57 protein-coding genes and 2 tRNA genes (2 of these 59 running past the window's edge) are annotated in these 55,595 nt (G+C 68.7%); 35 read left to right on the top strand and 24 right to left on the bottom strand.

Going from position 1 to position 55,595, the window contains the following annotated elements; genetic code table 11:
- Together glmU and QE397_RS13470 are read right to left on the bottom strand one after the other, a co-directional pair.
- Positions 1–730 carry the beginning of a bifunctional UDP-N-acetylglucosamine diphosphorylase/glucosamine-1-phosphate N-acetyltransferase GlmU gene (gene glmU, locus QE397_RS13475; RefSeq protein ID WP_307095293.1) on the bottom strand. Its footprint begins 758 nt before the window's first position, so 730 of the gene's 1,488 nt are visible here — the first part of the coding sequence; the start codon lies at positions 728–730; the stop codon falls past the left edge of the window.
- A gap of 107 nt (positions 731–837) precedes the next feature.
- Positions 838–908: transfer RNA gene (locus QE397_RS13470), tRNA-Gln, on the bottom strand.
- Positions 909–1,114: 206 nt separating this feature from the next.
- Here QE397_RS13470 and QE397_RS13465 point away from each other — a divergent pair.
- From QE397_RS13465 to QE397_RS13450, 4 genes are all read left to right on the top strand, one after another.
- Positions 1,115–1,705 (top strand): TetR/AcrR family transcriptional regulator, encoded by a 591-nt coding sequence (locus QE397_RS13465; protein WP_027504068.1) that lies wholly within the window; start codon positions 1,115–1,117, stop codon positions 1,703–1,705.
- A gap of 162 nt (positions 1,706–1,867) precedes the next feature.
- Entirely contained in the window at positions 1,868–2,512 is a 645-nt protein-coding gene (locus QE397_RS13460) for a ScbR family autoregulator-binding transcription factor (RefSeq protein WP_027504067.1), read from the top strand.
- 165 nt (positions 2,513–2,677) lie between these two features.
- Positions 2,678–6,367: a transcription-repair coupling factor gene (gene mfd / locus QE397_RS13455; protein WP_373425234.1), complete on the top strand. Its 3,690-nt coding sequence runs from the start codon at positions 2,678–2,680 to the stop codon at positions 6,365–6,367.
- Between the two features lie 7 nt (positions 6,368–6,374).
- On the top strand, positions 6,375–7,382 hold the full coding sequence (locus QE397_RS13450) for a MazG family protein (RefSeq protein ID WP_307095291.1): 1,008 nt from the start codon (positions 6,375–6,377) through the stop codon (positions 7,380–7,382).
- 4 nt (positions 7,383–7,386) lie between these two features.
- On the opposite strand, the gene efeB is transcribed toward QE397_RS13450, so the two are convergent.
- From efeB to efeU, 3 genes are all read right to left on the bottom strand, one after another.
- The gene (gene efeB / locus QE397_RS13445; RefSeq protein ID WP_307095289.1) at positions 7,387–8,667 is read right to left on the bottom strand and encodes an iron uptake transporter deferrochelatase/peroxidase subunit; all 1,281 of its coding nucleotides are present in this window, start codon (positions 8,665–8,667) and stop codon (positions 7,387–7,389) included.
- A complete protein-coding gene (gene efeO, locus QE397_RS13440; RefSeq protein ID WP_307095286.1) occupies positions 8,648–9,787 on the bottom strand; it encodes an iron uptake system protein EfeO in 1,140 nt (379 codons plus the stop codon). The genes efeB and efeO overlap by 20 nt, the downstream gene beginning before the upstream one ends.
- Before the next feature lie 88 nt (positions 9,788–9,875).
- On the bottom strand, positions 9,876–10,718 hold the full coding sequence (efeU, locus tag QE397_RS13435) for an iron uptake transporter permease EfeU (RefSeq protein ID WP_373425294.1): 843 nt from the start codon (positions 10,716–10,718) through the stop codon (positions 9,876–9,878).
- Positions 10,719–10,925: 207 nt separating this feature from the next.
- On the opposite strand from efeU, the gene QE397_RS13430 reads away from it, so the two are divergent.
- The 5 genes from QE397_RS13430 to QE397_RS13410 all read left to right on the top strand — a co-directional run bounded on the left by QE397_RS13430 (position 10,926) and on the right by QE397_RS13410 (position 15,315).
- The gene (locus tag QE397_RS13430; RefSeq protein ID WP_027504062.1) at positions 10,926–11,681 is read left to right on the top strand and encodes a lytic transglycosylase domain-containing protein; all 756 of its coding nucleotides are present in this window, start codon (positions 10,926–10,928) and stop codon (positions 11,679–11,681) included.
- Positions 11,682–11,921: 240 nt separating this feature from the next.
- Positions 11,922–13,217 carry a phosphopyruvate hydratase gene (eno, locus tag QE397_RS13425; RefSeq protein WP_307095282.1) on the top strand — a complete coding sequence of 432 codons (1,296 nt, stop codon included), beginning with the start codon at positions 11,922–11,924 and terminating at the stop codon, positions 13,215–13,217.
- An 8-nt stretch (positions 13,218–13,225) separates the two neighbouring features.
- A complete protein-coding gene (locus QE397_RS13420; protein ID WP_204866522.1) occupies positions 13,226–13,807 on the top strand; it encodes a septum formation initiator family protein in 582 nt (193 codons plus the stop codon).
- A 48-nt stretch (positions 13,808–13,855) separates the two neighbouring features.
- Complete coding sequence (locus tag QE397_RS13415; RefSeq protein ID WP_027504060.1) at positions 13,856–14,371, top strand: DUF501 domain-containing protein; 516 nt, start codon at positions 13,856–13,858, stop codon at positions 14,369–14,371.
- Complete coding sequence (locus QE397_RS13410; RefSeq protein ID WP_307095278.1) at positions 14,368–15,315, top strand: Ppx/GppA phosphatase family protein; 948 nt, start codon at positions 14,368–14,370, stop codon at positions 15,313–15,315. The genes QE397_RS13415 and QE397_RS13410 overlap by 4 nt, the downstream gene beginning before the upstream one ends.
- On the opposite strand, the gene QE397_RS13405 is transcribed toward QE397_RS13410, so the two are convergent.
- Positions 15,316–15,660: an MmcQ/YjbR family DNA-binding protein gene (locus tag QE397_RS13405; protein ID WP_307095276.1), complete on the bottom strand. Its 345-nt coding sequence runs from the start codon at positions 15,658–15,660 to the stop codon at positions 15,316–15,318.
- Positions 15,661–15,806: 146 nt separating this feature from the next.
- Between QE397_RS13405 and QE397_RS13400 the strand changes: the two genes are divergently transcribed.
- From QE397_RS13400 to QE397_RS13370, 7 genes are all read left to right on the top strand, one after another.
- On the top strand, positions 15,807–17,240 hold the full coding sequence (locus tag QE397_RS13400; RefSeq protein WP_056447560.1) for a short-chain fatty acid transporter: 1,434 nt from the start codon (positions 15,807–15,809) through the stop codon (positions 17,238–17,240).
- Positions 17,241–17,282: 42 nt separating this feature from the next.
- Positions 17,283–18,122, top strand: a complete 840-nt coding sequence (locus tag QE397_RS13395; protein ID WP_307095273.1) for a sulfurtransferase — start codon at positions 17,283–17,285, stop codon at positions 18,120–18,122.
- Positions 18,123–18,151: 29 nt separating this feature from the next.
- Positions 18,152–18,225: transfer RNA gene (locus QE397_RS13390), tRNA-Leu, on the top strand.
- A 199-nt stretch (positions 18,226–18,424) separates the two neighbouring features.
- Positions 18,425–18,619: a hypothetical protein gene (locus QE397_RS13385; RefSeq protein ID WP_307095271.1), complete on the top strand. Its 195-nt coding sequence runs from the start codon at positions 18,425–18,427 to the stop codon at positions 18,617–18,619.
- Entirely contained in the window at positions 18,619–18,870 is a 252-nt protein-coding gene (locus tag QE397_RS13380; protein ID WP_222627592.1) for a hypothetical protein, read from the top strand. Before QE397_RS13385 ends, QE397_RS13380 begins: the two co-directional genes overlap by 1 nt.
- Positions 18,871–18,887: 17 nt before the next feature.
- A complete protein-coding gene (locus QE397_RS13375; protein ID WP_307095268.1) occupies positions 18,888–19,718 on the top strand; it encodes a GAF and ANTAR domain-containing protein in 831 nt (276 codons plus the stop codon).
- Positions 19,719–19,780: 62 nt separating this feature from the next.
- A complete protein-coding gene (locus QE397_RS13370; RefSeq protein WP_307095266.1) occupies positions 19,781–20,461 on the top strand; it encodes a haloacid dehalogenase type II in 681 nt (226 codons plus the stop codon).
- A gap of 139 nt (positions 20,462–20,600) precedes the next feature.
- Here the strand turns inward: QE397_RS13370 and QE397_RS13365 are convergent, their stop codons facing one another.
- The 3 genes from QE397_RS13365 to QE397_RS13355 form a co-directional block, all read right to left on the bottom strand.
- Positions 20,601–21,269 carry a VOC family protein gene (locus QE397_RS13365; protein ID WP_307095264.1) on the bottom strand — a complete coding sequence of 223 codons (669 nt, stop codon included), beginning with the start codon at positions 21,267–21,269 and terminating at the stop codon, positions 20,601–20,603.
- Between the two features lie 100 nt (positions 21,270–21,369).
- Positions 21,370–22,053: an aldo/keto reductase family oxidoreductase gene (locus QE397_RS13360; RefSeq protein WP_307095262.1), complete on the bottom strand. Its 684-nt coding sequence runs from the start codon at positions 22,051–22,053 to the stop codon at positions 21,370–21,372.
- Positions 22,054–22,349: 296 nt separating this feature from the next.
- The gene (locus QE397_RS13355) at positions 22,350–23,579 is read right to left on the bottom strand and encodes a DUF3500 domain-containing protein (protein ID WP_373425233.1); all 1,230 of its coding nucleotides are present in this window, start codon (positions 23,577–23,579) and stop codon (positions 22,350–22,352) included.
- A gap of 176 nt (positions 23,580–23,755) precedes the next feature.
- Here QE397_RS13355 and QE397_RS13350 point away from each other — a divergent pair, with 176 nt between their 5' ends.
- Both QE397_RS13350 and QE397_RS13345 read left to right on the top strand, forming a co-directional pair.
- A complete protein-coding gene (locus QE397_RS13350) occupies positions 23,756–24,685 on the top strand; it encodes a glycoside hydrolase family 43 protein (RefSeq protein WP_056447128.1) in 930 nt (309 codons plus the stop codon).
- A 24-nt stretch (positions 24,686–24,709) separates the two neighbouring features.
- Positions 24,710–25,126 (top strand): hypothetical protein, encoded by a 417-nt coding sequence (locus tag QE397_RS13345; protein ID WP_027504051.1) that lies wholly within the window; start codon positions 24,710–24,712, stop codon positions 25,124–25,126.
- A 22-nt stretch (positions 25,127–25,148) separates the two neighbouring features.
- On the opposite strand, the gene QE397_RS13340 is transcribed toward QE397_RS13345, so the two are convergent.
- Both QE397_RS13340 and QE397_RS13335 read right to left on the bottom strand, forming a co-directional pair.
- Positions 25,149–25,487, bottom strand: coding sequence for a hypothetical protein (locus QE397_RS13340; RefSeq protein ID WP_027504050.1), 339 nt, complete (start codon positions 25,485–25,487; stop codon positions 25,149–25,151).
- Between the two features lie 46 nt (positions 25,488–25,533).
- A complete protein-coding gene (locus QE397_RS13335; RefSeq protein WP_307095260.1) occupies positions 25,534–26,808 on the bottom strand; it encodes a serine/threonine-protein kinase in 1,275 nt (424 codons plus the stop codon).
- Between the two features lie 158 nt (positions 26,809–26,966).
- Here QE397_RS13335 and QE397_RS13330 point away from each other — a divergent pair, with 158 nt between their 5' ends.
- Positions 26,967–28,181 carry an EAL domain-containing protein gene (locus QE397_RS13330; protein WP_307095258.1) on the top strand — a complete coding sequence of 405 codons (1,215 nt, stop codon included), beginning with the start codon at positions 26,967–26,969 and terminating at the stop codon, positions 28,179–28,181.
- Between the two features lie 12 nt (positions 28,182–28,193).
- Here the strand turns inward: QE397_RS13330 and QE397_RS13325 are convergent, their stop codons facing one another.
- Genes QE397_RS13325 through QE397_RS13315 form a run of 3 tightly spaced genes read right to left on the bottom strand, consistent with a single transcriptional unit; the run spans position 28,194 to position 31,563 of the window.
- A complete protein-coding gene (locus tag QE397_RS13325) occupies positions 28,194–29,786 on the bottom strand; it encodes an ABC-F family ATP-binding cassette domain-containing protein (RefSeq protein ID WP_027504048.1) in 1,593 nt (530 codons plus the stop codon).
- Positions 29,787–29,816: 30 nt separating this feature from the next.
- Entirely contained in the window at positions 29,817–30,815 is a 999-nt protein-coding gene (locus tag QE397_RS13320) for an NADP-dependent oxidoreductase (RefSeq protein ID WP_027504047.1), read from the bottom strand.
- Between the two features lie 34 nt (positions 30,816–30,849).
- Positions 30,850–31,563 carry an SDR family oxidoreductase gene (locus tag QE397_RS13315; protein ID WP_307095256.1) on the bottom strand — a complete coding sequence of 238 codons (714 nt, stop codon included), beginning with the start codon at positions 31,561–31,563 and terminating at the stop codon, positions 30,850–30,852.
- 152 nt (positions 31,564–31,715) lie between these two features.
- On the opposite strand from QE397_RS13315, the gene QE397_RS13310 reads away from it, so the two are divergent.
- Entirely contained in the window at positions 31,716–31,949 is a 234-nt protein-coding gene (locus tag QE397_RS13310) for a hypothetical protein (protein ID WP_155956902.1), read from the top strand.
- A 10-nt stretch (positions 31,950–31,959) separates the two neighbouring features.
- On the opposite strand, the gene QE397_RS13305 is transcribed toward QE397_RS13310, so the two are convergent.
- Positions 31,960–32,856 (bottom strand): alpha/beta hydrolase fold domain-containing protein, encoded by an 897-nt coding sequence (locus QE397_RS13305; RefSeq protein WP_307095252.1) that lies wholly within the window; start codon positions 32,854–32,856, stop codon positions 31,960–31,962.
- 58 nt (positions 32,857–32,914) lie between these two features.
- Between QE397_RS13305 and QE397_RS13300 the strand changes: the two genes are divergently transcribed.
- From QE397_RS13300 to QE397_RS13285, 4 genes are all read left to right on the top strand, one after another.
- Positions 32,915–33,763, top strand: a complete 849-nt coding sequence (locus QE397_RS13300; RefSeq protein WP_307095250.1) for an SDR family oxidoreductase — start codon at positions 32,915–32,917, stop codon at positions 33,761–33,763.
- 48 nt (positions 33,764–33,811) lie between these two features.
- Positions 33,812–34,396 carry a TetR/AcrR family transcriptional regulator gene (locus tag QE397_RS13295; protein WP_307095248.1) on the top strand — a complete coding sequence of 195 codons (585 nt, stop codon included), beginning with the start codon at positions 33,812–33,814 and terminating at the stop codon, positions 34,394–34,396.
- Positions 34,397–34,436: 40 nt separating this feature from the next.
- Positions 34,437–35,978: an AMP-binding protein gene (locus QE397_RS13290; protein ID WP_307095246.1), complete on the top strand. Its 1,542-nt coding sequence runs from the start codon at positions 34,437–34,439 to the stop codon at positions 35,976–35,978.
- 81 nt (positions 35,979–36,059) lie between these two features.
- Positions 36,060–36,671: a vitamin K epoxide reductase family protein gene (locus QE397_RS13285; RefSeq protein ID WP_082544607.1), complete on the top strand. Its 612-nt coding sequence runs from the start codon at positions 36,060–36,062 to the stop codon at positions 36,669–36,671.
- A gap of 37 nt (positions 36,672–36,708) precedes the next feature.
- Here QE397_RS13285 and QE397_RS13280 read toward each other — a convergent pair whose 3' ends face one another.
- Positions 36,709–37,461, bottom strand: a complete 753-nt coding sequence (locus tag QE397_RS13280; RefSeq protein ID WP_222638273.1) for a GAF and ANTAR domain-containing protein — start codon at positions 37,459–37,461, stop codon at positions 36,709–36,711.
- Positions 37,462–37,509: 48 nt separating this feature from the next.
- Positions 37,510–38,964 (bottom strand): MDR family MFS transporter, encoded by a 1,455-nt coding sequence (locus QE397_RS13275; RefSeq protein WP_307095244.1) that lies wholly within the window; start codon positions 38,962–38,964, stop codon positions 37,510–37,512.
- Between the two features lie 112 nt (positions 38,965–39,076).
- Between QE397_RS13275 and QE397_RS13270 the strand changes: the two genes are divergently transcribed.
- Positions 39,077–39,733 carry a TetR/AcrR family transcriptional regulator gene (locus QE397_RS13270; RefSeq protein ID WP_235578814.1) on the top strand — a complete coding sequence of 219 codons (657 nt, stop codon included), beginning with the start codon at positions 39,077–39,079 and terminating at the stop codon, positions 39,731–39,733.
- Here the strand turns inward: QE397_RS13270 and QE397_RS13265 are convergent.
- Complete coding sequence (locus QE397_RS13265) at positions 39,723–40,700, bottom strand: LacI family DNA-binding transcriptional regulator (RefSeq protein WP_307095242.1); 978 nt, start codon at positions 40,698–40,700, stop codon at positions 39,723–39,725. The genes QE397_RS13270 and QE397_RS13265 overlap by 11 nt on opposite strands.
- Positions 40,701–40,826: 126 nt before the next feature.
- Between QE397_RS13265 and QE397_RS13260 the strand changes: the two genes are divergently transcribed.
- Positions 40,827–41,873 (top strand): Gfo/Idh/MocA family oxidoreductase, encoded by a 1,047-nt coding sequence (locus QE397_RS13260; RefSeq protein WP_222638271.1) that lies wholly within the window; start codon positions 40,827–40,829, stop codon positions 41,871–41,873.
- Positions 41,870–42,649 carry a TIM barrel protein gene (locus QE397_RS13255; protein ID WP_027504036.1) on the top strand — a complete coding sequence of 260 codons (780 nt, stop codon included), beginning with the start codon at positions 41,870–41,872 and terminating at the stop codon, positions 42,647–42,649. The genes QE397_RS13260 and QE397_RS13255 overlap by 4 nt, the downstream gene beginning before the upstream one ends.
- Before the next feature lie 7 nt (positions 42,650–42,656).
- Here the strand turns inward: QE397_RS13255 and QE397_RS13250 are convergent, their stop codons facing one another.
- Together QE397_RS13250 and QE397_RS13245 are read right to left on the bottom strand one after the other, a co-directional pair.
- Positions 42,657–43,424, bottom strand: a complete 768-nt coding sequence (locus tag QE397_RS13250; RefSeq protein WP_307095239.1) for an ANTAR domain-containing protein — start codon at positions 43,422–43,424, stop codon at positions 42,657–42,659.
- 59 nt (positions 43,425–43,483) lie between these two features.
- A complete protein-coding gene (locus tag QE397_RS13245; protein ID WP_307095238.1) occupies positions 43,484–44,947 on the bottom strand; it encodes a helix-turn-helix domain-containing protein in 1,464 nt (487 codons plus the stop codon).
- A 168-nt stretch (positions 44,948–45,115) separates the two neighbouring features.
- Here QE397_RS13245 and QE397_RS13240 point away from each other — a divergent pair, with 168 nt between their 5' ends.
- The 3 genes from QE397_RS13240 to QE397_RS13230 are packed head-to-tail and all read left to right on the top strand — an operon-like array spanning position 45,116 to position 47,937.
- A complete protein-coding gene (locus QE397_RS13240; RefSeq protein WP_056447174.1) occupies positions 45,116–46,168 on the top strand; it encodes an amidohydrolase family protein in 1,053 nt (350 codons plus the stop codon).
- 1 nt (position 46,169) lies between these two features.
- Complete coding sequence (locus QE397_RS13235; protein WP_307095236.1) at positions 46,170–46,874, top strand: iron-sulfur cluster assembly protein; 705 nt, start codon at positions 46,170–46,172, stop codon at positions 46,872–46,874.
- A gap of 37 nt (positions 46,875–46,911) precedes the next feature.
- Positions 46,912–47,937 carry an NAD(P)-dependent alcohol dehydrogenase gene (locus tag QE397_RS13230; protein ID WP_204870263.1) on the top strand — a complete coding sequence of 342 codons (1,026 nt, stop codon included), beginning with the start codon at positions 46,912–46,914 and terminating at the stop codon, positions 47,935–47,937.
- A 17-nt stretch (positions 47,938–47,954) separates the two neighbouring features.
- Here the strand turns inward: QE397_RS13230 and QE397_RS13225 are convergent, their stop codons facing one another.
- Complete coding sequence (locus QE397_RS13225; RefSeq protein WP_307095234.1) at positions 47,955–48,620, bottom strand: 3-oxoacid CoA-transferase subunit B; 666 nt, start codon at positions 48,618–48,620, stop codon at positions 47,955–47,957.
- Positions 48,617–49,381 carry a CoA transferase subunit A gene (locus tag QE397_RS13220; RefSeq protein ID WP_056447180.1) on the bottom strand — a complete coding sequence of 255 codons (765 nt, stop codon included), beginning with the start codon at positions 49,379–49,381 and terminating at the stop codon, positions 48,617–48,619. Before QE397_RS13220 ends, QE397_RS13225 begins: the two co-directional genes overlap by 4 nt.
- A gap of 193 nt (positions 49,382–49,574) precedes the next feature.
- Here QE397_RS13220 and QE397_RS13215 point away from each other — a divergent pair, with 193 nt between their 5' ends.
- From QE397_RS13215 to QE397_RS13205, 3 genes are all read left to right on the top strand, one after another.
- Complete coding sequence (locus tag QE397_RS13215) at positions 49,575–50,327, top strand: IclR family transcriptional regulator (protein WP_222650193.1); 753 nt, start codon at positions 49,575–49,577, stop codon at positions 50,325–50,327.
- A 445-nt stretch (positions 50,328–50,772) separates the two neighbouring features.
- Positions 50,773–52,020, top strand: coding sequence for an ice-binding family protein (locus tag QE397_RS13210; protein WP_307095229.1), 1,248 nt, complete (start codon positions 50,773–50,775; stop codon positions 52,018–52,020).
- 1 nt (position 52,021) lies between these two features.
- Entirely contained in the window at positions 52,022–52,651 is a 630-nt protein-coding gene (locus tag QE397_RS13205; RefSeq protein WP_307095228.1) for a class F sortase, read from the top strand.
- Here the strand turns inward: QE397_RS13205 and QE397_RS13200 are convergent.
- The gene (locus QE397_RS13200) at positions 52,644–53,654 is read right to left on the bottom strand and encodes a Gfo/Idh/MocA family protein (RefSeq protein ID WP_307095226.1); all 1,011 of its coding nucleotides are present in this window, start codon (positions 53,652–53,654) and stop codon (positions 52,644–52,646) included. The two genes, QE397_RS13205 and QE397_RS13200, sit on opposite strands and share 8 nt — an antisense overlap.
- Before the next feature lie 62 nt (positions 53,655–53,716).
- Between QE397_RS13200 and QE397_RS13195 the strand changes: the two genes are divergently transcribed.
- Together QE397_RS13195 and QE397_RS13190 are read left to right on the top strand one after the other, a co-directional pair.
- On the top strand, positions 53,717–54,694 hold the full coding sequence (locus QE397_RS13195) for a Gfo/Idh/MocA family oxidoreductase (RefSeq protein ID WP_056447194.1): 978 nt from the start codon (positions 53,717–53,719) through the stop codon (positions 54,692–54,694).
- Between the two features lie 45 nt (positions 54,695–54,739).
- Positions 54,740–55,381, top strand: coding sequence for an ANTAR domain-containing protein (locus QE397_RS13190; protein WP_307095223.1), 642 nt, complete (start codon positions 54,740–54,742; stop codon positions 55,379–55,381).
- Between the two features lie 18 nt (positions 55,382–55,399).
- Here QE397_RS13190 and QE397_RS13185 read toward each other — a convergent pair whose 3' ends face one another.
- Positions 55,400–55,595, bottom strand: partial view of a GMC oxidoreductase gene (locus QE397_RS13185; protein ID WP_307095221.1) — the final stretch only. It continues 1,403 nt past the right edge of the window; only the last 196 of its 1,599 coding nucleotides appear in the window; its start codon lies beyond the right edge, outside the window — the gene reads right to left on this strand; its stop codon occupies positions 55,400–55,402.

Raw genomic sequence — 55,595 nt, 5'->3', positions numbered from 1 at the left:
GCTGCACTCGGTCGTTCACACCGCGCACCAGCGACGGGTCGGTGAGCTGGGTGCTGAACACCGGCAGGCCGCGTCGGCGCGAGATCTTCAGGACGTCGGTCAGGTACAGCTCGTGCTGCGCGTTGTCGGTGCCGAGCGAGTCGAGAGCCACCCGCAGCGACTGCGCGTCGAAGGCGTAGACACCCGAGTTCACCTCGGTGATGGTCAGCTGATCGGGAGTCGCGTCGGCGTGCTCGACGATCTCCTGGACCTGGCCGGACCCGTCGCGGACGATGCGGCCGTAGCCGTTCGCGTCGTCGGGGACGAAGGTGAGCACCGACACCGCGACGGGCTCCGCGGAGGAGTGGTGATCGTGCAGCAGTGCCTGCAGAGTGTGGGCGTCGAGCAGTGGCACGTCCCCCGCGGTGACCACCACGGTGCCGTCGAAGTCGGCGGGCAGCGACGCGAGGCCGCACTGCACCGCGTGACCGGTGCCGTGCTGTTCGGCCTGCACCGCGATGTCGATGGTGCGACCCAACGTCTCGGCCAGATCGGCGACGGCGGCCGAGACCTTCTCGCGGTCGTGCCCGACGACGGTGACGAGGTGATCGGGGTCCACTCCGTCGGCCGCGTGCAGAGCGTGCGCGAGCATGGACCGACCGGCCAGTTCGTGCAGAACCTTCGGAGTCTTCGATCGCATTCGGGTTCCCGCCCCCGCGGCGAGCACGACTACAGCGACCTTCGACGTCATGAATCTCCTCGACCGACTTCGGATGTGCCCCGGGCGGGGGACCCGCCACACTCGTCGCCACGGCTCCGCCGCCCTACGGCAGCAGCTCCGCCGCTGTGGCGTCACGGCTCCGCCGCCAGGATTCGAACCTGAACTATCTGAACCAAAATCAGAGGTGCTGCCATTACACCACGGCGGATCACAGCCTCGGCTGGCGTGCGCCGAGCGCGTCGATCCTCGCACGAGTGCACCCGCTCCGTAAAACGCTCCGCAGGCCTCACTCGCCGCGCAGTGCTCGCGTGTCACAGTGATTCCATGACCTCGACGCCCGACGCGCCCCGCGAGCCCGATCAGCCGCGTGCACCCGGTGACGCCGCCCTACCGGAACGTGCGCCCCGCGTCCGGATGACGGGGACCGCGCGCCGGGCCCAGTTGATCGAGATCGGCCGCACGCTGTTCGCCGAGCGTGGCTACGAGGCCACGTCCATCGAGGAGATCGCGCAACGCGCGCAGGTGAGCAAGCCGGTCGTGTACGAGCACTTCGGCGGCAAGGAGGGTCTCTACGCCGTGGTGGTGGACCGCGAGATGTCCACGCTGCTGTCCATGATCACGTCGTCGCTGACCGAGAACCGGTCCCGGATCCGGGTCGAACGGGTGGCGCTGGCCCTGCTGACGTACGTCGAGGAGCGCAGCGACGGGTTCCGCATCCTCGTGCGCGACTCCCCGGTCGCCGCGGCCGAGGGAACGTACTCGAGCCTGCTGAACGACGCCGTCGGCCAGGTGGGGCACATCCTGGCGGGCGACTTCTCCCGCCGCGACATCGACCCGGCCAATGCCCAGCTGTACGCCCAGGCATTGGTCGGAATGGTGTCGATGACGGCGCAATGGTGGCTGGACGAACGGTCGCCCTCGAAAGAGGTGGTGGCCGCGCACATCGTGAACCTGTGCTGGAACGGGCTCACGAATCTGGAGCCCGATCCCCGGTTGGGGAGCTGAAAGCGCGAGTGTCACCGGAGGTGGTCACGGTGGACCACCTCGTCGGTCGTGACGACACGACGCTCGGACTCCGGGACGAGTGCTCGTGCTGTGTAGTGGTCCAGTGGTACCGTTCTCGCGTTGTTCACGGATTGAATGCCCCAAACCTTCGAGGCGGATCGCATGGTCAGACAGGCACGCGCCGAGATCACCAGAGACACGGTGCTCGCGGGGGCCGCCCATGTCTTTCTACGGCTCGGGTACGCCAATGCCAGCCTCAGCGAGATCATTTCGCAGTCGCAGGTCACCAAGGGAGCTCTCTACTTCCACTTCGGGTCGAAGGAGGAGCTGGCTCGCGCCGTCATCGACGAGGGCGTGCGGCGGCTCACCACGGCGTGCCGCGCCCTGGACGACGGCCGGATCCCCGCTCTCGAGGCCGAGATCGGTGTCTCGTACATCACGGTCGATCTGGCGATCACGGATCCGATGGTCGCCGCGATGTTCCGGCTCAAGCATCAGATCGGCGACTACCGCGGTACCGGTGAGAACGTCATGGAGGGCTGGGCCGAGTACCACACCGGCCTGGCGCGTCGGGCGATCGACGAGGGCGACCTCGAGGCCGACCTCGACCCTGTGACCACCGGAATGCTGTTCCTGGAGGTCATCGTCGGCGCCCACATGGTCGCGGTGGCCACCGACAGCACCAAGGAGTTGTCGGCGCGCATGGAGCGGCTGTGGCACTACCTGCTCCCGTCGCTGGTCCCCGGTCGCAAGCTCGACTACTTCCGTGAGTTCGCCGCCCGCCGGGTCCTGCGCTACGGCGCCTGACGACGAGCGGCCACGTCGCGGTCGCCTCGGTCGGCCCACGGTCGTTTCTGTCGGCGACTGCTCCTAGAATCGATACCGAGTCGTCACCGATCGATCGATCTCCGTGAGGGGTGTCGAGCGTTGCGGGTGCACGATCGTGTCGTCTTTCCGTCAGGAGTTCTGCTGGTGTCCTCGCCGTCCGTCCATGTTTCTCCCGCGCAGACCCCGGACGACGGTGCGGGCCGGATGTCGGGCCTGCTGAAATTCGCACTACGTGACGCGTCGTTGGCGCAGATCGTCGATCTGTCCGGCCGCCGTGAGGCCACCCTGGTGGCACCCACTCCGGCACGGGCGTTCATCGCTGCGGCCATGTCCCGCACCACACCGGTCCTGCTCGTCACCGCGACGGGCCGCGAGGCCGACGATCTGACGGCCGAGCTCACGGAGATGGTGGGCGGCGCCGTGGCGCAGTTCCCGTCCTGGGAGACGCTGCCGCACGAGCGTCTGTCTCCCGGAGCGGACACCGTCGGTCGTCGTATCGAGGTGCTGCGGCGCCTCGCCCGGCCGGAGGACGCCGACTACGGCGTCCCGCTGAAGATCATCGTCACCACGGTGCGCTCGGTGCTCCAGCCGATGGCGCGTGGACTGGGCGAGATCGAGCCCGTCGGCCTGCGCGTGGGGGCGGAGTTCGACTTCGAGGAGTTGCAGAAGCGACTGGTCGAGCTGGCCTACACGCGTGTCGACATGGTCGGCAAACGCGGTGAGTTCGCGGTCCGCGGCGGCATCCTCGACCTGTTCTCGCCGACGGCGGATCACCCCGTCCGTGTCGAGTTCTGGGGTGACGAGGTCACCGACCTGCGCGCCTTCTCGGTCGCGGACCAGCGCTCCATCCCCGACGTGGAGGTCGACACGGTCATCGCGCCGCCGTGCCGGGAGATGATTCTCGACGAGGCCGTACGGGAGCGTGCGGCGCGTCTCGCCGCCGACAACACCGGCGACCCGATCCTGGTGGAGATGCTCGAGAAGATCTCCGCCGGCGTTCCGGTCGAGGGCATGGAGGCGTTGCTGCCGGTGCTCAAGGCCGGCGGCCTCGAACTGCTGACCGACGCGCTGCCCGACGGCGCGCACGTGCTGGTCTGCGATCCGGAGAAGGTGCGTACGCGCGCGACGGATCTGGTGCGGACCGGCAAGGAGTTCCTCGAGGCGTCGTGGACTGCCGCGAGCATCGGTGCGGCCGCACCGCTCGACACCGCAGCGCTGGACACCAGCAGCGTGACGGACGAGAGCGCCGTCCTCGACCTCGATCTCAGCGCGTCCGCGTACCGGTCGCTGCGGCAGGTCCGAGAGTCTGCGGAGGCGGCCGGTCGGCCGTGGTGGACCGTGGGCCCGCTCGCCTCGGGCAGTGACGAGGAGATCGTGCTCGACGTCGACGCGGCGCCGGACGTGCGCGGCTCCGAGGAGGCACTTGCGACGCTCTTCCAGATGTTCACGGCGCACCTCGCGTCCGGCGGCCGCGTGGCCGTCGTCGTCGCAGGCGCGGGAACGGCGCAGCGCACGGTCGAACGCCTGCGGGAGGCCGGTGTGCCGGCGCTCCCTCTCGATGCCGGTGCCGAGCCCGGCCCCGACGTCGTCGGCGTGATGTGCGGGTCGTTGCACTCGGGTCTCGTCCTGCGTGACGCCGGCCTGGTGGTGGTGACGGAGGCCGATCTCACCGGCAACCGGGTCGCGGCGGCCGGCGACGGCAAACGCTTGCCCGCCAAGCGTCGCAATCAGGTCGATCCGCTCGCGTTGACGGCCGGCGACATGGTGGTCCACGACCAGCACGGCATCGGCCGCTTCGTCGAGATGGTCGAGCGGACCATCGGCGGGGCACGCCGTGAGTACCTCGTCGTCGAGTACGCGCCCAGCAAGCGCGGCCACCCGGGCGACCGCCTCTTCGTTCCCATGGAGTCGCTCGACCAGTTGTCCCGCTACGTCGGCGGGGAGATGCCGAGCCTGAGCAAGCTTGGCGGATCCGACTGGACCAACACCAAGCGCAAGGCCCGCAAGGCCGTCCGCGAGATCGCAGGGGAGCTCGTCCAGCTCTACGCGGCGCGGCAGGCGGCGCCCGGTCACGCGTACGGGCCGGACACCCCGTGGCAGAAGGAGATGGAGGACGCCTTCGCGTTCACCGAGACCGTCGACCAGATGACCGTCATCGACGAGGTCAAGGCGGACATGGAGAAGCCCGTCCCGATGGACCGAGTGGTCATCGGCGACGTCGGTTACGGCAAGACCGAGGTCGGCGTCCGGGCGGCGTTCAAGGCCGTCCAGGACGGCAAGCAGGTGGCGGTGCTCGTTCCCACCACCCTGCTGGCCCAGCAGCATCTGCAGACCTTCACCGAGCGGATGGCCAACTTCCCGGTGACGGTCAAGGGGCTGTCCCGGTTCTCCGACGCCGCCGAGTCGCGGGAGACGTTCGCCGGCCTCGCGGACGGCACGGTGGACATCGTCGTGGGCACGCACCGATTGCTGCAGACCGGTGTGCAGTGGAAGGACCTCGGGCTGGTCATCGTCGACGAGGAGCAGCGCTTCGGCGTCGAGCACAAGGAGCACATCAAGGCGCTGCGCACGCACGTCGACGTCCTGACGATGTCGGCGACGCCGATTCCGCGCACGCTGGAGATGAGCATGGCGGGCATCCGCGAGATGTCCACCATCCTGACGCCGCCCGAGCAGCGTCACCCCGTTCTGACCTACGTCGGTGCATACCAGGAGAAGCAGGTGGCGGCGGCGATCCGCCGTGAGCTGCTCCGTGACGGCCAGGTGTTCTACGTCCACAACCGCGTGAGCAGCATCGACAAGGCCGCCGCCAACATCCGACGGCTGGTACCGGAAGCGCGCGTCGTGGTCGCGCACGGTCAGATGAACGAGGACGCACTCGAGAAGACGGTGCAGGGGTTCTGGGAGCGGGAATTCGACATCCTGGTCTGCACCACCATCATCGAGACGGGCCTCGACATCTCCAATGCGAACACGCTGATCGTCGAGCGCGCCGATTCGCTGGGTCTTTCCCAGCTTCACCAGTTGCGTGGGCGTGTGGGTCGCAGCCGGGACCGTGGCTATGCCTACTTCCTCTACCCGCCGGAGAAGCCGCTCACCGAGACGGCGTACGACCGGTTGGCCACCATCTCGCAGAACTCCGACCTGGGCGCGGGTATGGCCGTGGCGATGAAGGACCTCGAGATCCGCGGCGCGGGCAACGTGCTGGGCGCGGAGCAGTCCGGCCACGTCGCCGGTGTGGGATTCGACCTGTACGTCCGACTGGTCGGCGAGGCGGTGGAGGCCTACCGCGCCGTGGCCGACGGCCGCCCCGTCACCACCGACGAGGCGCCCAAGGAGGTGCGCATCGACCTCCCCGTCGATGCCCACATCCCGCCGGACTACGTCACCAGCGACAGGCTCCGACTCGAGGCGTACCGCAAGCTGGCCGCGGCGCAGAACGACGCCGAGATCGGTGCGGTCATCGACGAGCTGACCGACCGCTACGGGCCGGTGCCGGCCGAGGTCGCCCGGCTCGTGGCCGTCGCCGTCCTGCGCATCCTGTGCCGTTCCTACGGCATCGTGGACGTGCAGATGGCGGGGACCATGGTGAAGTTGGCGCCGATGGACCTACCCGACTCCAAGCAGATACGGTTGAAGCGGCTCTACCCCAGCGCACAGTATCGGGCGACCACCGGCACGGTGCAGATCCCGATTCCGCGTGTGGCAGGTGGTGGAGTCGGTTCGGCCCGTGTCCGCGACGAGGAACTTCTGCAGTTCGTCGCCGACGTGCTGCTCGCGATGGACGGGCAGCCCGCGGGCTCCGTACGAGTCGAGCAACCGATCGGGGTGTGAGCGCGCGATGACGATTCTGCTGCTGGATCCCCTGCGGCCCACCATGGTGCCGGTGCAGGCCGTGACGTTGCTGGACAAGCCCGTGGGATTCACCGAAGAGGTGCCGGTCTCCATCCGCTGGCGCCTCACGGGGTTCACCTCCGCGGGCGACGACGAGCCCGAGGTGCTCATCAGCACCAGCCGCGACAACCCCGACGTCCAGGAACGCATCACGCGCGGCGAGGACGTCATCGAGGTGCCGGTACCCCGCGGCGGCAACCTCGCCGAGGCCGTCTTCGTCATCGACAAACTGCGCTCACTCGGCGGATGGGAGGCGCAGCAGACGCACGAGTCGCTGCGCGGGTACCTCCTCGAGGAGACCTACGAACTGCTCGATGCCATCGAGACCGGCGATGCGGACTCCATCAGGGAGGAGCTCGGCGATCTGCTGCTGCAGGTCATCTTCCACGCGCGCATCGCCAAGGACGCGGGCGCCGAGGCGTTCGACATCGACGACGTGGCGTCCACCCTGGTGGCCAAGTTGACCCACCGCAGCCCGCACCTGGCCGACACGTCCGGCGCACCGATCGACATCGGTGCGCAGGAGAAGGCCTGGGAGGAGCGCAAGGCCGCGGAGAAGGTACGCGCGTCGTGTCTCGACGGCATCGCCATGGCGCAGCCGTCGCTCGCGCTCGCCCAGCAGGTCATCACCCGAGCGGTCAAGGCCGGGCTCCCTCAGGACTTCGTCCCGGAGTTCATGCTCTCGGTGCGCATCGACATCTCGGGTGATCACGGCGCCACCAGCGCCGAGGACTCGCTGCGCCGCACCGTCAACGAGTTCGTGGCCGACGTACGGGCCGCGGAGCGCGGCGCCGCCATGGACGGAGTCCGATCGGCCGAGATGGACGCACGAGCGTGGTCCAAGTACTGGCCGGGAACCGACATGTTCGGCCGACCGCTCGCGGCGACGGGCACGGACGACGCACGCGTCGCCGCGTCCCACCATCGGCCGCAGGCGGACGAGAAGAACCGCTGACCGTCTAGCCGAAGAGCGTCGAGCCCCAGTAGTCCTCGGTGCCTTCCGGAACTCCCGGTGGGCAGGCGAAGACCGCCGAGCCGACGTGGGAGATGTACTCGTTCAGGGCATCTCGTCGCGCGAGCGCTTGCTGCATCGGCACGAACTGGGTCTGCGGATCGCTGCAGAAAGCGACGAAGAAGAGCCCCGCGTCGAGGTGGCCGAAGCCGTCGGAGCCGTCGGTGAAGTTGTACCCGCGGCGAAGAATCTTGATGCCGCCCAACGACTCCGACGACGCCAGTCGTACGTGCGCGTCCTTCGCGATGGTCGAGGAGCCGAGGTCGACGGTGTCGAACTCGGCCGTGCCGCCCAGTGGCGCGCCGGTGGCCTTGGACCGACCGATGACGCGTTCCTGTTCGCCGAGCACCGCGCGGTCCCACGGTTCGATCTTCATCCGGATGCGCCGCGCCACGAGGTAGGTGCCGCCCGTCATCCAGTCGGACTCGCCGCCGTTCACCCACACGTGCTCGTCGACGGTCGCCGCTTCCTCGGCCTTGATGTTGTTCGTGCCGTCCTTGAAGCCGAAGAGGTTGCGCGGTGTCGCCTGGGCGGTCGACGTCGACGCGGTGCGACCGAAGCCGAGCTGCGACCACCGCACCGACGCGGTGCCGAACGCGATGCGCACGAGATTGCGGATGGCGTGCACCGCCACCTGCGGATCGTCGGCGCAGGCCTGCACCGCGATGTCGCCACCGCTCCGCGCCGGATCGAGGTCGTCACCGGGGAATCGCGGAAGATCCTGCAGTGCAGCCGGTCTGCGGTCACCCAAGTCGAGCCTGTCGAAGAACGACGGGCCGAAGCCGATGGTCAGCGTGAGGTTGGACGGCATCAGACCGTAGGCCTCGCCGGTGTCACCGGGCGGCTCGTACTGTCCGCCGCCGACCACGCCACCGGGCACCGACTCGGCGCCGACGGTGAGACGTTCGGCCATCGCCGTCCACTTCGTGAGCATCGCGACGATCTCGTCGCGCGAGGTGGTCGTCACGTCGAAGGTGACGAAGTGCATGCGGTCCTGTGCGGGCGTGACGATGCCCGCCTGGTGGACGCCGCGGAACGGCACCACGGCCTCGGCCGCGTCGGCGACCACGGGTTCGGGTGCGGTCGACCGGCCCAGCGCGGCACCGGCGCCGACCGCGAGTGCGCCGGCTCCCACGCCACCGAAGAGCGCACGGCGAGAGAGGCGTCGACTCGGCGGGGTGGCGGCGGCGTCCGTGTCGGACGTCCGCTCAGGCGCCTGCGACGACACCCTGGACCTGGCTCACCGACGCGGACAGGGCGTCGATCTTCTTCGACAGGTCCTGGCGCTGCGGCTCGGTGACCGTGTCGTAGGAGACGAAGCCGTCACCCTGGCGGTACTTCGCGAGCTCGGTGTCGAGTTCCGCGAAGCGCTGCTCGATGGTGGCCGCGAGTTCCGGGTTCCGCTCGGACAGCACCGGAGCGAGCGCCGCCACTGCTGCCTGCGATCCGTCGACGTTCGCCTGGAAGTCGTACAGGTCGGTGTGGGAGAAGAAGTCCTCCTCACCGGTGATCTTCGTCTGGGCGACCTCGTCGAGGAGGCCCTGTGCGCCGCCCGCCACCGTGATCGGGTCGATCACGAAGTCGGGGGACTGCACGCCCGCGACCAGTTCGTCGACGTCCGCCTTCAACTGCTCGGCGATCGCGTTCGTGTCCGGCTGGAGCCCCTGTGCCCACAGGTCCTTCTCCAAGCGGTGGAACCCGGTCCACTCGGCACCCGGCTCGACGTCCGGCTCGCGCAGGTCGATGCGGGGGTCGAGATCGTCGGGGAAGCTCTCCGCGACGGGTTCGATGCGCTCGTAGTAGGTGCGGACGAGCGGGAACTGGGCCTTGGCGCCCTCGACGTCGCCGGACGTGACCGCGGTGACGAACGACGCCGTCGTCTCCTGCAACGCCGTGACCTGGCTGACGACGTAGCGCTTGTAACCGTCGGCCGCCTCGGCGAGCGTCCCGTCGGCGTCGGACTCCTTGGCGTCACCCGTGACGACGAAGTCGCCGCGGAGGCCGTCGCCGACCATGCCCGGCTTGCACGCGGTCTGGTACGTGGCGGGCTCGGGCAGCGCGACGATGAGCTGGCGGGAGACGCCGGGCCCGATGTTCTCGATCTCACCCATGACGCGGTCGCCCTCGCCGTAGACGTAGAACTCGGTGACCTTGGAGCCGTTGTTGGTCACATGGAAGGTGGAGCTGCCCGTCTGTGCACTCGTCGTACCGACGTCGCACGAGCTGTCGGTCGCGTCGACCACGATGTCGCCGCCCTCGGCCGAGGTCGCGGCCTCCTTCTCGGTGCAGGCCGTCAGTGCCAGCGGCAGCGCGGCGGCGCAGAAGAGGAGGCGGGTGGTGGTGCGCATTTCAGTGGTGCCCTTTCGGGAGCGGGAAGGCCGGAGGCCGGTCGGTAGTGGAGCGGGAAGGCCGGAGGTTCTGGAGCAGATGTGTGGGTCAGGACGCGGCGGGTTGTGGCTGCGGTGCGGTGACTCGTGGCACGGTCTTCGGCCGCCGGAGGAACAGGGGCAGGACGACGACGAGGTAGAGCACCCAGGCCGCGACCTGCAGAACGGTCGGCTCGGGGCGGAAGTTGAAGATGCCGGCGACGACGGTGCCGTACCAACTGCCCGCGTCCCAGGTGTCGCTGATGTCGAACGCGGTCGCGCTGCCGCCGGGGAGGATTCCGCCGATCTGCAGAGCCCGCAGTCCGTACGCCAGGATTCCGGCGGCGACGAACACGAGGAAGACGCCCGTCCAGCGGAAGAACCGGGCGAAGTCGATGCGCACTGCTCCGAAGTACAGGAGGACGGTGAGGAATGCAGCGACGGCGATTCCGGCCAGCAGACCCAGCAGCGGCCAGGAACTGCCGTTGGTGTTCTCCGCGTAGCCGACCATGAGGAGCGCCGTCTCGATTCCTTCGCGCCCGACCGCCAGGAAGGCGAGCGATGTGACGGCCACCGGCCCGACGTCGAGCGCGCGGGCCATGCCGGCCTTCAACGTGCCGGAGATGGAGGCGGCGGCCGACCGCATCCACAACACCATGCCGGTGACGATCGCGACGGCGATCAGCGAGGCGATGCCGGCGATGATCTCGGCGGTGAGGCCCGTGACCGTCGAGGTGCCGAGGTGGATGACGGCGAACACGACGGCGACCATCCCCACGGCGGCCGAGACACCCGTCCACACCCACTTCAGCGCGTCGCGGCGGTCGGACTTCACGAGGAACGCGACCAGGATCATCACGACGATGCCGGTCTCGAGTCCCTCCCGCACCCCGATCAGTCCGCTGCCGACCATCTGCGTCACGACGGACGGCGCGGACGCGACGACGGCGACTGTGGACACGGCGGGATCTCCCGGGCTCGAGTGGAGTGGGGCGTCTTAGGCAAGGCGACCCTCATACGAAAGGTGAACATACACCGGCTTCGGGGTGCGAAACAGCCGCCGACCAGGACTTTTGAAGACCTTTACCCTTCTATTACTTTGACTCGGAATGATGGAGGCATGCTCCCACCGCGCTCTCGGCGCCTCCGCGTCGTCGCGGCTGCGCTCGCCACGGCCGCCGTCGTCTCCGGCTGCGGCGCCCTCGATCTGGATCCGGGCAGACCCGCGGTGGAGATCCCGGAGGGAATCCCGCCGGGGCCCGGAGCGCCCCTGCCGCCGATCGACGTGGACGCGCCCGGTCGCTCGGCCGACCTGCTCGCCGGCTGGGCGGAACCGCTGGTCGACCCCACCGGAATCGGCCGCACCGCGCTCGAGGCCTACGGCCACGCGGCCGCGGTCATGGCCCGCTCGTCACCAGGGTGCGGTCTGGCTTGGACCACTCTCGCCGGGATCGGCCGTATCGAGAGTCGTCACGGCACCTTCGGTGGATCGTCCGTCGGTCCCGACGGCACCGCGACCCCGCCCATCCGCGGAGTGCCCCTCGACGGCACCGCCGGCAACGCGGAGATCGCCGACACCGACGGCGGAGAACTGGACGGCGACACCGTCTTCGACCGCGCCATGGGACCGATGCAGTTCATCCCCGAGACCTGGCGCAAGTGGGGCGTGGACGCGAACGGGGACGGCCGCGCCGACCCCGACAACCTCGACGACGCCGCGCTCACCGCGGGCCGCTACCTCTGCGCCCGTGGGGGAGACCTCACCACAGCGGAGGGATGGCAGGCCGCCCTCATGGCCTACAACCTGTCGGGGGTCTACCTGAGGGACGTCCGCGACGCGGCCTCCGCCTACTCCGTCGGTGCCCGGCCGTCCTGACGTCGACCTCCTCCGGCCTGCCCGCCTGACTACCGACCGGCCTCCGGCCTGCCCGCCTGATCACCGACCGGCCTCCGGCCTGCCCGCCTGATCACCGACCGGCCTCCGGCCTGCCCGCCTGCGCGTCGAATATCGAGCGTGGCGGCTGCGGCGGCTAGTCTGTCTTCGAGCCGCGCCCGACCACGGGTGACCGGTTCGCGCCCGAAGCTGTGTGTTCAACGCCTGACTAGGAGTTCATTCGTGGCCATCATCGAACAGGTCGGAGCTCGCGAGATCCTCGACTCACGTGGCAACCCCACGGTCGAGGTCGAGGTCGCGCTCGACGACGGCACGCTGACCCGTGCAGCGGTGCCCTCGGGCGCCTCCACCGGTGAGCACGAGGCCGTCGAGCTCCGCGACGGCGGCGATCGCTACGGCGGCAAGGGTGTCGAGAAGGCCGTCAACGCCGTGCTCGACGAGATCGCGCCGGCCGTCATCGGCCTCGACGCCATCGAGCAGCGCACGGTCGACCAGGCACTGCTCGACCTCGACGGCACCGCCGACAAGTCGCGCCTCGGCGCGAACGCCCTGCTCGGTGTCTCGCTCGCCGTGGCCAAGGGTGCCGCGGAGTCCGCCGGACTGGAGCTCTTCCGATACCTGGGTGGACCCAACGCCCACATCCTGCCGGTGCCGATGATGAACATCATCAACGGTGGCGCCCACGCCGACAGCGGCGTCGACGTGCAGGAATTCATGATCGCCCCCATCGGTGCGCCGACCTTCAAGGAGGCCCTGCGCTGGGGCGCCGAGGTCTACCACGCACTGAAGTCGGTCCTCAAGGCCAAGGGCCTGTCGACCGGGCTCGGCGACGAGGGCGGTTTCGCCCCCGACCTCGCGGGCACCAAGGCCGCACTCGACCTCATCTCGGAGGCCGTCGGCAAGACCGGCCTCACGCTGGGCTCCGACATCGCTCTCGCGCTCGATGTCGCCGCCACCGAGTTCTTCACCGCCGGAAAGGGATACGCCTTCGAGGGCAACACCCGCACCGCGGAGGAGATGTCGGCGTTCTACGCGGACCTGCTGAACCAGTACCCGCTCGTCTCCATCGAGGATCCGCTCGACGAGAACGACTGGGACGGCTGGGTCGCCCTCACCGACAGCATCGGTGACCGGGTCCAGATCGTCGGCGACGATCTGTTCGTCACCAACCCGGAGCGCCTCGAGGAGGGCATCGTCAAGGGAGCCGCCAACGCTCTCCTGGTGAAGGTCAACCAGATCGGCACGCTGACCGAAACCCTCGACGCCGTCGATCTCGCGCACCGCAGTGGCTACCGCACGATGATGAGCCACCGCAGCGGCGAGACCGAGGACACCACCATCGCCGATCTCGCCGTCGCCGTGGGCAGCGGACAGATCAAGACCGGTGCCCCGGCTCGCAGCGAGCGCGTCGCCAAGTACAACCAGCTGCTGCGCATCGAGGAGGCACTCGGCGACGCCGCGCGCTACTCGGGCGAGTTGGCGTTCCCGCGGCTCGACTTCACCTCGAAGGACAGCTGAGCTCACCGATGGCGGACCGGGACTCTCGACGCAGTGCGGCACGGCCGGGTGGCCGTTCGCCGCGCCGTGACGCGCGTCCCGGTCGATCCACGCGCCGCGACGGGTCCGGGGCCTCCCAGCCCCGGACCGTCGCCGGCGCGGTCAACGACGTCGTCACCGAGGGTGCCGCACTGGTCGGTCGGCGCGGACGCCGCCGCGGCGGCGAGAAGAAGGAGCGCACGTTCCTCGGCCTGTCGACGGGCAAGGCCGTCGTTCTCGCCGTGGTGATCTGCGCTCTCGCCCTGACTCTCGCAGTTCCGTTGCGGACGTACATCTCCCAGCGCGGGGACGCCGCCCAGGTGGCCGCCGAGCGAGTGGCGCTCGAACAGCGCGTTGCCGAGCTCCAGATCCGCAAGGACCAGACCGACGATCCGGCCTACATCACCGCACAGGCACGCGAGCGCCTCGGTTACGTCATGCCCGGCGAGACCCCCTATCAAGTCCAGTTGCCCGGCGCGCGTGCACGATCGGACATCGAGAACGATCCGCCGCCGCCGCCGCCCGGACCCTGGTACAGCGACCTGTGGTCCACGGCGACCACCCCACGGTGACGCCTCGGCGCACGCCGATCCACCCGATCCGGAAATGAGTCAGACCCAGTGAGCGACGTGTCGCGCGAAGACCTCGACGCCGTGTCCGCCCAGCTCGGACGAGAGCCGCGCGGCGTGCTCGAGATCGCCTACCGCACCCCGGACGGCCGTCCCGCCGTCGTCAGGACGGCGCCGAAGCTGCCCGACGGAACGCCGTTCCCCACCCTCTTCTACCTCACGGATCCGCGTCTGACGGCAGAGGCGAGCCGCCAGGAATCCGCCGGTGTCATGCGCGAGATGACCGAGCGGCTGCAGCAGGACGAGGAGCTCGCGGCGGCCTACCTGCGTGCCCACGAGGCGTATCTGGCCGAGCGCAACGAGATCGAGTCGCTCGGAACCGATTTCACCGGCGGCGGGATGCCGGACCGGGTCAAGTGTCTGCATGTGTTGATGGCGCACTCGCTGGCCAAGGGGCCGGGTGCCAATCCGCTGGGCGACGAGTCGGTGGCGCTGGCCGCCGAGGGGCCCCTGCGCGGCACGGCCCTGCCCGCGGACTGGCCCACCATCGAGGAGCTCCGAGCATGAGGGTCGCTGCGATCGACTGCGGAACCAACTCCATCCGTCTGCTCGTGGCCGACGTGGACGACGACGGTCTCCGCGACCTCGCGCGTGAGATGCGTGTGGTCCGGCTGGGGCAGGGTGTCGACGCGACCGGGTCGTTCGCACCCGAGGCGATCGACCGCACCGAGGCAGCGCTGCTCGAGTACGTCGACATCATCACCGAGCTGGGCGGTGTCGACGCGGTGCGCATGGTCGCGACGTCGGCCACGCGCGACGCCGACAATCGTGATCTGTTCTTCGACATGACGCGCCGGACCCTCGCCTCCGTCGCGGACGGTGCAGTGGCCGAGGTCATCTCGGGCGACGAGGAGGCTCGTCTGTCCTTCGCCGGGGCGGTCGGCGATCTGGATCCGGACGAGGGGCCGTTCCTCGTGGTCGATCTCGGCGGCGGCTCCACCGAGCTGGTGCTCGGAGATGCCGACGGCGTGCGCGCCGCCTTCTCCGCCGACATCGGATGTGTTCGGCTCACCGAGCGGTGCCTGCGCACCGATCCACCCACCGAGGCCGAGCGCAGGGCAGGGCAGACCTTCACCTCCGAGCGCCTCCAGCCGGCGTTCGACGCGGTACCCGTGAAGGATGCCCGCACCTGGGTCGGGGTTGCCGGGACCATGACCACCCTCTCGGCCGTGGCACAGAATCTTCCCGCCTACGATCCGGACGCGATCCACTTGTCGCGCATCCCGTTCACCGATCTGCGCGATGTCTGTGATCGTCTGCTCGGCATGACGAGGGCGGACCGTGCCGTGCTCGGCCCGATGCATCCCGGTCGCGTCGACGTCATCGGCGGAGGATCCCTCGTCGCGGCCACACTCGCCGAGCACATCGGTGCCGAAACCGGAATCGACAGCCTGGTCGTGAGCGAGCACGACATCCTCGACGGGATCGCTCTCAGCGTCGCCGGGCGATGATCACTCCGGTCTCGGCCCGAGCTTCCTGACGGTCACCGGAGCGCGGCACTCCCACGCTTCCTCGATCAGTTCACGAAGCTCGTCGACGTCCACCTCGGGCAGTCGCACGAGCACCGACGCGTGACCCTCGTAGTGATCGGTGGTGAAGAACGCGGCCGGGTTCGAGCTGATGAGGGCCTCGCGGTCCTCGACGCTCGGTCTGCGGAGCAGCAGAACGTCGGGCATCTCGTGGACCCGTGCGAACAGTCGGTCCTTCACGCGGAAGCCGGGAGTGCCGTACGACGGCTTCTCCGTCACCTCGCGCAGCGCGAGTGCGATACGTCGGACGTCGCCCTCTGTCGCCATGGACGCAGTGTGCCACCTGCAGTCCTGCATCGCCGCAGATCGAGGGTGCAGTGATGCCTCTTGCCTTCGGGCGGACGCACGGGAAGGGTCGATCGAGGCCGTTGTGGTCCCCGACACACCGATCGCTCGACGACCAGGAGGTCACCATGGCAGTCCGCGACACCGACGCACCCGCGGAGAAAGGTCTGGCGCGAACAGCCCAGGCACTGGCCCGCGGCACCGAGAAGTGGTTCCCCGACGCCTACATCTTCGCGCTGGTCGGCGTGCTCGTGGTGGCGATCGCCGCGTTCGCGAACGGATCGTCGCCGCAGAACGTGGTCGACGCGTTCGGCAACGGATTCTGGGACCTGACGGCGTTCACTCTGCAGATGGCCATGGTCGTGCTCACCGGGTACGTCGTGGCCACGTCGCCACCCGTGGCGCGGCTGATCACGAGACTGGCCGCGCTGCCGAACAATCCACGCACGGCGGTCAGCTTCGTCGCGCTCATGTCGTGCTCGGTGTCGTTTCTGAACTGGGGTCTCAGCCTCGTCTTCGGTGGACTGCTCGCTCGTGCCATCGCCCGGCGACGCGATCTGAGCGTGGACTACCGCGCGCTCGGCGCCGCGGCGTTCATGGGCCTGGGCGCGGTGTGGGCACTGGGCATGTCGTCGTCCGCGGCGCAGCTCCAGGCCACCGCGAGCTCGCTCCCGCCGGCCCTGCTCCGCATCACCGGAGTCCTGGACTTCGGCACCACCATCTTCACGTGGCAGTCACTGGTCATGTGCGTGATCATCATCGTGCTGACGGTGATCATCGCGCACCTCTCCGCTCCCACCGGTGCGGCGATCAAGACCGCCGAGGCCATGGACGTGAATCTCGACGACACCATCGCCGAGCCGCCGACGCGCACCCGTCCGGGCGAGTGGCTCGAGTACAGCCGAATCCTCCCGATCCTCGCCGGGGCGATGACGCTGGGATGGCTGGTGTCGCAACTGCTCTCGAAGCCCGTGCTGTCGGTGGTGAGCAGCCTCAACGGCTACCTGCTGGTGTTCCTGATGCTGGGACTCGTGCTGCACGGCACACCGCGACGGTTCCTCGATGCCGTCGCCAAGGCCGTACCCGCCACAGCGGGGATCCTGGTGCAGTTCCCGCTGTACGCCGCGATGGCCGCGATTCTGACCACATCCGAAGGGCGGGGCGGAGTCACGGTGTCCGAGCACCTGGCCACGTTCTTCACCGAGGTCGGCGGTGGCGGAGCCTTCGCTGTGGTCATCGCTGTCTACACCGTGATCCTGGGACTCTTCGTCCCGTCGGGCGGAGGCAAGTGGTTGGTCGAGGCGCCGTACGTCATGCAGTCCGCCACCGACGTGCAGATGAACCTCGGCTGGACCGTGCAGATCTACAACGTGGCCGAGGCGCTACCCAACCTGATCAACCCGTTCTTCATGCTGCCGTTGCTCGCCGTCCTGGGTCTGCGGGCGCGCGATCTCATCGGATTCACGTTCCTGCAGTTCCTCTTCCACTTCCCGGTGGTGCTGCTGCTCGTCTGGCTGCTCGGGACGACGTTCACCTTCGAGCCGCCCGTGATCCCTGCCTGACCGAGCGGTGCGCGCGGCACACCGAGTCGTACTCTGATCGCCATGTCGGAGATCCTGGTGACCGTGTCGGAGTTGTCCGCAGCGCTGACGTCGCCGCGTCCGCCCGTGCTGCTCGACGTCAGGTGGGCACTGGGTGATCCCGACAACCACCAGCACTACCTCGACGCGCACATCCCCGGCGCCGTCTTCGTCGACCTGGGCTCGGAACTCGCCGGCCACGGGGAGCCCACCGAAGGGCGGCACCCCTTGCCCCAACTCGACGATCTGCAGATGTATGCGCGGCGATGGGGCATACACACCGATTCGTCCGTCGTCGTCTATGACGCCACCGGCAACATGGCTGCGGCTCGGGCGTGGTGGCTGCTGCGCTGGGCGGGCGTCGAGACTGTGCGCATGCTCGACGGTGGACTCGGCGCGTGGCAGGCGGCCGAACTACCCACGCGGTCGGGCGAGGAGACCGCGCCGCGGGCTGGGGACGTGACGCTGTCCGAGGGCCATCTGCCGACGGTGACGGCAGACGAGGCCGCGACATTCCCCGGCCGTCTTCTGGACGCACGTGCGGGGGAGCGGTACCTCGGCGAGGTCGAGCCCGTCGATCCCCGTGCCGGCCACATTCCGGGCGCTCTCAGTGCGCCGACGTCGGACAACGTGACCGTCGACGGGACCTTCGTAGCACCCGATGGACTGCGCGATCGGTTCGCGGGCATGGGTATTCGACCCGGTGACGAGGTGGCCGTCTACTGCGGTTCCGGTGTGACCGCGGCGCACGAGATCGCAGCGCTCGCACTCGCCGGTATCGATGCGGCCTTGTTCCCGGGATCCTGGTCCGCGTGGTCGTCGGATCCCGCGCGACCGGTCGAGACGGGACCAGGCGTCTCCTGAACGGCCCACGATAGGCTGGCCTCGAGCAGGCCCCTATAGCCCAATTGGCAGAGGCAGAGGACTTAAAATCCTTGTGTTCCGGGTTCGAGTCCCGGTGGGGGCACCGACACCGTCCTTCCGTCCTCTCGCCACGTCACGTCGATACGTTCGTGGTGTTTACAGGAACTCCCTACGGGTATCGACCTGACCCAGCGCGGTCGACGCTCTGAGCCGCGCGCTCGTTCCCGGCCGGGCGACGGCCGCAGACCAGGCATCGGCCCGACTGTTCCACGACTCGTCCGGTGTCGGAAAGGGAGAACGCCATGGTGTCGAGAGCAGACGACATGGACCGGACGGCCGACGTCGACGACGTGGTGGCGATTATGCAGAGACGACGCGCTGCCGTACGAGAGAACGCCCCCGCAGAAGAGGTGTTCAGATTGATGGCACTCGAGCGACTGCTCGCCGAGCGTCGTCGAACGGGGGGCGGGCTGCCCGCGACGCTGAGCGATGCGTGATGACCGGGGACATCGGCGTCGAGGTGGACCAGGTGTTCGAGGCCCGGCCGTCACGGGGATCGATGTACATCCCGGTCGACCTCATCCCGTTGCTCAGCGCCCACTTCGCATCGCACCGCGACAGATTGCTCGAATGCGGTGACACCTGGCGCGCCGCGCGAGCGGAGCGAGTGCTCGACGAGTTGGCGAATGCCTTCACCGTGGGCGTGGCCCGATCGGACACCGGAGACGCGGCAACCGACGAGCCCTGAAAGGACTCGGTGATCTCATGCTCGAGAAGCACTGTGAGGACGACGCACGGCACATGGCTCGGAGCCCCTCGGATGCGGCTCTGACCTCCGTCGCCGAGGTGGTCGGGAAGATGACCTCGTTCCTCGAATCCATCGGAGACGTGGACGCGACGTTGGAGCAGATGTGCGACAACCTCGTCGACGCCGTACCCGGAGCCGACGCGGCAGGCGTGACAGTCATTCGACGGGGAAGACCGGTGACGATCGTGGTCACCGACGGGTGCGTCCGAGCTGTCGACCGTGCTCAGTACGACGCCGACGAGGGCCCGTGCCTGGAGGCCGCGGCGACCCGGACGCCGGTCCGTGTGACGAGCGGGGTTGCCGCGCAGAGGTATCCCGAGTTCTGGACACGGAACGCGGACACGGGAATGCGGAGCTTCCTGTCCACACCGGTGTCGGTGGGCGATGAGCGCTACGGGGCTCTCAACCTCTACAGCCGGAGCGATCACGGGTTCGAGTACGCGGACGCGGACACGTCGACGATCTGTGTCACCGTGGTGGAGTCGTTGCTCGCGATCGCCCGGCGAGTCGACGACGCCCAACGTCAGGTGGACGGTCTTCGAGCGGCGCTCGAGTCACGCGCGGTCATCGATCAGTGCAAGGGCATCGTCATGGTCGTCCTCGACATCACGGACGATCAGGCTTTCGCACTGATCAGGTGGCGGTCGCAGGAGACGAATACTCCAGTTCGGCTGTTGTGCAGACAGATCCTCGCCGATCTCAGTGCTGAACCACTGGGAGAGGGACTCGAGTCCACTGTGGGAACCGTCCTCATGACCGCGCACACCCGGGTGGCGGCGGGCGGGTGACAGTTCGGCGACACGGATGGGGCCCGGGGTTGGCGTCTCCCCGCGTCGGGTACGCCGGTGGCATGGCAGAACCCGTTGGTCCTGATGTCGTCGTGTTCGATGTGGTCGGCACACTCGCCGATCTCGGCATCGTCCGCGACAGGTTCATCTCGGTGGCGCCGCCGTCGTCGTCGTTCGACGGATGGTTCGCGCACCTGTCGCGTGACGGCATGGCGCTGACCCTGTCCGGTGCGTACGAGCCGTTCGCCGTCGTGGCATCGTCCGCTCTGCGGGCGTACACCCGTGGGTTCGTCTCCGACGCCGACATCGAGCACGTCGTCGGAGGGTTCGCCGAGACGACACCGCACCCGGACGTCGTCGCGGCACTCGACGCCGCTGTCGCCAGTGGTGCGCGAGTGTTCACCCTGTCCAACGGAAGCGCGGACTCGACAGCAGGGTTCCTCGACCGGGCGGGTGTGTCCGATCGGGTCGAACGAGTGCTCAGCATCGACGACGTCCGCGCGTGGAAGCCGGCAGCGGCGCCGTACGAGCTGGCGGTGTCGAGCGCCGGAGTCACCGCGGACCGGTGCGCGATGGTGGCGGTGCACTCCTGGGATCTCCAGGGCGCAGGACGCGCGGGAATGCGCACCGGATGGTGCCGCCGCGAGGAGAAGGTGCCCAGTGCCGCCTTCGGCGAGGCCGACGTCTCGTCGCAGACGCTCGACGGTGTGGTGCGTGCACTGTTCGACTCGACCGACGAGTGAGCAGCCACTGCCAATCGACGACGAAACGCGGCACGCCGGCCGCGCAGAGCGAATCCGGTGCACTGAACCGCGTACAGCGCGGACTGCTGCACCGGATCCCACCGCCCGATCGAGCGCTGGGGCCACCGCGCCGGACTCGTCATCGGTCGGACCACACCATCGTCGTGATGCAGAACGGATGTCCGGCCGGATCGAGGAGAACAGCCCACCGAGAATCGACCTGTGACTTGGACTGTCGCGCGCCACAGGATTCTGCGTACCGGACTGCACCGGCCAGGTCGTTGCCCGCGTCGATGTCCAGATGCACCACGGCGGTTCCGGGCCACTCGGGAGGTGTGTACTCCTCGACCTTCTGCGCCACCAGGACGAGCCCCTCATCGGTGCGCATCCCGGACGCCTGGTCGTCACCCCAGAGTCGACGACCACCGAGGAGGGCCAGATAGAACCGAACGAGTTCCTCCGGATCGGCACAATCCAGAGAGATGCCTGCGGTGCGTAACGGCCCCCTCGTCGTCGGGGCGACGTCGCGCTCGCGCTCCACGACGTACCGCCGTTCAATGCCCGCCGTCCGTCTGCCCCACTCACTCGACGAGACTCGCTCCTGATGTCGTGCGAAGGCGGCGTCGTCGGTGAAGTACTCGTCCACCTGCCACACGAGGGGGTCGTCGCTCTGCTGGACGTCGAAGGACACGCACCCGGGTTCGGCCCGGGTCAGCTCGACATGGCGGGGCAGACACTCCGACACGACGGCCGACTCGGCATCGTCCCGACAGATCAGCTGACCGCTGAGGTGGACGTGCGGGCGCATGCGCTGCTCCTCGTCGATGTGCTGCTGAGGGGTGTTCGACGACGATTCTCTCCTGCGGGTGCGGGAATCCCGGTGTTCGGGAGTGCATGGTTCACCGGCATCACGGCAACGTGTGCCCTGCAGCGCGGAAGAGGCGGTACCACTGCTCCCGGCTCAGAACCACGTCCGAACCGGCGGCAGCTTCCCGCACGCGGCCGGGGTTGGTGGTTCCGAGCACCACTTGAATGTTCGCCGGGTGCCGGGTGATCCACGCGGTGGCGATCGCGGTGGGCGTGGTTCCGAACTGGGAGGCGAGCTCGCGGAGCGCGTCGTCCAGTTCGGGGTAGTTCTCGCGATCACCGAGGAACACGCCGTCCGACGTCCCCTTCTGGAACGGTGACCACGCCTGCAGAGTGACGCCGTTCAGTCGCGCGTGATCGAGCAGACCGTTGTCGCGGTCGACCGACTGCTCGAGCCCGGCGATGTTCGCCGCGAGACCGGCCGCCACGAGCGGTGCATGCGTGATGCTCAGCTGGACCTGGTTCACGATCAGAGGCTGTCGCACCTCGGTCTTCAGCACCTCGATCTGTCCGGGAGTGTGGTTCGAGACTCCGAAATGCCGCACCTTGCCCGCCGTGTGCAGCGTGTCGAAGGCCGCCGCGACTTCGGCCGGCTCCACGAGGGTGTCCGGCCGGTGCAGCAACAGGACGTCGAGGTGATCGGTACGCAAGGCGGCGAGAGACTCGTCGACGGTGGTCAGGATGTGGTCGGACGAGAAGTCGTAGAACCCTTCTCGGATGCCCACCTTGCTCTGGACGATGACGTTGTCTCGATCCGATCCGATGCGAACGACACGGCGTCGCCGAACCTGCGCTCGCAGGCGTGACGATCGCTGCCGTAGATGTCCGCGTGGTCGAAGACCGACACTCCCGCATCACGCGCGGAGCCGACGAGTGTTCGAATCTCCTCGTCGCTCAGCGTCTCGATGCGCATGAGGCCGAGCACGACGCTGGACGCGCGGAGATCGGTGCCGGGTAGCTCGTAGGTCTTCATCTGCACCTGACTACCCGCCGCGAACCGCCCGGCGCAACCGTGGAATCGTCAGAAGCCCCCACCCGGCATCGCGCCGCCGCCCATTCCGGTCGACTCCTGTTGCGTGACACTGTTCGCGTAGTCGTTGCTCGGGTCGCGGTAGATGGTGTGGACGTGGCCCCACCCCGAGGTGGTGACGCCCGCGACGTCCGCCCCGGCCGAGCCCTGCTGTGCTGCGAACTCGACGTAGACGTCCGGTCCGCTGATCTGGAAGTGGATTCCGTCGCCCTGGCTCATGTCGTAGGTGGTCGCGCCGGACCAGTTCACGTAGGTCGTGTCGAGCGTCGCCTCGATGGTCGCGAGCGCGTCGGCGGTGGTCTCCTCGTCGGCCATGCCGGCCCAGTTCGCGATGACCTGCAGGAGCAGTTGCTTCTGCTCGTCGGTGAGGTCGGCGCCGGAAAGTCCGCTGCCGGTGGGGAAGTCGCAGGTGCTGCCGGGCGCGCACACCATGGCCGCGACGTCCGATCCCTGGTAGAGGGTGGTCTTCTGCTCGTCGGTGAGGCTGTCGTAGAAGGCGAAGGCGTCGGTGTAGATGCCGTCGAACGGCTGCACGTCGGTGCCGTCGGCAGTGGTGTACTCGGCGGGTTGGACGCCGAGGTGGGTGGGGGCGAACGTGACGGCGTCGGCGGCGCCGTCGAGGGTGGCGTTGATGCCGAGGTGGTGTCCGCCGAACTGGATCTCCCAGGCGCTGGTGGCGGACGGGTCGCCGAAGAAGGCGATGTAGTACTGGCCGAGTGAGTCCTCGGTGGAGGTGCTGTTCTCGTGCAGGTACTCGTCGCCGCCCATGATGCCGGTGACGGTCGAGTAGGCGTCGTCGCCGAGCAGCGACTCGAGCACGGTCATGGCGGCGGCGCGCTGCTCGTCGGTGAGGTCGGCGAGGTTCAGGCCGGCGCGGTCGATGAAGGTGACGGGGAAGTTGGACCAGGACGTCGTCTTGGTCTCGTCGTCGTAGGCATAGGTGACCTGCTCGCGCTGCGCGTCGGTGAGCGTCGCCAGGAAAGCCTCGGCGGCCGTGGCGCTGTCGCTGATCGTGGCCGCGGTGGTGGTCGCGCCGTCGGTGACGGAGGCGGTGGACACGGCGGCCTCCTGGCTCGTGGTGGCGGAGGCCGGTGTCGCCGCGTTCTCGGTGGCGGCGCTGCAGCCGCCGAGCAGCAGACTGCCGGCCACGAGAACAGAGGCGAGGGCCGTGCGGCCGCCTCGCGGGAAACCGGCGGGTGTGGGAGTTCTGTAGACCATCATGGGTCGGACGTTACGAATGCTTCCTGCACCCGCGGTGCGAGGACGCTGGACGTTTCCTGTGAACGACCTGCGTAACGATCCAGCACCGATGTGAATCCTGGTGCGGATGAGACAGATGGGACTGGGAGACTGCATCGGTGACGACCCTCCGACGCAGGCGACTGTCCGGCCTACCGATGGTGCTTCTCGCCGTGGCGAGCCTGCTCGTCGCCGCCCCGGCGAGCAGTGCTGCCGCTCCAGCGGAATGGACCTACACGATGGTCGCGTTCAGCAATGCCAGCGACCGTGACCTCGACGTGTATCGGTCGTCGGACGGGACCACGTTCACGCCGGAGCGTACGTCCGCGTTCCGACCGCCGTCGGGACTGATGCGGGACCCCAGCATCTTTCGCCACATCGACGGGTCGTACCGCCTCACCTACACGACGGCCGACGGTGCGAACATCGGCTTCGCTCGCAGCCCGGACCGGGTGAACTGGACGTTCACCGGTACCCAGCCGGTGCCGTTCTGTTGCGCGTTCATGCCCGGCACCGGAGACGGCAAGGGCCCACGCATCCCGTTCTTCTCCGAGTCGGCAGGCTTCGCCGACGGCCCGTCGCTGTCGCCGTTCGTCACCAAGGCCTGGGCTCCGGAATGGTTCGTCGACGGCGACAGGGTGCACGTCGTCCTGTCGTTGTCGACCGGTGGCGGCTTCGTGCCGTACCTGATGACGGCACTCGACGACTCTCTGAGTTCGTGGAGCATTCCGGTGCCACTCGACGGGATCGGAGCCGACCACATCGACACGACGATCGTGAAGGTCGGATCCACGTACCACGCGTTCACCAAGAACGAGACGAAGAAGTTCGTCGAGCATGCCGTCGCGCCGACCGTGCTCGGGCCCTACCGCTTCGTCGCCCCCGGCGCGTGGGGTTCCATGGTCGAGGGTCCGGCTCTGGTCCAGCTGCCGAACGACGTGTGGCGCATCTACCTCGATGCCTACATCGACGGGAAGTACCTGTACTCCGACAGCACGGACGGTCTCGCCACATGGTCCCCGGTGCAGGAGCTGCCCGGGGTGTCCGGAACCGCGCGGCACTTCGGTGTGATGCGAGAACCCGCGTGATCCGCACCGGACGTCGCTGACGACGTGGGACGAGTGGTCGCCGCGGGACTCACCGGTGTCCTGCTCGGTCTGCTGCCCGGGCTGCTGTGGATCGTGTCCGCCTTCGTCGGTCTGCCGCCCGACGCGTCCGTGGCGTTCCCCGTGGACGGGTTGCTCATCCTCTACGTGGGGAGCGTCGCGGCGGCATACGTTCTCGCGCTGCTCGCCGTGTTCCTGACGCTGAGGCTGACCTCCGATCCTCTGGTCCGGCGCACGACGACGGCGGTGGCAGTGGCGCTTCCCCTCGGCGCGGTGGTCGCGACGGCGGCCGCACTGGGAGCAGGCCTGCTGTTCTCCTTCGACGCGTCCGTGACCATGTGGTCCGCCCTGACGATCGTCGTCGTGCTCGTCCTCGCGAGCACCTTCGCCGGCGCACGACGCTGGGCGCACACCGACCGGTGAACGCCGCGCGGACCCAGCGTCGTCAGGGCTTGCCGCGTGCCGGGGTCTGGTACGCGACGCCGTGCCGGAGCGGCGTGTGGTCGGTGGGGGAGTGCTCCGGACCGACGTTCGACTGCCGCGGGGTGTCCGACACCTCGGGAGCGGCGGACGGGTCCCCTCCGGAGGGTTCGGCTCCGGCGCGCAGTTCGCCGAGACGAGCAGTGAGAATCTGAAGCACCTGAGGGCGGTTCGCCGCATCGCGCTCGTGAGCGATCAGCCGCTCCATCTGATCCTGATCGAGCGATCGGCAACGGTGCTGAATGGTCCCCACCGTGAGCTGGTCGTAGTCGGGTAGTGGTGTGGTCGCGTCGTCTGCAGTCATGGGTGCGGCCTACCCGAGCTGTCACGCCACAAACGAGGGTGATCAGTCAGCGATTGCCATTACCGTTCCCGGAGTTACCGTTGCCGTTCCCGGGATTGCCGTTGCCCGAGTTGCCGTTCCCGGAATTGCCGTTGCCAGAGTTGCCGTTCCCGGAGTTGCCGTTGCCGGGTGCTGCGGGTTGCGGAACGACGGGTGCGGGAGCGACCGTCGTCGTCTCGACGACTGGTGGCGCGACCTCCGGGACCGTCTCGGGAACCGGGACAGGGGTGGCCGTCGGCTCCGACGTCGTCTCGACCACCACGGACGTGCTCGGCAGCGGCGGCTCCGTCGTCGGTTCACCGTCCGACCCCGCTCCGCGGATCGCGAGCACCGTGACGAGCGCCGCGCAGATTCCCAGCGCGGCGAGTAGCCACGGCACGGCGGATCGACGGCCCGACACGACGGCGGCCGGCGTCGCCATCGGGGTCGCGAGGACCGCGGTGTCGGTGTCCTCGGTGAGGGTGTGCAGCCGGTGAGCCACGTCGGCGGCGGTCGGGCGCGCCGTCGGCGTCCGGGAGGTCATGTCGGTCAGCAGCGACACCCACGTAGGCCCGAGTTCGACGGGGATCACCGGGTCGCGATGCAGACGGGCTATCGCGGCGGCGATCGCGCTGCCCTCGAACACCATTCGTCCCGTGAGGCACTCGGTCAGGACAAGGCCCAGCGAGTAGACGTCGGAGGCCGGCCCCGTCGCCTCGCCGGTCGCCTGCTCCGGGCTGAGGTAGTGCGCCGTCCCGACGGCGGTGCCGTGCTCGGTCATCGGGTCGGAGTCGACGATGCGCGCGATACCGAAGTCGGTGAGCTTCGCTCGCAGTCCCGCGTCGTCGTCGCGGGTGATCAGGATGTTGGCAGGCTTGACGTCGCGGTGGACGATGCCCGACGCGTGGATGTGTGCCAGTGCCTGCGCCACCTGGTGGCCTATCTGCCGGATCACCTCGGGCGGCAGGGTGCCGCCCGCGCGGAACGTGGACAGCGTGGTGCCGTCCACGAACTCCATCACCAGGTAGGGCCCGTCGTAGCCGACGACGTCGGACTCGGAGCCGGCGTCGTGGAGCGTGACCAGGCCGGGGTGGGTCAGCGACGCGAGGGTGCGCATCTCGCTGTCGATGCGTCGACGGTCGTGCGGCGTGTGGTCGTCGCTGCGGAACAACTTCACCGCCACGGCCCGGCCCAGCGTCCGATCGGTCGCCCGGAACACGTCCGAGACGCCACCGCGGCCCAGGACAGGTCCGAGGAGGTAGCGACCGGCGACGATGCGGGGTGCGGCCACCTGCTCAGCCATTCATCGCACCTGTCGACCGGTTCACCATGGGCATTGATCCTAGGGCGGGTCGGCCATTGGTCACGCAGAGCCGCGATGTCCGACTCGAACGGAACTCGAGGCACACTGTGTGGCCGGGTGGGGACGTCGGAGCAGTTGTGGATCGGAAAGGGCATGTGGTGGACGCACCCCCTCTTCTTCCCGGACCGATCGACACCGTCTATCAGCCCATCGTCGATCTGAGGAATCGCTCGATCGTCGGCTACGAGGCTTTGACCAGGCCGGCGTCCGGCGGCTCACCCGAGGACTTGTTCGCCGAGGCCGAGCGCCGGGGTGTGACCGCCGAGTTCGATTGGCTCTGCCGCGTGTCCGCAGTGCGTGGCGCAGCGGAAGCGGGACTCCCGAGTGAACTGGCGTTGTTCGTGAACTCCGAACCCGCCGCCCTGGACGCCCCACCGCCGGATTTTGCACGCGGTGCGCTCGTGGACGCCGCCGACCAGTCCATCGTCGTGGAGATCACCGAGCGTGACCTGATGGCGGATCCGGCCGGAATACTGCGTGCGGTCGCGCACGCCCGAGACCTGGGGTGGCGTATCGCCGTCGACGACGTGGGGGCGGACTCGTCGAGCCTCGCGCTGCTGGCGTTGCTGCGACCGGACGTCGTCAAGCTGGAGATGCGCCTGGTCCAGCAACCTTCCACGCCGGAGACGATCGCGCTCCTCGCCGCGGTGGCCGCGGAGACCGCGCGAACGGGCTCCGTCGTCGTCGCCGAGGGAATCGAGAATGCTGCGCACGAGGCCCGCGCCCTCGAGCTCGGTGCCTCGTGGGGGCAGGGCTGGTACTTCGGCGCACCCGGCCCGCTACCGCGTTTCGACGCCGTGCCGCGTCGACCGCATCCAGGGCTGGCCGGCCCCGCTGTGACGGTGCGTGCCCCGGTGGCCGTGACACCCTTCGGGCTCACTCACGGCCGCGGGTCCGCGGTGCGGACCACCCCGGCCGCGCTGGCCGACCTGGAGGCGGATCTGCTCCGTCGTGCCCTGGAGTGTGGGCCGACATCGTTGGTGCTCGTCACGGTCCCGGAGCCGGAGACGATGATCGGGACTCGGCGGCAGCTGCTCGATCAGCTGTCCGAGCGAAGTGCTCTGACCGTGCTGTTCACCGCGGGAGACGCGCGATCGCTGGCCGGCCACCATCGAATCGTCGTGATCGGACAGAGCGAGCCGCTGGCGAGAGAACACTCGATCGTGGTGGTGGACCCGGAATTCGCCGCGGCGCTGACCGCGGTGCCGTGCACCGCGGACGGGGAGCCGTGTGTGGAGTATCGACTCACCCGCGACCGTGATCAGGTGCTCGACGCGGCCACGCTGCTTCTGCACCGGGTGCCGCCGCGCTGAGCGAACCCCTGGCTACATCTGCACGCCGGCGATCTTCTGCACTCCGCCCCGGCCGTCGAAGGCGAGTTGGCGGAAGGCCACCTTCTCGATGAAGAAGCGGTCGTGGCTCACCACCACGACGGCCCCGGGGAACGCCGTCAGCGCTCGCTCGAGGACGTGCGCGCTCGGGAGGTCGAGATGGTTCGTCGGCTCGTCCAGCACGATGACGCCGGCTCCGAACAGGAGACACTGGGCCAACGCGACGCGTGCCTGTTGACCTCCGGACAGCGTTCCGATGCGCTGCTTCTGTTCGGCCTCGGAGAACTGCAGCAGAGCGAGGAAGCGTGCCACGTCCTTCCGGGTCGCGGTCAGTGCCAGACTGTCCGGCATCGCGTTGACCGCGTGCGTGACGGTGTCGTCCGGATCGAGGTTCGCGAGCACCGTGTTGTAGTGAATGAACGCGGGCGCCTTGACCTTCCACTTCACCGTTCCGGAGTCGGCGGGTGCGAGCCCGGTCAGCACGTCGAGGAGCGTGGACTTCCCGCAGCCGTTGGGGCCGGTGATCGCGATGCGGTCGCCCCGATGGATCTCGAAGGAGAGATCCGCGAACAGTGGATCGCCGCCGTGCCCCTTCGTGACGCCGTCGACGACGCAGAGGTCGTCGTGCACGTGCAGTCCGCTGTAGATCGACGTGATGATCTGATCGACCGGTCGAGGGGTCTTGCTCTTCTTGATCGACGCCAGTCGCCGCTTCAGCACGCCGCTCGGATTCTTCGCGGCTTCCTTCCGGTCGGTGATCGCGTCCTGCTCGTAGGCCAGGAGTTGCTGCTCGGTGCTGAACTCCTTCTCGAGGTTCTTCAGTCGGAACTGCTTCTGCTGCACGTACTCCGAGTAGCTCCCGTCGTATGTGTGCAACCGGTTGTTCTCGATCTCGACGATGGTGGTCACCACCTGCTCGAGAAAATGGCGATCGTGGGAGACGAGGAGCAGTGCGCCGCGGAAGTCACGGAGCCACCGCTCGAGCCACGTGATCCCGGCGACGTCGAGGAAGTTGGTCGGCTCGTCCAGAAGGAGGACGTCGGGCGATTCCAGGACGATGCGGGCCAGCGCGGCTCGGTTGCGCCATCCACCGGACAGCTTGTCCACCGGCAGTTCTCGACGCTCGGCGTCGAAACCCAGCATCGACAGGGCGGTGTCGATCTGCTGGTGGTACGTCCATCCACCGCCGACCTCCATCTGCTCGAGCAGCTCGGCCTGGCGGTCGACGAGGCGGTACATCTCCTTCTCGTCGATGTCGCCTCCGAGCGCCGTCTCGACCTCGGCCAGTTCGGTCTCCACCGCCCTGATGTCCCCGAAGAGCGACTCGAGTTCGGCGGTGATGCTGCGATCGCCGTCGAGCTCGGAGAACTGGGAGAAGTAGCCGATCCGAGCACCCTCGGTGACGTCCACCGTGCCGGAGTCCGGCGCGACGCGACCCAGGAGCAGCTGCAGGAGCGTGGTCTTGCCCGACCCGTTACGGCCGGTGAGGCCCACCCTGTCTCCGTCGGAGAGACGGAAGAACACCTCGCGGAGAACGACTTTCTGCTCGTACCCGGCGGTGACGTCGTTCATGCGAATCCAGCTCATCGCGACGACGCTACCGGGAGCCGCCGCCGGTCAGGTGACGGGAAGGGTGGCCACGATCTTTCCGCGGTTGCCGCCGGCGGACATCGTCGACAGCGCCTCGGGGATCTCGTCGAAGGTGATGGTGCGGCCGACGACGGGACGGAGCGCCCCGTTCTCGATCAGGGCGGCGATCTCCCGTAGCTGACCGCCGTCCGCGTGCATGAACAGGAATTCGTACGACACATCGGCTTTCGCCGCCTGTCGACGAATCTTCCGGCTGATCACCGCGATGGCCGTGCGGACGACGATGTTCAGGCCTGCGTCGGAGGCGAAGGCGGGGTCCGGCGGGCCGGTGATCCCGATGGCCTTGCCACCTCGCTTCAGCACGCGGAGCGAGGTCTCGAGTGTCTCACCGCCGACGCTGTCGAGCACGAGGTCGACGCCGGACAGGGTGTCGAGATCGTCGGTGTGGTAGTCGATCACGACGTCGGCGCCCAGTGCCCGCAGGAAGTCGGCGTTGCGGGCACTGGCCGTGGTCACCACGGTCGCTCCCAGATGTTTCGCGAGCTGGACGGCGATGGTGCCCACACCACCGGCCCCCGCATGGATCAGCACCGTCTGACCTGCCTGCAGGCCGCCTCGCTCGACCAACGCCTGCCACGCGGTGAGCGCGACGAGGGGCAGCGACCCGGCCTCGGCCATGCTGATGCCGGCCGGTTTCGGTGCCACGTCGGACTCGGGAACGGCGATGCGCTCGGCGAAGGTGCCGATGTGATCGGTCGGTGGCCGCGACCAGACCTCGTCCCCCGGTGCGAAGGACCGCACCGCCGAGCCGACTGCGAGAACGGTGCCGGCGACGTCGTGACCGAGTGTGCGGGGAAGGGTGTACGGAAGTATCTGCGTGAACTCGCCGAGACGGATCTTCTCGTCGAGCACGTTGAGACCGGCCGCCTCCACTCTGATCAGGACGTCGTGATCACCGACGATCGGCTCCGGAACATCCCGTTCGACGAGAGGGTGCTTGTAGCGGGTGAGAACGAGTGCGCGCATCGTGAGCCTCCTGAGTTCTCTTCGGCCGGTCGAATCAGACTGTGGTGGGGCGGGATCCGGGGTACAGGGCGTCGAGTGGTCCGGCCAGTGCGGCCTTGGTGCCGACGGTCAGCTCGTCGGCGAGCACCTCCGTCTCACCTGCCTCGACTCCGTCCAGAACGGCCGCGACGAGCTGCTCGGTCGTCAACTTCGGCCCGTCGGCGCCCGCCGCCATCGCGGTGTCGACGTACCCCATGTGCACACCGGTGACGAGCACGCCTCGGGGCGCCAGTTCGAGACGCAGGGAATTGGTGGCCGCCCAGAGGGCCGCCTTGGACGCGCTGTACGCGCCACCGAAGTGGTACCAGCTGGCGACCGAGTGCACGTCGATCAGCACGCCCGCGCCGTGAGCTGTCAGTGCCGGCGCGAAAGCTCGCGCCACGAGCAGGGGACCGAAGAAGTTCACCTCCATGGTGGCGCGGATGTCGGCGACCTCGACGTCGAGCAGGCTGGCGCCGGGCGGAAGTGCGCCCGCGTTGTTGATCAGCACCGTGACGTCCGCGGCCTGTGCGGCGGCGGCCTCGACGGACGCGGGGTCGGTCACGTCCAGGGTGACGGGAACGATGCGGTCGTCGTCCCAGTCGCGCGGCGTCCGGGCGCTGGCGTACACCTTGGCGGCGCCGCGGGCGAGGGCATCGTGGACGAACTGCGTACCGATGCCACCGTTGGCTCCGGTGACGAGGACGACGGATCCGGCGAGAGTGGTCATGACGAGCTCGATTCTGTGAGGTTATATGACTGTACTCAGAACCGAGCATGGTCATGTTTTGTTCCGCGCTGCGGCACCGTCGTCGTTCCCGCGTGACGAGACTCGCACCCCCTCGGGGGTAGTCCGCGCCCGGTGCGGGGTACACCACGCTGGTGACGAGACGAGTGACGTTCAAGCGATCCGTCGCGCAGGCGATGGCCTTGTTCGCGGTGCTGGGCCTGTTCTGGGCGCTCGTCGGTGCACGCCTCGACCAGGATCATCCGTTGCGCACCATGGTCGTGGTCGGCTGCAGTGTGATCGGCGCCGGGTGGTTGTTGCTCGCCGTGGTCGTCGTCGTTCGTCTCCGGCGTCTCCGCGCGCGTCGTGATGCGGTGAGCGACACCTGACGCAGCGACGTCAGGGCGCGGTCGTGAGATCGCGTATCAGGGCGTCGACGATGCTGCGTAGCGCGCTCGCCCCCTCGGGTGTGGGAAGCAGGGGGTAGACGTGGATCGCCCCGGGACACTCGGTGCTGCGGATGTCGACGCCCGCTGCGCGCGCCTCGTCCACGAACGCCCGGACGTCGGGCAGGAACAGATCTCGATCCCCGATCAGGACGTGAACGGGCGGTAGTCCGCGCGTGGGCCCGCGCAGTGGACTGACCACGGGATCGTCGAGGTCTCGACCGTTCGACCACGTCCGCGCCACATGTCGCAGGCCGACGCTCGACAACCACGGGTCGCGCGCCTCGACATCGGGGATCGCCGGGTTCGTCAGCGCGAGATCGAGCCACGGGGAGATCAGGCAGAGATGAGACCCCGGTCTGCCGGCTGCCGCGAGCCGTTGTGCGAGCCCGAGGGCGAGGGTGCCGCCGGCGGAATCGCCCATGATCGCGGTGTGGTCGATCCCGTGCTCGGCGACCATCCGTTCGTGGACCGACGTCAGGAGGGGGTAGGCGTCGTCCACGGTGTGATCCGGAGCCAGACCGTAGTGCGGTACCGCGACAGCGAGCCCCGCCTCGGTGAGCTGATCGACGAGCGACCAGTGCTGAGCGGCGATCTCGCTGACGAACGCTCCGCCGTGGAGATGCAGGACGCCGCCGACGCAGGGTCGGTCGCGCGGACGCACCACGTCGACGGGCCGTCCCGCGACCTCGAACCGCTCGATGTCGTGCCGTCCCGCCATGCGCGCCGGCGGAGTCGGAGAGTCCTTCGGCCGCCGCATCCGGCGGTCGGCACGAGCCTCGGACGCCATCGTCCGCTTCGCCGTCGCCCGCATGTACAGCGCCACCGCGCGCATCTGCCACGTCGCCATGAAAAAGTCTCCTGGTCGGTGATCGTCCGGCGGCCATCGTGTCACGAGAGGAAAGCCCGTGAACGTCATCCGAACTCCCGTCGCGGTCACCGGATCGACCGGCGCACTCGGCGGCGCCGTCGCCGCGTCGCTCGCCGCCGCGGGCGCGTCGCAGCGTCTGCTGGTGCGGAACGCCGGTCGCGCGCCGTCACACCCGGGTGCCGACGTCGCGCAGTGTTCCTACTCGGACGCGACCGCCGCGGTGCAGGCACTCGCCGGGATCGAGGTCCTGTTCATGGTCTCGGCCTCCGAGAGCGCCGATCGTGTCGACCAGCAGAGGACGTTCGTCGACTCGGCCGTCGCCGCCGGCGTGCGCCACATCGTCTACACGTCGTTCGTCGGCACCGCGCCGGACGCCGTCTTCACCCTGGCCCGAGATCACCACGCCACGGAGAGTCACATCCGGTCCACGGGTATCGGGTTCACGTTCCTCCGGGACAACTTCTACCTCGACGTCATGGAGCACTTCGTGGGGGAGGACGGTGTTCTGCGCGGACCGGCGGGGGAGGGGCGTGCCGCGCTCGTCGCCCGCGTCGACGTAGCGCGCACCGCTGCGGCGGTGCTGAGCGACCCGGCCCGTCACCTCGGCCGGACCTACGATCTGACCGGGCCCGAGGCGCTGTCGATGACGGAGGTGGCCGCCACACTGTCCGATGTCCGGGGAGTCGACGTGCGGTTCCACGACGAGACGGTGGCGGAGGCCTACGAGTCGAGGGCACGGTGGGCGGCACCCGCCTGGCAGAACGACGCGTGGGTGTCGACCTACACGGCCATCGCCTCGGGAGTTCTCGCCGACGTCTCGGGTGACGTGGAGGAGATCACCGGACGCCGACCGCTCTCGTTCCGGGAGTTTCTCACCGTCGGCTGAGCACGAGCACGGTCGGTATAGTGCACTGCATAGAACGAGAGGAATCCCATGCCCAGGCAGAGCACCGCCCGTACCGACATGTTGCGCAGCGCGGCGCTGCTGTTCCGGGAGAAGGGTGTCGAGGCCACCTCGGTGGCCGACGTCATCGAGCATGCCCATGCGCCGCGCGGGTCGATCTACCACCACTTTCCCGGAGGGCGCCCGCAGCTCGTCGAGGAAGCGACACGGGGCGCGGGTGACTTCATGGGATCGATGATCTCGGCGGGTCTCGCGTCGCGGGGACCCGAGCACACCATGGCCTCCATCGTCGGGTCGTTCCGTGACCAACTCGTCGCGACGGATCACGTCGCGGGGTGTCCCGTCGGTGCGGCGGCCGTCGAGGGGCCCAACACCCCGGGTGCCCGTGACGCGGCAGGTGCGGCCTTCACGTCGTGGGAGAAGATCATCGCGGACTCTCTGTGCGAGCGCGGTGTCGCTCGTGACGACGCGGAACGCGGTGCGACCCTTGCCCTGTCGGCCATCGAGGGCGCCCTCCTCATGTGCAAGGCGCAACGGAGCACGCGGCCGCTCGACGTCGTCGAGGAGTGGCTCGTCGGCATGATGGCCGACCTGCTGAGCACCGCCTCTCGGTGAACTGCGCCGCACGGCGCGGAGCCTTGTTAGTGTCGGTCGAATGTTCGTCCCGTTCAGTGTCACCGACTTCCTCGACCGCGCCGCCGCCGTGTACGGAGACCGGGTCGGGTTCGTCGACGAGCCCGATCAGCCCGCTCCGAGCCTCGGATCGCCGACCTATGCCGAGATGGCGGACCTCGCCCGGCGGCAGGCCGCGAAACTCGACGATCTGAGTATCGAGCATGGCGATCGAGTGGCGATCGTCAGCCACAACGCGGGCCGTCTGCTCACGTCGTTCTACGGAATCAGTGGCTGGGGCCGCGTCATCGTTCCCGTCAATTTTCGACTCCGGCCGGACGAGGTGCGGTACATCGTCGAGGACTCCGGTGCGCGCGTGCTCTACATCGATCCGGAGCTGAAGGACTCGCTCGGCGACGTCGAGTGCGAACACGTCGTCGTTCTCGGTGACGACGAGAATCTGTACGCTCCGCCGGGATCCACTCCGGCACCGTGGGATCCGGACGAGAACGCGACCGCTGCCATCAACTACACGTCGGGGACCACGGCTCGCCCCAAGGGTGTCCAGATCACGCACCGCAACATCTGGGTCAACGCGGTCACCTTCGGCATGCACGTCGGCGTCAGCGATCGCGACGTCTACCTCCACACCCTGCCCATGTTCCACGCGAACGGCTGGGGACAGCCGTTCGCGATGACGGGAGTCGGTGCGCAGCACATCGTCCTGCGCAAGGTCGACGGCGCCGAGATCCTACGCCGCGTGCGCGATCACGGCGTGACGGTGATGTGTGCGGCCCCCGCCGTCGCGGCAGCCGTGCTCGATGCCGCGCAGTCGTGGGAGGGCGAGATCCCCGGCCGGGATCGGGTGCGCATCATCATGGCCGGTGCGCCGCCACCGACGAAGACCGTTGCGCGCGTGGAGCGTGAACTGGGGTGGGAGTTCATCCAGATCTACGGGCTCACCGAGACGTCCCCTCTGCTGACCGTCAACCGCACTCGCCAGGAGTGGGACGATCTGGAACCCGAGGAGCGTGCCGCGAAGCTCACTCGGGCCGGCGCCCCCGCACTGGGTGTCCGACTCGACGTCGACCCGACCGGCGAGGTGTTGGCGAGATCCAACGTCGTCATGGAGGGCTACTGGGGGCGGCCCGAGGAGAGCGCCAGAACGCTGGACGGCGGCTGGTTCCACACCGGTGACGGCGGCCTCATCGGCGACGACGGCTATCTCACCATCGCCGACCGCAAGAAGGACGTGATCATCACCGGCGGCGAGAACGTCTCGTCCATCGAGGTCGAGGACTGCCTCTTCTCCCATCCCTCGGTGAGCGAGGTCGCCGTCATCGGGGTGCCGAGCGAGAAGTGGGGCGAGACGATCAAGGCCTTGGTGGTGCTCGCGCCGGACGTGGACGCCGGCCCGGAGACGGAGGTCGACCTCATCGCGTGGTGCAAGCAGCGACTGGCCGGGTACAAGGCGCCGACCACCGTGGAGTTCCGGGACGAGCTGGCGCGCACGGCCACCGGCAAGCTGCAGAAGTTCAAGTTACGCACGCCCTACTGGGACGGGATGGACCGCGAGGTCAACTGACTCGCCGGAGCCGATCTCTCAGGGAGGCTGTTTACACTCGGGGACTCGACCACTCTCCGACTCTCCGACGGGATCCCACCGATGACGATGTCCTCGCTGTCCGACGACGACGTCGACGTGGACCGTCCGTCTCGCGGAACCCCGGCGCGCGTGCTGCCGTGGGTCCTGCTGATCGGCGGGGTCGTCGGATTCGCGGCCGCCTGTGTGCTGACCTACGAGAAGATACGACTGACGGCGGACCCGTCGTACGCGCCGACGTGCAACCTCAACGCCGTGGTCAACTGCGGCTCGGTCATGGCATCACGCCAGGCGGCCGTCCTCGGATTCCCCAACTCCTTCATGGGGGTGGGCGGCTTCGCCATCGTCGCCATGGTGGGCGTCGCCCTGCTGATGCGCACGCGTCTCGATCGGTGGTTCTGGGCAGGGCTGCAGGTGGGGGTCACCGCGGCCGTCGCCTTCGTGCACTGGCTCATCGTGCAGAGCCTGTACGAGATCGGTGCGCTCTGCCCGTACTGCATGGTGGTGTGGGCCGTCACGGTGCCCGTCTTCTGGTACGTGACGGTGGTGAACGTGTCGGCTCTGGCGGGACCGGGCCGGACGAGAGACCTGCTGACGCGGTACCACGCCGTCCCCCTCGTCCTCTGGTATCTCGTGCTGGCAGGACTTGTCGTGCAGAGGTTCGTGCTCGGCTGACCACGCCCTCCGGCTCCGGCTGACCGCACCCCGTGCGTCAGGTGGGGCGTGCGCCGGTCATCTCGGCCGGCGCGACGTCCGTCACCGACGACACGAATTCGCGGGCGATGTCCCGCAGTCGGCGGTTGGTGCGCTGCGACTCGGTCGAGAGCACCTCGAACGCCGCGGCGTCGTCGATGCCGCGCAGGGCCATGAGGATGCCCTTGGCCTGCTCGATGGGTGCGCGGTGGGCCATGGCATCGCGGAGGCCGTCGACGGTGGTCGAGAGGTCGCGGTGCTGGTCATCGCGCTCCAGCGCGTCCGAGACGGCGCCGACCAGCGTGCTGAGAACCTGACGGTCCAGGTCGTCGAACGAGTGCGGGGTGTGGGCGAAGAGGGTGAGCGAACCGATGGTGCGGTCACCCACCCGCACCGGGGTGCACATCATCGCGGCGATCCCCGCGGCGCGCGCAGTGGTGCCGAATTCCGGCCACCGGGCGTCTCCCGCCTCGCAGTCGACCAGCACCGTCTCGCCCTCGCGAGCGGCGTGCAGGCACGGACCGCTGTCCGAGTCGTACTGCTCGAGGTCGATGGCGGAGACGGTGGCCGACGACGTCGCGGCCGCGAAGGGTGCGCCGTTCAGCTCGACGGTGACTCCGCACATGTCCGTGTCGGGGATGCACGCGCAGGCGGCGTCGACCAGCCGGTGCATCAACTCCGCAGCATGGTCGTCGTCGGTGCCCGCCGCGCTCAACGAGCGGACGGCGTTACCGATCACGACCGCGAGCGGCAAGGAGTCAGAGGAGTTCACGGCACCATTGCACCACGACGGGGCGACAACCTTCCGGCAACGACCAGGTCACCCCCGGTCGGCCGCAGGCGTACGGATGAAGAACGAGGCGCCCACTGCCAGCAGGGACACGGCACCGCCGCACAGGAACGCGGTGTGGATCCCCGACTGCTGCGCCGCCACGTCGCCCACGCCACCGGCCAGTCGGGAGGCCGCAGCGGTGGACATCACGGTCACGAACAGCGCGGTGCCGGCCGCTCCCGCCAACTGCTGCACGGTGTTGAAGATCGCGCTGCCGTGCGAGTACAACTGCGGCGGAACCGAACCCAGTGAGGAGGTCATCAGCGGAGTCATGATCAGAGCGAGTCCGACGCTGAGCAGCGAGTGGATCGCGACGACCACGGGGAGGGCGGTGTCGGCCGTGAGGATCGTCATCGACCACAGTGCGGCGCTGACGACGACGGCGCCCGGGACCACCAGTGGGCGGGGGCCGACCCGGTCGAAGACCCGTCCGACGACGGGAGCGAGACCGCCCATGATCAGACCGCCGGGAAGGAGCATCAGGCCCGTGGTCAACGTGTCCAGCCCGCGGACGTTCTGCAGATACATCGGCAGCAGGATGAGGGCACCGAACAGCGCCATCATGCTGATGGAGAGCATGCCCAGGCCGATGCTGAACGTGGGGGTGCGCAGCGGACGCAGGTCGAGCAGGGCCCGGCCCGAGTCCTGACGAGCGATCTGCCGGAGGACGAACACGACCAGTGCGACGACGCCGACACCCAACGGGATCCACACGGGGACCGCGGTGCCCTCGGCGGCGTGACCCAGGCTGCCGAGTCCGTACACGATGCCGCCGAACGCCAGCGCGGACAGCACCACCGAGACGGCGTCGAACGGGGCCACCGTGCTCGCCGCGGTGGCGTTCTCCACCAGGCGGGATCCGATCGCGAAGGCCAGCAACGCGATCGGGAGCACGAGCCAGAACATCCACCGCCAGTCGAGTGCACTGAGGATGACACCCGAGATGGTCGGCCCCACGGCCGGAGCCACGGCGATGACGATGGAGATGACGCCCATCATGCGGCCGCGCCGATCGGCGGGAACCAGTCGCAGCACGGTCGTCATCAGCAGGGGAAGCATGATCGCCGTGCCGCCTGCCTGGACGACTCGACCGGTGAGCAGCAGCGGGAAGCCGGGCGCCGACGCGGCGAGAACGGTGCCCACGGAGAACAGCGACATCGCCGCGAAGAAGACCTGGCGGAGAGTGAAGCGCTGGAAGAGGAAGCCCGTGGTCGGGATGACGATGGCCATGGTCAGGAGGAAGCCGGTGGTGAGCCACTGCGCGGTGCCGGCGTCGATGGCGAGATCGACCATCAGGGTGGGCAGCGCGACGCTCATGATCGTCTCGTTGAGGATCATGACGAATGCCGACACCACGAGCACCGCGATCAACAGCCGTCTGCTCCGTGGCAGAGGCCCGTCCGTGACGCGCGGCGCGTCCACCTCTGTCTGCTGAACCTGCATCGTCGTGGGGCCTCTCTGTCGTTCGGTGTGGTAACAGTGTCTTCCTGCATGACAGTCACGGTCAAACTGGTTGTTTATGTAGGGTGACGGCCATTCGGAGAGGAGTGATGTCGTGAGTGGAGACGGCTCGACCGAGGTGGCGGCGACACCGGTGCCCGATCTGCGGGAACGTCGGCGTCGCGACATGTGTTCCGAGATCTCACTGGCGGCGCTGGAACTCTTCGAGCGTCAGGGATTCGCGTCCACCACCGTCGGCGACATCGCTCGCGACGCGGGTATCTCGCAGAGCACGTACTTCCGTCACTTCCCCACGAAGGAGCAGTCCGTCGTCGGCTTCGATGCCGGGCTCGAGCGCGAGATCCTGGCGTGGGTGACCGAGGCCGACCTCGCGGGTGTCGGTCTGGCCGGCATCGAGGACATCGTGGAGCGGTTCCTCCGGCGCATGAGTGCGGCGAACACTGCGTCGTCCGACCGCGTGATGCGCATCCGTCGGCTGATCGTGTCGGATGCGCACCTACGGTCCGCGGCGATCGCCCTCGACGAAGTGGTCATCGCTCGCCTGGCCGACGCGCTGGCGGCGCGAGTTCCGCGATCGCCCTCCCGCCTGACCGCCGAGACGGCGATCATGACCGTCCGGGTCGCGTTCGACTCGTGGGCGGCGCGCGTGGACGACGGGGATCAGGACGCCGACCTGGCGGAGATCTATCGCGTCGCGTGCCGTGATCTGCGGACCGTCGTGACCGGTGCCGCCCCGGACGTCACGACGTAGCCCTCGGTGCGCCGGTGGTCGACCGTGACACCAGGCTGGGCGTCAGCACGACGCTCGGCGCACTGTCGTCGACGGTGAGGGTGAGTGCGGCGTCCACCGCCGCGTCGGCCAGGCTCTCGGCGTCCTGGGACACCGTGGTGAGTGCGACGTGGTCCAGTCCGGCGACGCGCGAGTCGTCGTACCCGATCACCGACATGTCCCGCGGCACGGCGAGTCCGCGAGCGACCAGTGCGGCGAGAACGCCTGTGGCGCACCGGTCGTTGAAGGCGATCACGGCGGTGGGAGGGTGCTCGGTGTCGAGGAGTCCCTCGACTGCTCGCGCTCCGTCGTCCTCCGTGAGGCCGCCCCGCACCACCTCGGCTCGGGCGTCGTCGATGTGGGACAGTGCGTCCAGGAAACCGGCGGATCGGTCCTCGCTGCCCGGTGCGCCGTCGCCGTCGACGAAGGCGATGCGACGATGGCCGAGCTCCTCGAGATGCCGTACCGCCAGCGTGATGCCGGCGACGTCGTCGCTGCGCACCGTCACCGTGTCCGGGGTGTCGACACGGCGAGCGACGACGACGGTGGGAACGGTGCGGGCGAGCGCGGCCAGCTCGTCCTCCGGCAGTCGGCTGCCGAGGAGGATCGTTGCCTCGCAGCGATCGTGACGGAGGGAGTCGATGGCCGCTGTCTCACCTCTGCTGGGTGCGACGGCGCTGAGAGCCACCTCGTAGCCCCGTCGAGCCGCGGCGGTATAGACGTGTTCGACCAGATCCCCGTGGAACGGTTGTTGCAGCTCGAAGACGACCCCGAGAAGCCGGGAGTGCGACTGCCGCAGACTGCTCGCCCGTCGATCGCGGACGTATCCCAGTTCGTCGGCGATCTCGCGTACCCGTGCGCGGGTCGCGTCGCTGGCACCGGGGGAGTCGCGGAAGACGATGGACACCAGGGCGGTGGAGACTCCCGCCGCCCGTGCCACGTCGGTCATCGTAACGGGACGCTCGGTTCGTCTCCTGGTGGTCACGCACCGATCGTACGGGGGTGTTGACGCCGGCGTCTAGTACGTTCTAGCCTCTGCGAACAGGCAAACTAGAACGTACTAGTAGAAGGCGTCATGGCAGTCGATCGTTCGGAGGTGGTGGGCATCGCGGTGCTCGGTGCGGGTAGGATCGGCGCCAACCACGCCGAGATCGTCGCGCGCCGGGTACCGGGTGCCGCACTGCGGGCAGTGGCGGATCCGGTGCCCGGCGCCGCCGACAGGCTCGCCGGGGAACTCGGTGCACCGACGGCGTCCACCGACATTCACGAGACCCTGCGGCGTGACGACGTCGACGCGGTCGTGATCTCCGCCCCCGCGCGGAGTCACACCGAACTCGTCGTCGCGGCCGCGGAGGCCGGGAAGCACGTGTTCGTCGAGAAGCCGATGGCCGTGACCCTCGAGGACGCGGACCGCGCCATCGCCGCCGCACGGGCCGCGGGAGTGACACTCCAGGTGGGCTTCAACCGACGCTTCGCACCGGGATTCGCGGCGGCACGTCGGGCCGTCGACGAGGGCAGGATCGGTACGCCCCAGCTGCTGCGGTCGCTCACCCGTGATCCCGGCCCGTGGGGTGGAGATCCGAGCCGCGTTCCAGCGTGGACCATCTTCCTGGAGACGCTGATCCACGACTTCGACACGCTGTGTTTCCTCAACCCGGGAGCCGCTCCGGTGCGCGTGCACGCCATGGCCGACGCGTTGATCCGGCCCGAGGCCAGGGACGACGGCTTCCTCGACACCGCCGTCGTCACCATCGCGTTCGACAACGGCGCCCTCGCGACGGCCGAGGCCAACTTCTCCGCGCTGTACGGCTACGACGTCCGCGGAGAGGTGTTCGGATCCGGCGGCATGATCACTGCCGGCACCGCGGCGTCGAGCGACATGACCCTGTACGACGCTCGCGGGATCACCGTGGACACCGCCCGTCGCGACACCGATCTGCTGCGCGAGGCCTACATCGGAGAATTCACCGCGTTCGTGTCCTCGGTCCGCGACTCGACGCCCGCGGTCGTCGGTGGAGCCGACGCACGGGTAGCCCTGTCGATCGCGCTCGCCGCGATCGAGAGCGTGCGGTCCGGCGCCGCGGTCACCGTCGCGGATCTCGACTCGGACGGTGTCCGATGACGTACACGCTGGCGGCCAGCGCCGAGATGCTCCACCTCGATCTGCCGTTCGTCGATCGGGTCCGACGGATCGCGGACCGCGGCCTGCAGGTCGAGATCTGGAACTGGTCGACGAAGAACATCGACGATCTGCGGGCCACGGGTGCCCGGTTCTCCTCGATGACCGGGTACCTGAGCGGAAGCCTCACCGACCCGGACGGCATCGACGAGTTGCTCCGCACCGCCGCGGAGTCGCTGCGCGTGGCCGATCGGCTCGACTGCCCGCGCCTGAATCTGCACGGCACAGGTCTCGATTCCGAGGGGTTGCCGGTCCACCCCGAGCACACGGTGACCCCCGACATGTGGCTCCGGGCGGCCGACACACTGCGCCGGGTCGCGGAGCTGGGCGAGCGTGCCGGTCGCGTGTTCACCCTCGAGAACCTCAACACCGCGGTCGATCACCCCGGTACACCGTTCGCCACCGCGGCGGACACGCTCGCACTCGTGTCCGCGGTGGACAGTGCGGCCCTGCGCCTGAATCTGGACCTGTACCACGCTCAGATCGGCGAGGGGAACCTCATCGAGACGGTGCGGCGCTCGCTTCCCTGGATCGGCGAGATCCAGGTGGCCGACGTTCCGGGGCGCTGCGAACCGGGCACCGGGGAGATTGCCTACCCGGTCGTCGCCGCCGCACTGCGCGAGATGGGGTACGACGGTGTGGTCGGTCTCGAGGGGTGGGCACGCGCCGATCCCGACGAGGCACTCGACGCCTTCGAGGCGGCGTTCACGGCGCCGTGATCGTCGGTCAGCTGTCCTCGGTGATCCGGCGGGCCACGTCGACGAGTGGCAGTTCCACTGCGGCAGCGGCTTTCTCGAGTAGTGCTCGGGCCTCGCCCATGTCGAGATCGTCCCGCACCATGAGGATGCCGACCGCGATGCCGACGACCCGGCGGTCCGCCATGGCCGCACCGATCCGTCGGACTCCGGCGACGAGGTCGCGCCCGCGGCCGTAGGACCACAGGGCGGTGTCGAGGTGGTCCACGAGGACGCACACCAGATCGTCCTCGTCCTCGACCTGCGCGGAGGACAGGGGAGGCCCCGCGGCGTACAGGTTGACCGATCCGGCGGCCGCCCCGTCGACGGTCAGCGCGCACGCGTGCACCCGGTCCACGCCGGCCCTCGCCGCGAGGGCGGCCAGGGGCGGCCAGAGTCGGGCCACCTCGTCGTGGGAGAAGTGCAGCGACGAGTGTGTCCGCAGCGCGCGCAGGCAGGGTCCGTCGTCGAGGTCGTACTGCTGGGCGTCGAGCGCGAACACGACGGCGTCGGTGGGGGACACGGTGAAGGGGTGGCCGTCCACCGTGGCGGTGATGCCGGCGTGCGCCACGCCGTCGAGTGATCGGACCGCCGCCGCCGCGCCCTGCTCGAGCACGACGAGCAGAGCGGCATCGTCGTCCACCGAGCCGGTCAGAAAATCGGAGACCGTGGTCGTCGCCGTCGAGTCCCGTTCGCGGGCCCGACGGAAGTGGGGGAGGTCGCGCAGTGCGAACAGACGTCGCGTGAGTTCGTCGTCCATGTCCGCGCCCCTCCCGTGAGATCGAGTCGTCCGGGACGAGACTACGCGGCCGACGTGCGTCAGCCGGGGTTCCGCGGATCGATCTTGTAGTAGGCCGTCTTGCGGTAGAGCGTGGCGCGGCTCATCCCCAGCTGACGGGCCGCCTGGCTCATCGTGACCTTGCCCGACGCGAGGACCCGCACTATCTCCCCGTGCTCGAACGCCTCGATGCTCGACAACCGGCGCGTCCGGCCCGCCAGCAGTTCGGCGGGGAGCATCGCGACGTCGACGACGTCCGCACGCGACGCGACTCGCGTGACGAGTTCGCGGAGCTCCGCCGCGCCCTGCGGCCAGTCGTGGTGCTGCAGAGCGCGTTCCGCCGCGGGGGTGATGTGCACGTCGCGTCCGCGCACCGCGCGCGCGAACTCGTGAGCCAACGGCACGACGTCGTCCGGTCGGTCCGACAGTGGGGGCAGCGACACGACCGATGCGACCGCGGAGGCGAGTGCGGCCGGGATGTCGTGCAGTCGTTCGGCGGTGACCGCGAAGGGCATCCGGGTCTCGGCGGACCGCAGCAGGTCGACGAGTGACTGCGCGGCGAAGTCGGGGAGCGTGTCGACGTCGCGCAGGACGACGACCGTGTCGGTGCGATCCGCCTCGTACGTCCACAGGTCGAGCCACGTGTCGACGTCGTCGGGTGCGGGGGCCGCTGCCGAGAGAATGCGGTGGCGCGGGAAGGCGCGCCGCGCAGCGTGCGTCACCAGCGACGAGCGGCCGGAGCCGGGGCGGCCGATCACCGCGACGGTCGATCCCGCGGCCATCGCGGAGTGAGCGTCCGCCTCCAGTCGTGACCACTCCGCGCCGAGTCGAACGCCTGTGCCGGTGGACCCGTGCTCGATACGGAAGAGGCTGCGACGCACCGTCGGTCGCTCTCGTCGACCGGTTGATCGGGACGACATCGACAGTGAGATGGTGCTCGCGGCCGACCGTGCGAGTGTGAGTAGGAGGTCGCTCGACGTCCGGGACCAGGTGGTGAGATTGACGGCACCCTGCAGACGACCCGTCGCGGGATCCAGCACCGGGGCGGCTGCGCAGGTGAAGCCGGTGAGGCTGTGGGAGTAGTGCTGTTCCGCTCGGACCAGGGTGGGTGCCAGGTCTGCCAGCGCGAGACCCAGACCGTTGGTCCCCACCTCCCGTTCCGAGTAGCCGAAACCGGGCGCGAGGTGGACGTCGTCGAGCGCGCGGAGCAACGTGTGGTCCCCGCTCAGGCGGGACAGAACGAGGCCGTCGGCGTCGGTGAGCATGAGGCCCACCGGCTCGGCGGTGAGCGTCCGCTGCAGGTCGGCGAGCACTTCGTCACCGCACTGCCGAAAGAGCGACTCCTGCCGTTCCGTCCCGGCGAAGACCGGCTCGACATGATCGACCGGGATGCCGTAGCGCCGACTCCGAAGCCAGGAGGCGCGGAGCCGAGGGGGTACCGCACCGGCGACCGCGTCCACCTCGCGGCCGGAGCCGGTCCGGTGTTCGGGGAGCTGTGCTGGCACGCGGGCGTCCTGGTGGGTCGAAGCGGGTCGGGTTGTGATCCAGGTTACAGCGCCCGAGGGGTGGTCGACCGTCTCAGATTGAGACGCCGGGGACGCCCGCTTCCCGTCCGTCGCGCCCTAGCGTCGAGCCAGTGAAGGTGACGCCAGTCACACGACGAAGGGACCTCGATGTACACCAAGGGCGACAACAGCTTCTTCATCGTCGACGCGCACGTCGCGCTGTGGGACGCGCGGCCCGAGAACCAACGCAACATCCACGGCAAGCAGTTCATCGACTGCTTCTACGACTACCACCGCAACCTGTCGCCCGAGAGCGAGCTGTGGCCGTACGACGAGTACCTCTACCAGGGCGGCGACCGCCTGATGAAGGACCTCTTCGAGGACGGTTACGTCGATCATGCGATCTTTCAGCCGGCCCACCTCGGGGAGTTCTACGTGAACGGGTTCGGGCAGACGGAGGAGGCATGGGCCCTCACGGCGCAGAATCCCGACAAGCTCACCTACAACCACCACTTCGATCCGCGCAACGGCGAGCGTGGGCTCGATCAGCTCCGCGCCGATGCCGAACGGTTCGGACTGAAGGGCGTCAAGCTCTACACGGCGGAGTGGCACGGAGACTCTCGCGGCTACAAGCTCGACGACGACTGGACCCGGCGTTACCTCGAGGTCTGCCGCGAGCTCGGGATCACCAACATCCACGTCCACAAGGGACCGACCATCAGGCCGCTCGATCGCGATGCCTTCGACGTGGCGGACGTCGATCATGTCGCCACCGACTTCACCGATCTGAACTTCGTCGTCGAGCACTGCGGTCTCCCGCGGCTCGAGGACTTCTGCTGGATCGCCACCCAGGAGCCGAACGTGCATGCCGGGCTCGCCGTCGCGATGCCGTTCATCCACTCCCGGCCGAAGTACTTCGGCCAGATCATGGGCGAGTTGCTCTACTGGCTCGGCGAGGACCGGATCCAGTTCTCGTCCGACTACGCCCTCTGGACACCGCGCTGGCTGATCGAGTCGTTCGTCGACTTCCAGATCCCGGCGGAGCTGAGCGAGTACCCGGAGATCACGATGGACCAGAAGCGCAAGGTGCTGGGCCTGAACGCCGCGAAGATGTACGACATCCCGGTTCCGGCGGAGCTACAGATCGCCGATGCCGACGAGACGGCCACGGGCCCGCGCGGCGCCGACCGGGCGGCCGACGACGTTCTCGTGGGAGCGTGAGATGACCACCCGTGCCGACTCGGCGATGCGGGCTCTGGACGTGGTGATCGATCCCGAGCTCGACGAGCCGATCACCGACCTCGACTTCGTGCAGTCGCTCACCGTCTCCGAGGACCGTGACGTCGTGGTGCACCTGCGCTTGCCGACGTCCTTCTGCGCGCCGAACTTCGCCTACCTCATGGCCTCCGACGCGAAGGACGTGCTCACCGGCCTGCCCTGGACGCGGAACGTGACGGTGGAACTCGACGACCACCACGATTCACCGATCATCAACGCGGGACTCGCCGCGGACGCGGGGTACCGGGGCACCTTCGCGCACGAGGCGGAGAACGATCTGGAGGAGCTCCGGACGACGTTCCAGCGCAAGGCTCACGTCGCGGCGATGGAGCGGTGCCTGACCGCGCTGCTGAAGCGGGATCCGTCCCGGCGCATGGAGGACGTGGGAACTGTTGTGCTGGGCGATCTCCCGGACGACGACACCACCAGGGCGCTGCGGTCGCGGCGACGGTCCCTCGGCCTGGACGACGTGCCCGACAGCATCGTCATGGTCGATCACACCGGAGCCGGCTACACGCAGCTCGACGTGCCGCTCGCACTGCGTCGGGCTCGATCGACCCGCATCTCGATCGACGGCAACGCCCACTTCTGCCGGGGACTGCTCCGTACCCGCTACGACGACCCGGACCGCACGACGGTCGACGCCTGACCTTCCCGAGAAGCCGAGGAGACACATCATGAGCACCATGCGCGCAGTCCAGGTCGTGGGGTACCACGAGAAACTCCGAATGACCGAGGTGCCCGTTCCCACTCCCACGGGGCCGTTCGACGTGGTCGTCCGGATCGGTGGAGCGGGGGTGTGCCGTACCGATCTGCACATCCTCGAGGGGCAGTGGGCCGAGAAGTCGAACGTGACCCTGCCGTACACGATCGGTCACGAGAACGCCGGCTGGGTCCACGCCGTCGGTTCCGCCGTGACGAACGTGCAGGAGGGTGACAAGGTCATCGTCCACCCGCTCATCACGTGCGGGCTCTGCCGCGCCTGCCGATCCGGCGACGACGTGCACTGCGAGATCAACCAGTTCCCCGGCATCGACACGAACGGTGGCTACGCGGAGTACCTGAAGACGTCGGCACGCAGTGTGGTGAAGCTGGACGATTCGCTGGAGCCGGCGGACGTGGCTGCCCTCGCCGATGCCGGACTGACGGCCTATCACGCCGCGGCGAAGGCTTCCCGGCATCTGACTCCCCGCGACCGCGTCGTGGTGATCGGCGCAGGTGGGCTGGGGCACATCGGGATTCAGGTGCTGAAGGCGCTGACCGCGGCCGAGATCGTGGTCGTCGACCGTAACGCCGACGCGGTGAAGCTGGCCCTGTCCATCGGGGCGGATCACGGCGTCGTCGCCGACGGCACCCACATCGAGCAGGTGCTCGAGCTCACCGGCGGGCAGGGCGGCGAAGCGGTCATCGATTTCGTCGGTGAAGGCGGCGCGACGGCGGAGGGCATCGCGATGTTGCGGCAGGCGGGCAATTACCACGTCGTCGGATACGGCGAGAACATCGACGTGCCGACCATCGACATCGTGTCGTCGGAGATCAACGTCATCGGCAACCTGGTCGGGTCCTACAACGACCTGTGCGACCTCATGGCTCTCGCGGCACGCGGGTCCGTCGTTCTGCACACCGCGAAGTACGCACTCGACGACTTCCAGAGCGCCATCGACGATCTGGATGCGGGCACGGTGCGAGGGCGGGCCATCCTCACGCCGTGAGAACGGCCCGCCGCCGGTCAGTGCGTGACGAGGTCGTCGGCGTCGGTGAGGGTGGCGCCGGTGGCGTCGTGTACCTGCGCCGCCGTGACACCGGGCGCGGTCTCCCGCAGGACCAGGGAGCCGTCGCCGACGACGTCGATGACGGCGTAGTCGGTGATGACACGGTCGACGACGGCCTGACCGGTGAGGGGGAGCGTGCACGCGTCGACGATCTTGGGGTTGCCGTCCCGATCGGTGTGCTCCATGACGACGATGACGCGCGCGGCGCCGTGGACGAGGTCCATGGCGCCGCCCATGCCCTTGACCATCTTTCCCGGGACCATCCAGTTGGCGAGGTCGCCGGTCGCCGAGACCTGCATGCCGCCGAGGACGGCGGTGTCGATGTGGCTGCCGCGGATCATGCCGAAGGACAGCGCGGAGTCGAAGAACGCCGCGCCGGGCAGGGTGGTGACGGTTTCCTTGCCGGCGTTGATGAGATTCGCGTCGACCTCGTCCTCGGTGGGGTAGGGGCCGGTACCGAGGATGCCGTTCTCGGAGTGCAGCGTGACGCGGATCGCGGGATCGAGGAAGCCGGGAATCAGTGTGGGCAGCCCGATGCCGAGGTTCACGTAATCACCGTCGCGCAGTTCGGCCGCCGCGCGCCGAGCCATGTTCTCGCGGGTCCATCCGGTGTCGGTGCTCATCGTGCGTCTCCTGCGGGTCGGGTGGTGCGCTTCTCGATGCGGGGTGTCTGTGGGCCGGTCTCCACGATGCGCTGGACGAACACGCCGGGCAGGTGCACGTGCGCCGGGTCGATCTCGCCCGGTTGCACGAGATGCTCGACCTGAGCGACGGTGATGCGGCCGGCCATGGCGGCGAGCGGGTTGAAGTTCATGGCTGCCTTGTCGAAGACGAGGTTTCCGTCGGTGTCACCCAGGTGCGCGTGCACGAGCGCGAAGTCGGCGCGGATGCCCTCCTCGAGGACGTACCGCTTGTCGCCGAAGACGCGGGTCTCCTTCGGGGGGGATGCGAGTGCGACGGATCCGTCGGCGGCGTAGCGCCACGGGAGCCCGCCGTCGGCGATGGGGCTGCCGACACCGGCCGGGGTGAAGAACGCCGGGATGCCCGCGCCCCCGGCGCGTAGTCGTTCGGCGAGAGTGCCCTGGGGAGTGAGCTCGACCTCGAGCTCGCCGGACAGGTACTGCCGGGCGAATTCCTTGTTCTCGCCGACGTAGGACGCGGTGACGCGACGGATTCGGTGCGCTGCGAGCAGGATGCCGAGGCCATGGTCGTCCACTCCGCAGTTGTTGGAGAAGACCTCCAGATCGGTGACGTCGGTGGCGGCGAGGGCGTCGATCAGTGCGTCCGGGATGCCGCAGAGCCCGAAGCCGCCGACGGCCAGGGTGGCGCCGTCCGTGACGCCGCGTATCGCGTCGGCGGGGGTGGACAGGACTTCGGTGGCCACGAGTTCCTCCTGAGATCGAGTACTGATCAGATGTACGGTCCGGTGAGTGGACGTGCGCACTCTCTGCATTCGATCAGGACCACGGCGTCTTCGCAGGCGATACGGGGTCCGGACGGCGAACTGCTCGACTCGTGGAACGATCGGCGGCACGGTGTTCACTGAGTGGACACCCCGCGAGCCCTAGACTGTGGTGATGGCGGAGGCAGCGAGGTCGGTCATCGCGCGAGTCGCGGCCGTGATGCGTGCCGTCGGTGATCACGAGCCGGACGGCGCGTCGACCACCGACATCGCCAGGACCGCCGGGTTGGCGCGGCCCACCGTGCACCGGATGGTCACCGCGTTGGCGGCGGAGGGCTTCGTCGATCGGCACGAGTCGGGCCGGTGGGCGCTGGGGCCCGAGACCTTCCTTCTCGGATCGATGGCAGCGGAGCGGTACGACATCACGTCGAGCGCGGGAGACATCCTGCGCGATCTGGCCCGAACGACGGGGGAGAGCGCCTTCCTGTCGGCACGTCGGGGCGACGAGACGGTCTGCATCGCGAGCGAGGAGGGCAGTTTCCCGCTGCGCTCGCACGTCCTGCACGTCGGCCTGCGCATGCCCCTCGGAGTCGCGTCCGCCGGGTTGGTCATCCTCGCGCACCTGCCCGAACGTGAGCGGGTGGAGTACCTCGACCGTGCAGAGCTCGGCGGCTGGGGAGAACGTCACGCGCCGCGCGAGATCGCCGAACGGGTGGAACAAGTTCTGGTGCAGGGATACTCGGTGAATCCCGGGTTGTTGGTGGAAGGTAGCTGGGGTCTCGGGGCCGCGGTGTTCGATCGCCGCGACGCCCCGGCGTGGGCGCTGAGTCTGACGGGCGTCGCCGGCCGTTTCGACGATGTCCGGCGCCCTGTTCTCGGCGAACAGCTGCTGCGGGCCGCACACGCGTTGACCTCGCGTCTGCGGTGATCGGAGGTCGATGCGGCCGGTCGGACAGAACTCGGGCGGTACATCCAAGTTATTCACCCGTTATATCGTGAATGCATGTCCGATATCGTATCGATGTCGACATCAGAGTCCGAGAATCGTTGTCGCACAGAGATGTCAGTCGTCCATCACGTGATTGTCCGGACTCGACAGAATGTCGCAATTCCGGCATGCATTGACATTACCGTTATCGTCCTGTTCACTCTCATTTATGCCGTAAATCTACGTCGCATTCGACGGAGTCGGCTCGATCTCACACCTGCCCCCGCCACATCTCGGCGCCGTGGTCGTCTTCTCGGACGGTCATCGACGCGCCGACGTCGCCGGGGCGTCATCGCACCGCTCTGCGTCGTCGGGGACAGAGTCTGCGCACCACATGTGCTGCATCTCGGATGCGGCACATTCACCACATCGCGCAAGGAACCGCATGATCAGGACACACCTCGACCGCTCTCCCTTCGACGCCGCGAAGCGAGGCCGCCTCCCCGCACTGGGTACCGTCGCCGTCGCCACGGCGGCTCTGATGATCGTCGGCGCGAGCACCGCCGACGCCGCCACTCCGGTGGGACTCGGCACCGCTGCCAGTTACGCGGTCCTGGCCGGTGCGGGCGTGACCAACACCGGCCCGTCGGTCATCTCGGGTGACCTCGGAACCAGTCCGACCGCGGCCGTCACGGGGTTCTCGCCCGGTCTCGTGAACAACGGCACGATCCATGCCGCCGACGCGGTTGCGCTGCAGGCGCAGTCGGACCTCACCACGGCATACGATCAGGCTAGTGCGGAGCCGATCTCGGCGAACGTCGCTGCCGACATCACCGGCAGCACCCTCGCCCCGGGGGTCTACAAGGCTTCCAGCGCACTGGCCCTGAACGGCACCGTCACGTTGGACGGTGGATCGGATTCCGACGCCGTCTTCGTCTTTCAGGCACCGTCCACATTGATCACGGGGTCCGGCAGCAGAGTGGCACTGATCAACGTGAATCCCTGCAACGTCTTCTGGCAGGTGGGCAGCTCGGCGACCATCGGTACCTCCACGACGTTCGTCGGAACGGTACTGGCGCTCACCTCGATCAGCGTCCAGAACGGTGCGACCGTCTCCGGACGTGTGTTGGCGCGCAACGGCGCGGTCACCCTGGACGACAACGTGATCACGGCGAACGACTGCTCCCCGCGGACGACCACCACCCCGGTCGGCGACGGGGGAGTCGTGGTGCCTCCCATCGTGATTCCGATCCCGTCGATCCCGGGACTGCCGTCGATCCCCGGTGTCCCGCCCGTGATCACCATCCCGGGTCTTCCGGGGTTGCCGGGTACACCGCCCACCTCGTCGGTGCCCACCGCACCGGCGGTCCCGCCCACCTCGGACACTCCCGGTACGCCGGGAACCCCGAACACGCCGGGAACCCCGAACACGCCCGGAACCCCGAACACGCCCGGAACCCCGAACACGCCGGGAAATCCGAACACGCCCGGAACCCCCGGTGTCCCCACGGGTCCGGACGCGCCGGGCCGGTACTCGCCGGGCAGCCAGATCACTCAGGTCCCGGGTGGTGGCGTCGACACGGGTGACGGCAGCACCGTCCGGTCGGCCGACCATCGGCAACCCGTGTCGATCGGCCTCGCGGCCGCGGCGATCATCGGGTCGGCCCTGGTGCTGCGTCGTCGAAAGAGCTGACATGGCATCACGTTCCGTCACCACCGCGGCGCGCTCACTGTGCGCTGCGGTGCTGCTCGCGCTGGCGCTGATCTCCGGATGCTCCACTGCTGCCGGCACCGCCCCGCCGGCGCCGGCCGCGACCGAGTCGGCGGACGTCGGCGTGGTCGACGAGGGCACCACCGGTGTCCCTGATGCCGTGGCCCTCTCGTCGCCGCCGGTCCGCATCGACGTTCCCGCGATCTCCGTGAGTTCCGACCTCATGGGCCTGGGTCTGCAGCAGGACGGGACGATGGAGGTACCACCCGGCGCGTTTCCGGCCGGGTGGTACACGGGTTCACCGATTCCCGGCGCGATGGGGCCGTCCGTGATCGCCGGTCACGTGGACTGGGACGGTGCGCCGGGTGTGTTCTCCCGGCTCGGTGACCTCGTCCCGGACGACGACGTGATCGTCACTCTGCAGGACGGCACCACGTCGCGCTTCCGGGTCACGGAGGTCGATCAGTACCCGAAGGCCGAGTTCCCGACGACCACGGTGTACGGCGACATCGACCACCCGGGACTCCGGCTGATCACGTGTGGCGGTCGATTCGACAGCGACGCAGCCAGTTACGACGACAACATCGTGGTCTACGCCGATCTGATCAGCTGATCCGGTCGCGGATCCGGTCGATGATCTCCAGGGTCGCGACCGCGTCGGCGAGGGGATGGACGGCGGACTCGACCTCGCCGACGGAAATCCTCCTCGCAGCCTCCACCGCGGCGAGATGCAGTCCGTCGACCTGGAGGCCGGGGGTCTCGTCGTAGGCGAGGGTGATGCCGTCGCGGAGTGCGACGGTGAACGGCCCCGGCATGAAGAAGGGCCCGGCGATGGTGAGCGTGCCGTCCCGGCCGCACACGACCGCCGTCGTCGGCGTGTTCGTCAGGATCGTGGTGTTGAGCACCGCATGTCCGGACTCGCCGGTGAGAAGGGCCGAGATCTGACCGTCGATCTCGTCGTCGGCAGGTCGACTCCGGGCATCCACCGTCTCCGGTGCACCGAGAACCGAGTAGGCGAAGGACGCGACGTACGTTCCCAGATCCAGGAGCGGGCCACCGGCCAGCGCCGGATCGTAGATGCGGTGATCGGTGGTGAAGAACTCGCCGTGATCCGCGAGCACCGTGTGGATCGGTCCGAGGACGCCGCTGCGGAGCACCTGCTCTATCACGTCGAACTTCGGCAGGAATTTCGTCCACATCGCTTCTCCCGCGAACACTCCTGCCGACCGTGCGGCCTCCGCGATACGGGCCGCGCCGGCCGCGTCGACGGCGAGCGGCTTCTCGACGAGCACGTGCTTGCCCGCGGCGATGGCGTCGAGGGCGTTCGCGAGGTGCTCGGTGTGCGGCGTGGCGATGTACACGATGTCGACGTCGTCGTCGGCGAAGACGGCCTCGTAGGTGCCGTGCGCGCGGTCGACGCCGTGCTCGTCGGCGAAGGCGCGTGCGCGCTCCGGTGAGCGGGATCCCACCGCGACGACGGTCTGGGTCGTGTGCCGGTGCAGTGACTCGACGAACCGGTGCGCGATCCAGCCCGGCCCGAGGACTGCCCACCGGAGCACGGGCGCGTCACGGGGATCGGGAACTCGTGACAGGGGGAGGGAGGCGCTCTGCGTCATGCGGCAGAGCCAATCAGACGAAAGCACATTTGTCAGGACATTAAGATGTAATACTTTCGATCATGACTGTGCGGGTTGGAATCATCGGTGTCGGCGTCATGGGAGCGGACCATGCCCTGTCCCTCGATCGGCGGGTGTCGGGCGCGGCGGTGACCGCTGTCGCCGACTTCGACGCAGCACGGGCGAGTGCAGTCGCCTCCACCCTGCGCGGCGCCACCGTCGCGGCGGACGGCCCGGCGCTGATCGAGCGCGACGACGTCGACGCCGTCGTCATCGCCTCGCACGATTCGACCCACGCCGAACTGGTGCACCTGGCGCTGGCCGCGGGCAAGCCGGTGCTGTGCGAGAAGCCGCTCGCGCCCACGGCGGCGGAGTGCCGCGAGATCATCGCCGCGCAGGGCGAACGCACCTTGATCACGGTCGGCTTCATGCGTCGGTTCGATCCGGCCTACGTGGAACTGAAGCGCGTGGTGTCGTCCGGTGAACTGGGTGAACCCCTCGTCGCCCACTGCGTGAGTCGCACCGTCGAGGCCTACCCCGGCGGCACGTCCGCGTCGACCATCACCAACTCCGCGATCCACGAACTCGACATCGTGCCGTGGTTGCTGTCGTCGCCGATCACGGAGGTGAGTTGGCACGCGGGTCGTACGTCCGCGCACTCCGGAACGCGCCAGGATCCGCAGATCATGCTGTTGCGGACCGAGTCCGACGTTCTGGTGACGGTCGAGATCTTTCTCAACGCCCGCTACGGATACGACACGAGGTGCGAGGTGGTGGGCGATATCGGAGCGTCTGCGCTCGTGCTGCCCACTCACGTGGTCACCGACCGCGACCGCCGGCGGTCCGTGGCCTACCCGGCCGACTGGGTTCCCCGCTATGCGGACGCGTATCGCCTGCAACTCCAGGAGTGGGTCGATTCCCTCGAGGCCGGCCGGGTCTCGGAGCTCGCCGACGCGGACGCGGGGCTGCGTGCAGGTCTCGTCGCCGACGCTCTCGTCGCCTCGATGAACGAGGGCGGCCGAACCGTCGTCGTGGAGTGATCTCGGCGGTACGTTTATCCATGTCCGACTCGGGCACCAGAATCCATGGATTCCTTCGACGCCACCCGCGCCGTGGTGGAGCGGTACGCGCCGTCGCTGGGTGTGGACGGGATCGCGGTGGCAGTCATCGTGACCGCGGCGATCCGCGACCTCGTCTACAGCAGCGACGACGTCGCGACCCGCATCGAGGAACTGCAGTTCACGCTGGGAACCGGGCCGTGCCTCGATGCCTTCCGGAGTGAACAGACGATGATCAGCATGGTCGGTACCGACGAGGGCTCGCCGTGGCCGCTGTTCGACGACGCCGTTCGAGCTCTCGACGTGGGTGCCGTGTTCGCGCTTCCGGTGGGCACGGAGCCGACGGTGGGCGTGCTCGAGCTCTATCGCCGCGACGCGCATCCGTGGTCGCCGGTGACCGCGGCGCGTGCCGTGCGGTGCGCCGGGGAACTCGCGTCCGCGGTGCGCCGCGACGTCGCCGGAGTGGGGGACGACGCCGCGGACGATCCGTTGTCCCGCGCCTCCGTGCACGTGGCTGCCGGCATGATGGCAGCACGGTTCCGGATCACCGCCGACGAGGCCGTGGTTCGGCTCCGGTCCCTCGCCTACGCAGACGGGGTCCGCGTCACCCAGCTCGCGGACGACATCGTCGCGCGGCGGGTCGAGCTGACCGATGCCCTGCTGAACTGACGCCGGCCGCGGAGCGACTCAGATGACGGTGCCGACGTCGGAGGCCACGATGCTGTCGAGAGCGTGCTCCGCGACTGCGGCGATGGTCATCGACGGATTGCAGGCGGCGCAGTTGCCCGGGATCAGGGCGCCGTCGAGAACGTAGAGGCCGCGCTGTCCCTGGACTCGACCCTCCAGATCACAGACCGTTCCCATGTTGGCCCCGCCGAGCGGG

The sequence above is a fragment of the Rhodococcus sp. SORGH_AS_0301 genome, assembly GCF_030818285.1.
In the GTDB taxonomy this organism is placed as follows: domain Bacteria; phylum Actinomycetota; class Actinomycetes; order Mycobacteriales; family Mycobacteriaceae; genus Rhodococcoides.
The sequence above is the reverse complement of the archived record's forward strand: the minus strand, read 5'-3'. Positions and strand labels throughout refer to the sequence as shown.

Bases quoted from the DNA above. Each gene is read 5' to 3' on its own strand.
- QE397_RS13400 (WP_056447560.1), top strand. From the start codon at position 15,807: ATGGCAGTCCGCGACACCGACGCACCCGCGGAGAAAGGTCTGGCGCGA.
- efeU (WP_373425294.1), bottom strand. From the start codon at position 10,718: ATGGTCGGCAGCGGACTGATCGGGGTGCGGGAGGGACTCGAGACCGGC.
- QE397_RS13320 (WP_027504047.1), bottom strand. From the start codon at position 30,815: ATGCGCGCACTCGTTCTCACCCGCTACAAGCACCCTCTCGTCGAACGG.
- QE397_RS13340 (WP_027504050.1), bottom strand. From the start codon at position 25,487: ATGACTGCAGACGACGCGACCACACCACTACCCGACTACGACCAGCTC.
- QE397_RS13395 (WP_307095273.1), top strand. From the start codon at position 17,283: ATGTCGGAGATCCTGGTGACCGTGTCGGAGTTGTCCGCAGCGCTGACG.
- QE397_RS13380 (WP_222627592.1), top strand. From the start codon at position 18,619: ATGACCGGGGACATCGGCGTCGAGGTGGACCAGGTGTTCGAGGCCCGG.
- QE397_RS13355 (WP_373425233.1), bottom strand. From the start codon at position 23,579: ATGATGGTCTACAGAACTCCCACACCCGCCGGTTTCCCGCGAGGCGGC.
- QE397_RS13290 (WP_307095246.1), top strand. From the start codon at position 34,437: ATGTTCGTCCCGTTCAGTGTCACCGACTTCCTCGACCGCGCCGCCGCC.
- QE397_RS13370 (WP_307095266.1), top strand. From the start codon at position 19,781: ATGGCAGAACCCGTTGGTCCTGATGTCGTCGTGTTCGATGTGGTCGGC.
- QE397_RS13240 (WP_056447174.1), top strand. From the start codon at position 45,116: ATGTACACCAAGGGCGACAACAGCTTCTTCATCGTCGACGCGCACGTC.
- QE397_RS13255 (WP_027504036.1), top strand. From the start codon at position 41,870: ATGACGTACACGCTGGCGGCCAGCGCCGAGATGCTCCACCTCGATCTG.
- QE397_RS13450 (WP_307095291.1), top strand. From the start codon at position 6,375: ATGACGATTCTGCTGCTGGATCCCCTGCGGCCCACCATGGTGCCGGTG.
- QE397_RS13230 (WP_204870263.1), top strand. From the start codon at position 46,912: ATGCGCGCAGTCCAGGTCGTGGGGTACCACGAGAAACTCCGAATGACC.
- QE397_RS13350 (WP_056447128.1), top strand. From the start codon at position 23,756: ATGGTGCTTCTCGCCGTGGCGAGCCTGCTCGTCGCCGCCCCGGCGAGC.
- QE397_RS13315 (WP_307095256.1), bottom strand. From the start codon at position 31,563: ATGACCACTCTCGCCGGATCCGTCGTCCTCGTCACCGGAGCCAACGGT.
- QE397_RS13410 (WP_307095278.1), top strand. From the start codon at position 14,368: ATGAGGGTCGCTGCGATCGACTGCGGAACCAACTCCATCCGTCTGCTC.
- QE397_RS13215 (WP_222650193.1), top strand. From the start codon at position 49,575: ATGGCGGAGGCAGCGAGGTCGGTCATCGCGCGAGTCGCGGCCGTGATG.
- QE397_RS13285 (WP_082544607.1), top strand. From the start codon at position 36,060: ATGACGATGTCCTCGCTGTCCGACGACGACGTCGACGTGGACCGTCCG.
- QE397_RS13385 (WP_307095271.1), top strand. From the start codon at position 18,425: ATGGTGTCGAGAGCAGACGACATGGACCGGACGGCCGACGTCGACGAC.
- QE397_RS13430 (WP_027504062.1), top strand. From the start codon at position 10,926: ATGCTCCCACCGCGCTCTCGGCGCCTCCGCGTCGTCGCGGCTGCGCTC.
- QE397_RS13190 (WP_307095223.1), top strand. From the start codon at position 54,740: ATGGATTCCTTCGACGCCACCCGCGCCGTGGTGGAGCGGTACGCGCCG.
- QE397_RS13225 (WP_307095234.1), bottom strand. From the start codon at position 48,620: ATGAGCACCGACACCGGATGGACCCGCGAGAACATGGCTCGGCGCGCG.
- QE397_RS13465 (WP_027504068.1), top strand. From the start codon at position 1,115: ATGACGGGGACCGCGCGCCGGGCCCAGTTGATCGAGATCGGCCGCACG.
- QE397_RS13305 (WP_307095252.1), bottom strand. From the start codon at position 32,856: ATGGCGACGTGGCAGATGCGCGCGGTGGCGCTGTACATGCGGGCGACG.
- QE397_RS13295 (WP_307095248.1), top strand. From the start codon at position 33,812: ATGCCCAGGCAGAGCACCGCCCGTACCGACATGTTGCGCAGCGCGGCG.
- QE397_RS13210 (WP_307095229.1), top strand. From the start codon at position 50,773: ATGATCAGGACACACCTCGACCGCTCTCCCTTCGACGCCGCGAAGCGA.
- QE397_RS13375 (WP_307095268.1), top strand. From the start codon at position 18,888: ATGCTCGAGAAGCACTGTGAGGACGACGCACGGCACATGGCTCGGAGC.
- QE397_RS13195 (WP_056447194.1), top strand. From the start codon at position 53,717: ATGACTGTGCGGGTTGGAATCATCGGTGTCGGCGTCATGGGAGCGGAC.
- QE397_RS13260 (WP_222638271.1), top strand. From the start codon at position 40,827: ATGGCAGTCGATCGTTCGGAGGTGGTGGGCATCGCGGTGCTCGGTGCG.
- QE397_RS13265 (WP_307095242.1), bottom strand. From the start codon at position 40,700: ATGACCGACGTGGCACGGGCGGCGGGAGTCTCCACCGCCCTGGTGTCC.
- QE397_RS13275 (WP_307095244.1), bottom strand. From the start codon at position 38,964: ATGCAGGTTCAGCAGACAGAGGTGGACGCGCCGCGCGTCACGGACGGG.
- efeO (WP_307095286.1), bottom strand. From the start codon at position 9,787: ATGCGCACCACCACCCGCCTCCTCTTCTGCGCCGCCGCGCTGCCGCTG.
- QE397_RS13460 (WP_027504067.1), top strand. From the start codon at position 1,868: ATGGTCAGACAGGCACGCGCCGAGATCACCAGAGACACGGTGCTCGCG.
- QE397_RS13365 (WP_307095264.1), bottom strand. From the start codon at position 21,269: ATGCGCCCGCACGTCCACCTCAGCGGTCAGCTGATCTGTCGGGACGAT.
- QE397_RS13405 (WP_307095276.1), bottom strand. From the start codon at position 15,660: ATGGCGACAGAGGGCGACGTCCGACGTATCGCACTCGCGCTGCGCGAG.
- QE397_RS13200 (WP_307095226.1), bottom strand. From the start codon at position 53,654: ATGACGCAGAGCGCCTCCCTCCCCCTGTCACGAGTTCCCGATCCCCGT.
- QE397_RS13205 (WP_307095228.1), top strand. From the start codon at position 52,022: ATGGCATCACGTTCCGTCACCACCGCGGCGCGCTCACTGTGCGCTGCG.
- QE397_RS13250 (WP_307095239.1), bottom strand. From the start codon at position 43,424: ATGGACGACGAACTCACGCGACGTCTGTTCGCACTGCGCGACCTCCCC.
- QE397_RS13420 (WP_204866522.1), top strand. From the start codon at position 13,226: ATGGCGGACCGGGACTCTCGACGCAGTGCGGCACGGCCGGGTGGCCGT.
- QE397_RS13335 (WP_307095260.1), bottom strand. From the start codon at position 26,808: ATGGCTGAGCAGGTGGCCGCACCCCGCATCGTCGCCGGTCGCTACCTC.
- QE397_RS13235 (WP_307095236.1), top strand. From the start codon at position 46,170: ATGACCACCCGTGCCGACTCGGCGATGCGGGCTCTGGACGTGGTGATC.
- QE397_RS13325 (WP_027504048.1), bottom strand. From the start codon at position 29,786: ATGAGCTGGATTCGCATGAACGACGTCACCGCCGGGTACGAGCAGAAA.